This is a genomic window from Spirosoma migulaei (assembly GCF_054776855.1).
On sequence record NZ_BAAHBG010000021.1, the window covers coordinates 1 to 57,671 of the forward strand.

Annotated in this window: 46 protein-coding genes and 1 riboswitch (1 of these 47 running past the window's edge); of the genes, 23 read left to right on the top strand and 23 right to left on the bottom strand. The window is 47.8% G+C overall.

What is annotated here, in order from left to right:
- Positions 1-259: 259 nt before the first annotated feature.
- Positions 260-973: a YebC/PmpR family DNA-binding transcriptional regulator gene (locus ACYVGO_RS20795; protein WP_142775343.1), complete on the bottom strand. Its 714-nt coding sequence runs from the start codon at positions 971-973 to the stop codon at positions 260-262.
- 77 nt (positions 974-1,050) lie between these two features.
- On the bottom strand, positions 1,051-2,310 hold the full coding sequence (lysA, locus tag ACYVGO_RS20800; RefSeq protein WP_460970917.1) for a diaminopimelate decarboxylase: 1,260 nt from the start codon (positions 2,308-2,310) through the stop codon (positions 1,051-1,053).
- A gap of 42 nt (positions 2,311-2,352) precedes the next feature.
- Between lysA and ACYVGO_RS20805 the strand changes: the two genes are divergently transcribed.
- The 5 genes from ACYVGO_RS20805 to ACYVGO_RS20825 all read left to right on the top strand — a co-directional run bounded on the left by ACYVGO_RS20805 (position 2,353) and on the right by ACYVGO_RS20825 (position 8,309).
- The gene (locus tag ACYVGO_RS20805) at positions 2,353-3,735 is read left to right on the top strand and encodes an alkaline phosphatase D family protein (RefSeq protein WP_460970918.1); all 1,383 of its coding nucleotides are present in this window, start codon (positions 2,353-2,355) and stop codon (positions 3,733-3,735) included.
- A 180-nt stretch (positions 3,736-3,915) separates the two neighbouring features.
- Positions 3,916-4,647 (top strand): 6-phosphogluconolactonase, encoded by a 732-nt coding sequence (locus tag ACYVGO_RS20810; protein WP_460970919.1) that lies wholly within the window; start codon positions 3,916-3,918, stop codon positions 4,645-4,647.
- Between the two features lie 85 nt (positions 4,648-4,732).
- Positions 4,733-6,049 carry an NCS2 family permease gene (locus tag ACYVGO_RS20815; protein ID WP_460970920.1) on the top strand — a complete coding sequence of 439 codons (1,317 nt, stop codon included), beginning with the start codon at positions 4,733-4,735 and terminating at the stop codon, positions 6,047-6,049.
- 265 nt (positions 6,050-6,314) lie between these two features.
- Entirely contained in the window at positions 6,315-7,136 is an 822-nt protein-coding gene (locus ACYVGO_RS20820) for a 5'-methylthioadenosine/adenosylhomocysteine nucleosidase (protein ID WP_460970921.1), read from the top strand.
- 90 nt (positions 7,137-7,226) lie between these two features.
- Entirely contained in the window at positions 7,227-8,309 is a 1,083-nt protein-coding gene (locus ACYVGO_RS20825; protein ID WP_460970923.1) for a lipase family protein, read from the top strand.
- A gap of 122 nt (positions 8,310-8,431) precedes the next feature.
- On the opposite strand, the gene ACYVGO_RS20830 is transcribed toward ACYVGO_RS20825, so the two are convergent.
- The 4 genes from ACYVGO_RS20830 to ACYVGO_RS20845 form a co-directional block, all read right to left on the bottom strand.
- Positions 8,432-9,160: an esterase family protein gene (locus ACYVGO_RS20830; RefSeq protein ID WP_460970924.1), complete on the bottom strand. Its 729-nt coding sequence runs from the start codon at positions 9,158-9,160 to the stop codon at positions 8,432-8,434.
- A gap of 75 nt (positions 9,161-9,235) precedes the next feature.
- Entirely contained in the window at positions 9,236-9,829 is a 594-nt protein-coding gene (locus tag ACYVGO_RS20835) for a GDSL-type esterase/lipase family protein (RefSeq protein WP_460970925.1), read from the bottom strand.
- A gap of 33 nt (positions 9,830-9,862) precedes the next feature.
- Complete coding sequence (locus ACYVGO_RS20840) at positions 9,863-10,939, bottom strand: homoserine O-acetyltransferase family protein (protein ID WP_460970926.1); 1,077 nt, start codon at positions 10,937-10,939, stop codon at positions 9,863-9,865.
- A gap of 71 nt (positions 10,940-11,010) precedes the next feature.
- The gene (locus ACYVGO_RS20845) at positions 11,011-12,324 is read right to left on the bottom strand and encodes an O-acetylhomoserine aminocarboxypropyltransferase/cysteine synthase family protein (RefSeq protein ID WP_142775374.1); all 1,314 of its coding nucleotides are present in this window, start codon (positions 12,322-12,324) and stop codon (positions 11,011-11,013) included.
- A 220-nt stretch (positions 12,325-12,544) separates the two neighbouring features.
- Positions 12,545-12,649, bottom strand: a riboswitch (SAM riboswitch).
- Between the two features lie 189 nt (positions 12,650-12,838).
- On the opposite strand from ACYVGO_RS20845, the gene ACYVGO_RS20850 reads away from it, so the two are divergent.
- Positions 12,839-13,165, top strand: a complete 327-nt coding sequence (locus ACYVGO_RS20850; protein ID WP_142775375.1) for a DciA family protein — start codon at positions 12,839-12,841, stop codon at positions 13,163-13,165.
- 66 nt (positions 13,166-13,231) lie between these two features.
- On the opposite strand, the gene ACYVGO_RS20855 is transcribed toward ACYVGO_RS20850, so the two are convergent.
- Both ACYVGO_RS20855 and ACYVGO_RS20860 read right to left on the bottom strand, forming a co-directional pair.
- On the bottom strand, positions 13,232-14,050 hold the full coding sequence (locus tag ACYVGO_RS20855) for a polysaccharide deacetylase family protein (RefSeq protein ID WP_460970927.1): 819 nt from the start codon (positions 14,048-14,050) through the stop codon (positions 13,232-13,234).
- Positions 13,999-15,000 carry a glycosyltransferase family 2 protein gene (locus tag ACYVGO_RS20860; RefSeq protein ID WP_460970928.1) on the bottom strand — a complete coding sequence of 334 codons (1,002 nt, stop codon included), beginning with the start codon at positions 14,998-15,000 and terminating at the stop codon, positions 13,999-14,001. Before ACYVGO_RS20860 ends, ACYVGO_RS20855 begins: the two co-directional genes overlap by 52 nt.
- A 650-nt stretch (positions 15,001-15,650) precedes the next feature.
- Here ACYVGO_RS20860 and ACYVGO_RS20865 point away from each other — a divergent pair.
- A complete protein-coding gene (locus ACYVGO_RS20865; protein WP_460970929.1) occupies positions 15,651-17,570 on the top strand; it encodes a CocE/NonD family hydrolase in 1,920 nt (639 codons plus the stop codon).
- A gap of 65 nt (positions 17,571-17,635) precedes the next feature.
- Here ACYVGO_RS20865 and ACYVGO_RS20870 read toward each other — a convergent pair whose 3' ends face one another.
- Positions 17,636-19,237: a Na+/H+ antiporter gene (locus ACYVGO_RS20870; protein WP_460970930.1), complete on the bottom strand. Its 1,602-nt coding sequence runs from the start codon at positions 19,235-19,237 to the stop codon at positions 17,636-17,638.
- Positions 19,238-19,490: 253 nt separating this feature from the next.
- Here ACYVGO_RS20870 and ACYVGO_RS20875 point away from each other — a divergent pair, with 253 nt between their 5' ends.
- The 3 genes from ACYVGO_RS20875 to ACYVGO_RS20885 all read left to right on the top strand — a co-directional run bounded on the left by ACYVGO_RS20875 (position 19,491) and on the right by ACYVGO_RS20885 (position 22,399).
- Positions 19,491-20,477, top strand: a complete 987-nt coding sequence (locus ACYVGO_RS20875; RefSeq protein ID WP_460970931.1) for an ion channel — start codon at positions 19,491-19,493, stop codon at positions 20,475-20,477.
- Positions 20,478-20,606: 129 nt separating this feature from the next.
- Positions 20,607-21,521, top strand: a complete 915-nt coding sequence (locus ACYVGO_RS20880; protein ID WP_460970932.1) for a S66 peptidase family protein — start codon at positions 20,607-20,609, stop codon at positions 21,519-21,521.
- An 80-nt stretch (positions 21,522-21,601) separates the two neighbouring features.
- Positions 21,602-22,399 carry an SDR family oxidoreductase gene (locus tag ACYVGO_RS20885; RefSeq protein WP_460970933.1) on the top strand — a complete coding sequence of 266 codons (798 nt, stop codon included), beginning with the start codon at positions 21,602-21,604 and terminating at the stop codon, positions 22,397-22,399.
- A 92-nt stretch (positions 22,400-22,491) separates the two neighbouring features.
- On the opposite strand, the gene ACYVGO_RS20890 is transcribed toward ACYVGO_RS20885, so the two are convergent.
- Positions 22,492-23,847 carry an amidohydrolase gene (locus ACYVGO_RS20890; protein ID WP_460970934.1) on the bottom strand — a complete coding sequence of 452 codons (1,356 nt, stop codon included), beginning with the start codon at positions 23,845-23,847 and terminating at the stop codon, positions 22,492-22,494.
- 264 nt (positions 23,848-24,111) lie between these two features.
- Between ACYVGO_RS20890 and ACYVGO_RS20895 the strand changes: the two genes are divergently transcribed.
- The 8 genes from ACYVGO_RS20895 to ACYVGO_RS20930 all read left to right on the top strand — a co-directional run bounded on the left by ACYVGO_RS20895 (position 24,112) and on the right by ACYVGO_RS20930 (position 34,153).
- Positions 24,112-24,510 (top strand): nuclear transport factor 2 family protein, encoded by a 399-nt coding sequence (locus ACYVGO_RS20895; RefSeq protein WP_460970935.1) that lies wholly within the window; start codon positions 24,112-24,114, stop codon positions 24,508-24,510.
- Positions 24,510-26,483 carry a glycoside hydrolase family 97 protein gene (locus tag ACYVGO_RS20900; RefSeq protein WP_460970936.1) on the top strand — a complete coding sequence of 658 codons (1,974 nt, stop codon included), beginning with the start codon at positions 24,510-24,512 and terminating at the stop codon, positions 26,481-26,483. Before ACYVGO_RS20895 ends, ACYVGO_RS20900 begins: the two co-directional genes overlap by 1 nt.
- A gap of 162 nt (positions 26,484-26,645) precedes the next feature.
- Entirely contained in the window at positions 26,646-27,140 is a 495-nt protein-coding gene (locus ACYVGO_RS20905) for a DUF4126 family protein (RefSeq protein ID WP_460970937.1), read from the top strand.
- A gap of 220 nt (positions 27,141-27,360) precedes the next feature.
- Positions 27,361-29,817 (top strand): bifunctional aspartate kinase/homoserine dehydrogenase I, encoded by a 2,457-nt coding sequence (gene thrA, locus ACYVGO_RS20910; protein WP_460970938.1) that lies wholly within the window; start codon positions 27,361-27,363, stop codon positions 29,815-29,817.
- A gap of 25 nt (positions 29,818-29,842) precedes the next feature.
- Entirely contained in the window at positions 29,843-30,055 is a 213-nt protein-coding gene (locus ACYVGO_RS20915) for a hypothetical protein (RefSeq protein WP_460970939.1), read from the top strand.
- Between the two features lie 144 nt (positions 30,056-30,199).
- Positions 30,200-31,399, top strand: a complete 1,200-nt coding sequence (locus tag ACYVGO_RS20920; protein ID WP_460970940.1) for a retropepsin-like aspartic protease — start codon at positions 30,200-30,202, stop codon at positions 31,397-31,399.
- A 54-nt stretch (positions 31,400-31,453) separates the two neighbouring features.
- On the top strand, positions 31,454-33,046 hold the full coding sequence (locus ACYVGO_RS20925; RefSeq protein WP_460970941.1) for an McrB family protein: 1,593 nt from the start codon (positions 31,454-31,456) through the stop codon (positions 33,044-33,046).
- Positions 33,047-33,121: 75 nt separating this feature from the next.
- Positions 33,122-34,153 (top strand): galactitol-1-phosphate 5-dehydrogenase, encoded by a 1,032-nt coding sequence (locus tag ACYVGO_RS20930; protein WP_142776872.1) that lies wholly within the window; start codon positions 33,122-33,124, stop codon positions 34,151-34,153.
- Between the two features lie 6 nt (positions 34,154-34,159).
- On the opposite strand, the gene ACYVGO_RS20935 is transcribed toward ACYVGO_RS20930, so the two are convergent.
- Entirely contained in the window at positions 34,160-34,573 is a 414-nt protein-coding gene (locus ACYVGO_RS20935) for a hypothetical protein (protein ID WP_460970942.1), read from the bottom strand.
- A gap of 1 nt (position 34,574) precedes the next feature.
- The gene (locus tag ACYVGO_RS20940) at positions 34,575-35,009 is read right to left on the bottom strand and encodes a hypothetical protein (RefSeq protein WP_460970943.1); all 435 of its coding nucleotides are present in this window, start codon (positions 35,007-35,009) and stop codon (positions 34,575-34,577) included.
- A gap of 68 nt (positions 35,010-35,077) precedes the next feature.
- Here ACYVGO_RS20940 and ACYVGO_RS20945 point away from each other — a divergent pair, with 68 nt between their 5' ends.
- Positions 35,078-36,157, top strand: a complete 1,080-nt coding sequence (locus ACYVGO_RS20945; RefSeq protein WP_460970944.1) for a Gfo/Idh/MocA family protein — start codon at positions 35,078-35,080, stop codon at positions 36,155-36,157.
- 101 nt (positions 36,158-36,258) lie between these two features.
- On the opposite strand, the gene ACYVGO_RS20950 is transcribed toward ACYVGO_RS20945, so the two are convergent.
- Together ACYVGO_RS20950 and ACYVGO_RS20955 are read right to left on the bottom strand one after the other, a co-directional pair.
- Complete coding sequence (locus ACYVGO_RS20950) at positions 36,259-37,560, bottom strand: RagB/SusD family nutrient uptake outer membrane protein (protein WP_460970945.1); 1,302 nt, start codon at positions 37,558-37,560, stop codon at positions 36,259-36,261.
- Positions 37,561-37,611: 51 nt separating this feature from the next.
- Positions 37,612-40,791 carry a SusC/RagA family TonB-linked outer membrane protein gene (locus tag ACYVGO_RS20955; protein WP_460970946.1) on the bottom strand — a complete coding sequence of 1,060 codons (3,180 nt, stop codon included), beginning with the start codon at positions 40,789-40,791 and terminating at the stop codon, positions 37,612-37,614.
- Between the two features lie 163 nt (positions 40,792-40,954).
- Between ACYVGO_RS20955 and ACYVGO_RS20960 the strand changes: the two genes are divergently transcribed.
- A complete protein-coding gene (locus ACYVGO_RS20960) occupies positions 40,955-43,186 on the top strand; it encodes a S9 family peptidase (RefSeq protein ID WP_460970947.1) in 2,232 nt (743 codons plus the stop codon).
- A gap of 330 nt (positions 43,187-43,516) precedes the next feature.
- Positions 43,517-43,837 (top strand): hypothetical protein, encoded by a 321-nt coding sequence (locus ACYVGO_RS20965; protein WP_460970948.1) that lies wholly within the window; start codon positions 43,517-43,519, stop codon positions 43,835-43,837.
- Positions 43,838-43,915: 78 nt separating this feature from the next.
- Here ACYVGO_RS20965 and ruvA read toward each other — a convergent pair whose 3' ends face one another.
- The 5 genes from ruvA to ACYVGO_RS20990 all read right to left on the bottom strand — a co-directional run bounded on the left by ruvA (position 43,916) and on the right by ACYVGO_RS20990 (position 48,751).
- Positions 43,916-44,506 carry a Holliday junction branch migration protein RuvA gene (gene ruvA, locus ACYVGO_RS20970; RefSeq protein ID WP_142775424.1) on the bottom strand — a complete coding sequence of 197 codons (591 nt, stop codon included), beginning with the start codon at positions 44,504-44,506 and terminating at the stop codon, positions 43,916-43,918.
- A gap of 114 nt (positions 44,507-44,620) precedes the next feature.
- Entirely contained in the window at positions 44,621-46,177 is a 1,557-nt protein-coding gene (locus tag ACYVGO_RS20975; protein ID WP_460970949.1) for a lytic transglycosylase domain-containing protein, read from the bottom strand.
- 99 nt (positions 46,178-46,276) lie between these two features.
- Positions 46,277-47,749, bottom strand: coding sequence for an Asp-tRNA(Asn)/Glu-tRNA(Gln) amidotransferase subunit GatA (gene gatA / locus ACYVGO_RS20980; protein WP_460970950.1), 1,473 nt, complete (start codon positions 47,747-47,749; stop codon positions 46,277-46,279).
- 175 nt (positions 47,750-47,924) lie between these two features.
- Entirely contained in the window at positions 47,925-48,125 is a 201-nt protein-coding gene (locus ACYVGO_RS20985; protein ID WP_142775426.1) for a Sec-independent protein translocase subunit TatA/TatB, read from the bottom strand.
- Positions 48,126-48,289: 164 nt separating this feature from the next.
- Complete coding sequence (locus tag ACYVGO_RS20990) at positions 48,290-48,751, bottom strand: YkvA family protein (RefSeq protein WP_142775427.1); 462 nt, start codon at positions 48,749-48,751, stop codon at positions 48,290-48,292.
- A gap of 186 nt (positions 48,752-48,937) precedes the next feature.
- Between ACYVGO_RS20990 and mdh the strand changes: the two genes are divergently transcribed.
- Positions 48,938-49,879, top strand: coding sequence for a malate dehydrogenase (gene mdh, locus ACYVGO_RS20995; protein WP_142775428.1), 942 nt, complete (start codon positions 48,938-48,940; stop codon positions 49,877-49,879).
- 242 nt (positions 49,880-50,121) lie between these two features.
- Here the strand turns inward: mdh and ACYVGO_RS21000 are convergent, their stop codons facing one another.
- Positions 50,122-51,378, bottom strand: coding sequence for a Na+/H+ antiporter (locus ACYVGO_RS21000; RefSeq protein WP_460970951.1), 1,257 nt, complete (start codon positions 51,376-51,378; stop codon positions 50,122-50,124).
- Positions 51,379-51,574: 196 nt separating this feature from the next.
- Between ACYVGO_RS21000 and ACYVGO_RS21005 the strand changes: the two genes are divergently transcribed.
- On the top strand, positions 51,575-52,234 hold the full coding sequence (locus tag ACYVGO_RS21005) for a hypothetical protein (RefSeq protein WP_142775430.1): 660 nt from the start codon (positions 51,575-51,577) through the stop codon (positions 52,232-52,234).
- 100 nt (positions 52,235-52,334) lie between these two features.
- Here the strand turns inward: ACYVGO_RS21005 and ACYVGO_RS21010 are convergent, their stop codons facing one another.
- The 3 genes from ACYVGO_RS21010 to ACYVGO_RS21020 form a co-directional block, all read right to left on the bottom strand.
- Positions 52,335-53,789 (bottom strand): hypothetical protein, encoded by a 1,455-nt coding sequence (locus ACYVGO_RS21010; RefSeq protein WP_460970952.1) that lies wholly within the window; start codon positions 53,787-53,789, stop codon positions 52,335-52,337.
- A gap of 180 nt (positions 53,790-53,969) precedes the next feature.
- On the bottom strand, positions 53,970-57,119 hold the full coding sequence (locus ACYVGO_RS21015) for an efflux RND transporter permease subunit (RefSeq protein WP_460970953.1): 3,150 nt from the start codon (positions 57,117-57,119) through the stop codon (positions 53,970-53,972).
- A 110-nt stretch (positions 57,120-57,229) separates the two neighbouring features.
- Positions 57,230-57,671: the final stretch of an efflux RND transporter periplasmic adaptor subunit gene (locus ACYVGO_RS21020; protein ID WP_460970954.1), read on the bottom strand. 662 nt of this gene lie beyond the right edge of the window; only the last 442 of its 1,104 coding nucleotides appear in the window; its start codon lies off the right edge, out of view — the gene reads right to left on this strand; it ends in the stop codon at positions 57,230-57,232.

Genomic DNA, 57,671 nt, shown 5'->3' on the forward strand with positions numbered 1-57,671 from the left:
GGGTGGACCTACCCACGGGCTTGTATTATTATCAGGCCAGTGTGCGTTTTGCCCTGCTGGACAAGAACGCTCCCCCCCAGATCATCAAGGGCTGGGTTCAGATCCTGCGGGAAGGCGTATCAGCCAGGTAAGGAGAAAGGGAGGAAGGAGGAGAGGGAGTAGGGGGAGGAAAGGGATGAGAGGACTAATTTGCCACTCTTTTATCCCATTCCTCCCCCTACTCCCTTTCTTCCTTCCTCCCTCTCCTCCTTTCCTCCTCTTATTTCATATTATGATATACCGTCTGAACGTCGTCGTCCTCTTCGATGCGTTCGATGAGTTTTTCGACATCGGCAACTTCTTCGTCGGTTAATTCTTTGTAATCGTTCGGAATACGCTCGAATTCGGCCTGTTTGATTTCGTAGCCTTTTTCTTCGAGGAACTTCTGAATGCTTCCGAAAGCGGTGAACTCGCCATAGATGACGTACTGGTTTGTATCCTCGTCAAGTTCAATGTCATCTCCCCCAACGTCGATCAGTTCAAGTTCCAGTTCTTCCTGATCGATACCTTCTGCCGGAATCCGGAATACCGATTTACGATCGAACATGAAGTCGAGCATGCCTTGTGTGCCCAGACTACCGCCCAGTTTGTTCAGGTAGCTGCGCACATTGGCAACCGTCCGGTTGTGGTTGTCGGTAGCGGTTTCAATTACGAGCGCAATGCCGTGTGGGGCATAGGCTTCGTACACGATTTCTTTATAATCCTCCTGATCTTTCGACGAGGCTTTTTTGATAGCCCGGTCTACGTTTTCCTTCGGCATGTTAGCCGCTTTGGCATTCTGGATAATAGCCCGAAGTCGGCCGTTGCTATCCGGATCAGGACCGCCACTTTTGACGGCCATCACGATGTCTTTTCCGATGCGGGTAAATGTCTTGGCCATTTGCCCCCATCGTTTCATTTTCCGGGCTTTCCGGTATTCAAATGCGCGTCCCATTGTTTTAATGAATAATGTAAAATGGAGAATGTAAAATGACAATATGCAAATTGGCATTAGCCATTATTCATTGTTCATTATACATTTAGTATCTCCTGTTGATTAAAAATTGATAAATCTACCTGCCCTCGCATTAAGTCCTCAAAGGTTTCGCGCTGGCGAATTACGTAGGGCTTGCCTTCGTAAACCAGTACTTCGGCAGGGCGAAAGCGGGCGTTATAATTCGAGGACATGCTGAAACCATAGGCTCCGGCATTCTCAAACGACAGCACATCTCCCGGCCGAACTTCAGGCAAGGGGCGATCGGTGGCAAACGTATCTGTCTCGCAGATATAGCCCACCACGTTGTAGGTTTTCGTCGAGCCTGTTGGATTCGAGATGTTTTTGATGTCGTGATACGAATCGTACATCATGGGTCGAATAAGGTGGTTCAGTCCCGAATCTACCGCTACGAATGTCCGCGTTGGGTTTTCTTTGACGATGTTGGTTTTAACCAGCAAATGCCCGCTCTCACTGACCAGAAACTTACCCGGCTCAAACCACAATTCCAGGTCACGCCCGTATTGCTGGCAGAAATTCTGGAAAGCAGCCGATACCTGACGGCCTAACTCGGGAACATCTGTAATATGGTCACCCTCTTTATATGCGACCTTGAACCCACTACCAAAGTCAATAAACGTCAGGTTAGGGTAATCGCTGGCCAGATCGAACAACACGTCGGCCCCTTTCAGAAAGGCATTGGCATTTTTGAAATCCGAACCCGTATGAATATGCAATCCCGCCACCGAAATTCCGTACTGTTCCACGATGGCCAGCATATCGACCCGTTGCAGAATCGAAATACCGAATTTGGAATCGGCATGACCCGTCGAAATTTTGATATTGCCGCCTTCGCTGATGTGTGGATTGATACGAATGCTAACGGGCACCTGGCTTCCGTAGTTTTGTCCAACCCACTCAAGTAACGGCAAACTATCCACATTTAACTGTAGCCCCATGTCAATAGCTTCGCGGATTTCGCCAAATGAAACTCCGCTGGGCGTAAACATAATCTGACCGGGCGCAAAACAAGCCAGCATACCCATCCGCGCTTCGTTGACCGACACCGAATCCATTTCTACACCCTGTTGGCGCATCAATTTCAGAATCGATACATTAGTCAATGCCTTCGCTGCGTACTTTATCTTCAGATTGACCCCGGCGAAAGAAGACCGAAGCAAGCGTATTTTTTCGATAATTTTGTCGGCATCATACACATACAATGGCAACCCGAACTCGTCGGCTATGTCCAGTACATCAACGCCCTGAATCTGGTAGGTTTGGTTATTTAGTTGCATAACTTTGTCAAACGAGCCGCAAAATTACGCCATCTTTCCCCCATGTACAAAATTCAATTCCTCTTACTACTCACGTTATTAAGTCCGTTGGTGGTATTTAGCCAGCAGACGTCGAAACGACCGGTACCGGTTGCTCGATCAACCCCAAAATCAGCCAGTCAAAATAACCTCCAGTCTGGCCCGATGGTTGGGTATTCGGACATGCGCGAGGTGATGCTTTGGGCACAAACCAAACAACCGGCCAAAGTTCAGATTCGCTATCATGAAGTCGACAAACCGACGGTTAATTACCTAACCAACGAAGTACAAACCAACCGGCAAACGGCTTTTACAGCCCACCTGCTCGCCGATCAGGTGGAACCCGGAAAAAAGTACACATACGAACTATTGATCGAGGGCCAGAAGGTGAGCCTGCCCTACCCGACCCGGTTTCAGACCCAACCCCTGTGGCAGTGGCGGACCGACCCTCCGACGTTTCACTTCGGCGTCGGAAGTTGCACATACGTCAACGAACCTGAGGTAGATCGCCCCGGCAAACCGTATGGGGATGGTTACGAGATTTTTACGTCGATAGCCGCCAAGAAACCCGATTTCATGCTTTGGACGGGCGATAACACCTACACCCGCGAAGTAGACTGGAACACGCGCTCGGGCGTTCTCCGACGGTATACCCATACGCGCTCGCTACCCGAAATGCAGCCGCTACTGGCCAATACGCACAACTACGCAACCTGGGACGACCACGATTACGGCCCCAATGACGCCGATCGGTCTTACTGGCTCAAACCCGTCACGCTCGAAGCCTTTAAGCTATTTTGGACGAACCCGAATTTTGTGTTTCCCGAAGGTTGCGCGGGTACATTTTTCTGGAACGATTGCCAGTTTTTCCTGCTCGACGATCGTACATTCCGGGCACCAAACGATATGCCCGACGGCCCCGAGAAAGCCTATTATGGCGATAAACAGATACAATGGTTGATGGATGCGATGACGTTCAGCAAAGCCACATTTAAATTTATTGTCACGGGCGGCCAGATCGTTAATCCGACCGAAGCCTTCGAAAATTACTCCATTTACGGCACCGAACGTACCCGTCTATTCAAAGCCATTACCGACGCTAAGATCCCGGGTGTTCTCTTCCTCACCGGCGACCGTCACCACTCTATCCTTCACAAATTAGATCGGGCGGGAACATATCCTTTGTATGATTTAACCATCTCCCCTCTGACATCGTCGGTGGCCCAACCGCGCGCGGATGAGCTAAAACAACCCACTTATGTGGCTAACACGTTAGTAACTGAGCGCAATTTTGGTTTTCTAAGCGTTAGTGGCCCGTTGAAAGATCGGGTGCTAACCATAAAAGTCTACGACCAGAAAGGTACTGAACGCTGGACGAGAGAGATACGAGCTAATGAGTTGAAATAGGCCGAATTAGCTCACGCTTTCTGCGTTCTCGCTTGGCTTCGCCGAGTGAGGATTATTTTTAACGGCCTCTGGCCGGAGAATAGCAAATAAAGTTAAAAAACGGGCCAGAGGCCCTTAAAATGATAGACCTCACTCGGCGAAGCCAAGCGAGAACATGAGAAAGTAACAATTTTACGTAATATGACTTTCCACCAATTCCCCGATTATGCGACGCTGTCGCAGTATACTGCCGAGCACATTGCGGCTATTATCAATCAAAAGCCGGATGCGTTGCTGTGTTTAGCATCGGGTGATACGCCCATTGAAACCTATCACCGATTTGTGGATTTGGTAAAATCTGACAAAGTCGATATTAGTCAGTGTACGTTTGTGGGCCTGGATGAATGGGTGGGTTTCGGCCCGGAAGATGTGGGCAGTTGTTCGTATTACGTATTTCGCGACCTGTTTACCCCTTTGACTCTGCGCCCCGAGCAAGTTCATGTATTCGATGCAAAAGCAGATGACCTGGCAGCTGAGTGCGCCAAAATCGATGCCATTATTAAGTCGAAAGGTGGGCTGGATGTATTGCTGGTAGGCATGGGCATGAATGGCCACATTGCCCTAAATGAACCCGGTACGCCGTTTACACTGGGTTGTCATGTGGTTGAACTGGCAGAAAGTACGAAAACCGTTGGCCAGAAGTATTTCGAGAAAGAAACGACCCTCACTCAGGGCATTACCATCGGACTTCGTCACCTGACCGAAGCCAAGGAAGTTATTCTATTAGTTAGTGGAGCGAAAAAAGCGCCTGTCCTACGCGATGCTTTACGTGGCCCCATAACAGAACAACTTCCTGCCAGTATTCTGCAAACACACCCTAATGGCCAGGTTTGGATCGATGAAGCCGCCGGAAGTTTGCTGACAGGTTTTTGAAATTTCAGTTTGAAGTTTGTAGTTTGAAGTCGGAAGTTAACAGCCACGCTTAACTTCCGACTTCAAACTACAAACTCAAAACCTTTTGTCTACTACGCTCCCCGCCGTTTCCCGGCGAACTGAAATCCTTGCCGGCATTTCTACTTTTCTGGCAACGATGTACATCATCGTTGTCAATCCGGCTATTCTGAGTCAGGCCGGACTACCGTTCAGTGGTGTATTGACCGCTACGGTGCTACTATCGTTTTTTTGCAGTTTAATGATGGGCTTATACGCCCGCAACCCTATTGTAGTCGCGCCGGGAATGGGGCTGAATGCCTTCTTCACCTTCACTGCCGTTAAAGGCATGGGCATACAGCCCGAAGTGGCCCTCGGCGCGGTGTTCTGGGCGGGTGTCTTATTTCTATTACTGTCTGTTTTGAACATCCGCTCGGCAATTGTCAAGGCAATTCCGCTGCCGTTACGTTATGCGGTTTCTGCAGGTATTGGGTTGTTTATCACACTAATTGGTTTCGAAAACGCGAAGTTTATTATAGCGAATCCCGCTACATTGGTCAGCATTGCCCATTTTAATGACCCGATTGTACTAACGTTCATCTTCGGTTTACTGCTGACCAGCATCCTGGTGGTGCGCGATGTGCCGGGAGCCATTATCATTGGCATCATCCTGACAACGTTGGCTGCCTGGCCCATCGGTCGCTACTGGGGGGATGCAGCGGCTATTAATTTCGGGCAGAAAACGCTGGTCAATTTTCAGGGACTTTGGGCTGCGCCTGATTTCTCCTTGCTTGGTAAGCTAGACCTGATGGGTTCACTATCTTGGTCGCTCTGGCCGGTCATTTTCGCCTTTGCCTTCACGGATTTGTTTGATAGCCTGTCTACGTTTGTCGGCGTGGCCGAAGCGGGTGGTTTGCAGGATACAGATGGCAATCCACACAATCTGAATCGTTCCCTATTAACCGATGCTGTATCGACTACCTTAGCCGCTTTGTTGGGTACCAGTCCCGGTACGGCTTACATTGAATCGGCGGTGGGGATTGCGCAGGGTGGGCGAACAGGCCTGACAGCCATCATAGCGGGTTGTTGCTTTCTGCCGTTTCTGTTTTTATCGCCTTTGTTGTCGGTCATTCCGGCCATTGCCACCGCTCCGGCTCTGGTGCTGGTTGGTGCGTTTATGATGAAGCCCATAACCCGCATCAATTGGGGTCAGTTAGACGATGCACTGCCTGCGTTTCTGGCCCTTGTGCTTATTCCGTTCAGTTACTCCATCACGCAGGGACTTATCTGGGGCTTTTTATCGTGGACAGTTATAAAAGTGGCCGTCGGCAAAAGTCGCGAAGTATCCCTAGGGCTGTGGATCGTCGATGTGTTTTGCGTTCTGGCCTTAACGAGCGGACATTAAGTCATAAACCGTTTTGTCCACAGAGCAGTCTGCGAAGCTACCAGTGGTGTACCAGTGCTGTCAGTTTCTTAAAACTGACAGCGATAGGTTTCTCAAAACCTACCGTGTCAGGCTTGATACCATAGCTCGGTTTTGAGAAACTGACACCACAATAAGCATAATAACGGCCAACCAACTCTTTAATCTGGCAGCTCAGGTAGCCTCACCGGCCAAAAATGCCAGAGCAAGTTGAATGATGACTAACAGTTTTCACCACAATACTCTAATGAAGAAAGCAATTCTATTTCTCCTTTTCCTCTCCCATGTCACGTTTGCCCAGCGCTATAAACCCAAGAGTATCACCGGTTTATTGGGTGCCTTTGGCGCTGAAGTAGCCTTAGTCAAAGAGTCATTGAAAAAGCCCAAAACCGTTTTGGTCGATGGCGTTGTATTTACGTGTGGGCGCATTGGTAACCAACGGGTTGTCGTGGCCGAGACGGGCATCGGCAAAGTCAATGCCGCTATGACAACGGCGTTAATGCTCGATCATTTCCACCCCCAGCGTGTCCTATTCACCGGTATTGCAGGCGGTACGAACCCGGATTTACAACCCGGCGACATTGTTATTTCGGGCCGAACAGCGCATCATGACTATGGGTCTATTACAGACAAAAACACACCGACGAAACAGACCCGAAACGCGATTACCAAAGAGTTTAACCCCGTTTACTTCCCCGCCGATTCAACGTTAATGCGGCTAGCCGAAACTGTTGTCAAGAGCGTTCCATTAGAGGGTATTCCACTGGCATCGGGGGGCGTGTCAGACAGACCGGTTAAAGTGATGACGGGGACCGTTGTAACGGGCGATGTCTTTGTAGCGTCGGCCGAAAAAGGGAAAAGTCTACGCGCCGATTTTGGAGCCGATGCGACTGAAATGGAAGGAGCCGCCATTGCGCAGGTTTGCTACCAGATTCAGGTGCCACTCCTGATTATTCGCAGCCTTAGCGACCGGGCCGATGCCGAAGCGCACATTGCCTACGACAAGTTTTACCCGACTGCCGCCCGAAATTCAGCCAAACTAGTTATTGCACTGGTGAAGGCCTTGTAGCCACCGCTTCCTCAGAAAGGTTACCTTTTGTTGGGAACAGACAACTTTTCATTCATATTTGAGCGGCATATACCTTCGCCAAGCTCACGTATGAAATACATAGCCGTGTTCCTCATTGTGTTTGCATTTCCCTCGGCTCTTTTCAGCCAAGCATTAAAGCCGGGGTTTGATAAAGCGGAATACATCGAACTGCTTAAAGTATCAGCCCAGTTTGGCGATTCGACCTATGTCAGTGCATTCCCTGTTCCTCAACGCTACAAACTTGCCTATCGCTCTCCGGTTGTTGGCTTGGATAATCGCTGGGATTTATGGACAGATAAGCAATCGGGAGCAGTGCTGAGCATTCGGGGAACAACCGCGAATAGTATAAGCTGGCTAGGTAATTTTTATGCTGCGATGGTTCCAGCCAAAGGCGAGTTACAACTCAACACCACCGAAAAATTCCCCTATGAGCTGGCTTCCGACCCCAAAGCGGCCGTTCATGTGGGTTGGCTGGTGAGTATGGCTTATTTGAGTAAGGATATTCTGCCCAAACTAGATTCCTGCTACAAGGCTGGCATTAAAGATATACTAATCATGGGCCACAGCCAGGGGGGAGCCATTGCTTTCCTGCTAACCTCTTACCTTAAAAGCTTACAGAAGCAGACTAAACTCCCCGCCGACATTCGGTTCAAAACCTATTGTAGTGCAGGGCCAAAACCGGGCAACCTGTATTATGCCTATGCCTACGAGGCCGACACACAAATTGGCTGGGCCTATAATGTTGTTAACTCCGCCGATTGGGTACCAGAAGTTCCATTCTCGATTCAAACGGTTAACGATGTAAACACAACAAATCCGTTCAGCGGTGCCCCGGCCATGATCAAAAAACAGAAACTGCCGCAGCGCATCGTCCTGAAGTATGTTTATAATCAACTGAGTAAGCCGGCACTCAAGGCGCAGAAAAATTACCAGAAATATTTAGGAAAGTTTGCGTCTAAAAGCGTAGTCAAGAACTTAAATGGCTATGTTCCATCTAGTTATTATAACAGCAGTGATTATGTCAGAACCGGCCCCACCATCGTTCTCCTGGCCGACAGCACGTATTTTCAAAAATACCCAGAGAGTAAGGAAAAGATCTTCACTCATCATTTCCATCCGCCTTATTTATACCTGGCGGAGAAGTTGCCATAAAGAGATTCTATTGATTCTTAGGGCCGCCCGTGCGATAGATTCACTGGATTCTACTGTACTGATCATCAGGAATCATAGAACTCTGGTTCGGCGAAGTTTTTAACTATGCTTAACAGTGGGTCTTAGAGATACAATTGCACCATTTTCTGCCAGTCATTGGCCTGGTGTGCCCGGCCGTCCCAGAGGTACAACTCATGTGATACGTTTTTGGCCCAGAGCGCTTCGCTTAGATTCAGATTGCTATGAAGAAAAGGGTCTTCGGTGCCAATTGTCATGACTAGTTGCATTCGCCGTATATTGTCGAGGATAGCACCATCATATAGATTTGGCAGGAAATGATTCGGGCTATGAAAGTAGATTTCCTCGTCATAATAATCGTCGAATAAGCCCCGGAATTCGGCTACGGGTTCAGATAAATTATAGCGCCCACTAAAGGCCGCCACTTTACCAAACCATTGCGGATGCCGAAGGGCGATGTTCAACGCGTGATAAGCTCCCAGGCTGCAACCGTGCGAGATCATGAACGGTTGGGGGTTTTTCAGTCGGGAAAGGGGCAGCACTTCGTTCAGGATATACTGTTCATACTGACTATGCCGTCGTATCCGGTCCTGAGGAGATGCATACCGGTTATAGATGCTTTCCCGGTCTACGCTATCGACACAATACAGTTGCAACCACCCGTTTTCAATTCGGTCAGCGAGTGCATGAACGAGGCCCAGATCTTCGTATTCGTGGAATCGGCCGCGACGGGTAGGAAATACCAGCACCCTCGCGCCTGCGTGACCGAATACTAGTAGCTCCATGTCACGATTCAGATTCGGGCTAAACCATTTATGATATTCCCGTTGCATACCGGTATGCGTTAAATACCCCTGAAATTGCAACAAGTAAGGTAAAGAATTTCTACGAACCGGGTAAACAAATTATTAAAAAATTCGGGCCTGCTTCTGTACCACTTGTTTCCACATTCGGTAACCCGCCGGACTTAGATGCAATCCATCAGGCTCAAAAAACTCTCTGCGAGGCCTCCCATCGGATCCTAGCAACGGGGATGCCATATCAACAAACTGGTAATCAGCGTATTTTTCGATTTCTCTGAGGATCAATGTATTTGCAAATCGGATCTGATCCACAATGCCCCAGCGGGCAGGGCTAATTTTTATCGATAAAAAAGACAGAGGTATACCCGGTAGGATTGTACTGAGTTTTTCAGCAAAGGTGCAGAAAAATAGATACACTTCTTCAGGATGTCTCCCATCGCCGAGATCGTTATCACCCGCGTAAAACACGATAGACTTAGGATTCGCCGGAACTAGTACCCGTTCGAAAAACCACGTGCAAGCAGCCAGCGTAGAGCCTCCAAAACCTAAGTTGAGTGTATTGATTTGTGGAAAATCCTGTGCCAGCGTTGTCCAGAGCCGAATGGATGAGCTGCCATAAAAAACGACCCGATCCGAAGCGGGTGGCAAGCTACTCAGTTTACTTTCTAATTGTTGAATATCGGCTTCGTACCAGAACATCCGGTTAAGTTTATTGATGATTTATTAAGCTGCTTACTTTTTAGCAGCTTCAACTAGTTTTTTCGATTCAGACACAGCTAACCCGGCCATCCACTTCCGAATCATATTAGCCAGAGGACGAAATTCGATCAAAAATCCATCATGACCATACAGTGAATCAATTTCTTCGTAGGCTGCATCAGGAATATGACGTGCCAGAAATTGCTGCTCAATTGGGGGGAACAGCAAATCAGAGCGAATACCGACAACTAGTGTATGTGCCTTAATCTGGCCAAGCGCGTTGAGGATACTGCCCCGATTACGCCCAACATTATGAGAATCCATGACCTTCGAGAGCGTCCAGTAGGTAAAGGCATTAAACCGTTCGACCAGTTTCTCACCCTGATAACGTTGATAACTCGCTGACTTATACCCATCCAGTTGCTCATTATTATCCAGAGCCTGTGTAAAGCCATACGTATCGTAATTTCGATACGAAATCATGGCCATAGCACGAGCCGCTTTCATACCAGCCAGACCCGCATCATCACGGTTTTCTCGCCAGGTTGGGTCGGCTTCAATAGCCATCCGCTGTGCTTCATTGAAAGCAATACACCACGGAGAGGCCACGGCGCTGGCTGCAATAACGATTAGGTTTTCAATTAAATTAGGCTGTAGAATAGCCCATTCCAGTGCCTGCTCCCCACCTACTGAGCCGCCAATACAGGTATGGATTTTTTCGATGCCCAACTCCTGTCGAAGTAAGTCGAGGGCATTAACCATATCACGAATCGTGATAGCGGGGAAATCGTGGTGATAAGGCTTTCCGCCTATGGGATTGACGGAAAGCGGTCCTGTAGAACCGTAGCATGAGCCAAGTACATTGGCGCATACAATAAACTGCCCCACACCGGACTTGGCTTCGGGGTCAAAATATTTTCCCGCACCAACCATGCCTCCCCACCAATCGTCCACATCGGCATTACCGGTCAGTGCATGACATACCCATACAACGTTCGACCGATCTTCGTTGAGTGTACCGCGTGTGGTATAAGCCAGCCGAAAACCCGGCAAGCTTTCGCCCGATTCGAGCGCGAACGAATACTTATAATCGTAATACTGGAGATTCAATCAAGTTTATAGTTTGTAGTCTGTAGTTTGATGTTTGTAGCTGAAACTACAAACATCAAACTACAGACTGTTTAACCCAATACCGGTTCGGCAATGTTGGCAAACGCCTGCTCAAAGTCAGCTTTAATGTCATCAATGTATTCAATGCCCGCTGACACCCGTAATACCCCTAATTCAACGCCAGCACTAGCCTGTTCCTGTTCGCTCAACTGTTGGTGCGTTGTAGCAGCCGGGTGGATGATCAGCGTTTTTGAATCACCAACGTTGGCCAGATGGCTGACCAGTTTCAGACTATTAACAAATTGGTCAGCGGCTTCACTGCTGCCCTTCACTTTAAACGAGAATACACCGCCGAAACCGCGTTTTAGGTATTTTTTGGCTAGGTCATGGTAGGCACTACTTTCCAAACCCGGGTAGTTTACGAATTCAACCTGCTCGTGTTGTTCGAGCCATTGGGCCAGCGCCAGCGCATTCTGTACCGTACGGTCTACTCGTAACGACAGCGTTTCCAGGCCCTGAAGTAGCAGGAACGAGTTGAATGGGCTAATGGCCGGTCCATAGTCACGCAGACCTTCAACGCGGGCACGAATAATAAACTGAATGTTGCCAAAGGGACCACCTACGCCAAACACATCGCTGAACACGAGCCCATGATAACCTTCCGACGGTTCGCTGAACTGCGGATACTTCCCATTTCCCCAGTTATACGTGCCCCCATCGACAATTACCCCGCCAATGCTCGTGCCGTGGCCACCAATCCACTTCGTTGCCGACTCAACAACAACGGCCGCACCATGTTCAAGAGGACGGAAAAGGTAGCCCCCTGCACCAAACGTATTATCAACGATCAACGGCAGGTCATGTTCTTTAGCCAGGGCGGCAAAGGCATCGAAATCGGGAATATTGAAGCCCGGATTCCCGATGGTTTCCAGGTAAATTGCTTTTGTGTTTTCGTCAATCAGTTTCGCGAAGGATTCAGGCTTATCACCATCCGCAAAACGGGCTTCGATACCCAGCCGTTTAAACGAAACTTTAAACTGATTATATGTACCTCCGTACAGGAACGAGGTCGTCACAAAGTTATCACCAGCGCTCAAAATGTTGCTTAGTGCAATAAACTGGGCCGCCTGTCCCGATGCAACTGCCAACGCAGCTACGCCCCCTTCAAGAGCCGCGATACGCTTTTCAAAGACATCGGAGGTAGGGTTCATGATCCGGGTATAAATATTCCCGAAGGCTTTCAGCGCAAATAAATCGGCGCCGTGTGCCGAATCATTGAAAACAAACGAAGTTGTTTGATAAATAGGCACAGCCCGGGCATTTGTAGCCGAATCGGGTTCCTGGCCAGCATGGAGCTGGAGCGTATCGAAATGAAGTTCAGACATGAGTTTAGTAGTTAGTGATTTAGGATCGTGTAATTAGTTTTCTGTAGAAATACGGGCAGCAACCAGTTGGCTGGGTATTTTCATAATTCGATTGAAAATACCAGGGACTGACCGCAACTAATTGGTACGACAAACCCTCCCGGTTTTCGTAGCGGTTAGTGAGTCATACTTTGTAGGCCCCCCGGGGCATACAGTGCTGAATATAGAGCATGTGAGTTCCGATTTATAGTCCCTAAAATAACTTTAGGCAGGAGTTAGCACCTTGCCGTGTGGTAGGTTGCCAGTGGTTCACAGAGCCTGATCTCTCCCCACTTCTTTATAAATCAACGTGCACCGATAGGCTAAAAATGGTGCGAAACAATTGACTTGATGTCGCAAGTATACTAGCCAAATAGCGCGAATCCAAACGTGATTTGTTTTTTCTATCCGATAACACATTTTTTCGCTTTTGCTGATCAGTGTTCATTCATTAAGTCAATTCATTGTTTACTTTTGTGGTAAGACATCCCACCCAATGAATCAGACGTACCGCTATAATCGCGAAAATGCTACCCGGGTAGCTGGCACTACGACCCTGAAGGACGCAATCGGGCAGTTACTGAAGGCTTATCAACTCCAGACTCGGTTTAATGAAACGTACCTTGAAGCCTTCTGGGGACGTATGATGGGACCAGCTATTGCTTCACGTACAAACCGACTGTATGTTCGCGACCGGAAGCTTCATATTGAGATTGGTTCGGCTCCGCTTCGTAACGAACTCGTTAATGCCAAGCAGAAACTTATTCAGCTAGTAAATAAAGACATGGGGTCCGATGTGATTGACGACGTGATATTCATTTGATATAGGCACTATTAGATTTCAAAAAGAAAGGACATTGCTCAGTGGCAATGTCCTTTCTTTTTGAAGCTAGATTTGTTGGGGAGCCTTAATTTGCTGGCTTAATTCGTCCGCAAACTCACCCATTGTCCTGAAATCACCGAGTGGTTTTAGAAATCGTAAAAGGTTTTCAACCCGGTCGAGCAATGCATCGCGTGAGTGCCTACGGACATAGGTCGGAATTTTCTCATAGCCCGACAGGTCGGTAAATTCCCAGGGATGGACGTACAAGTTCAAAAAGCCATCGGCTTCCAGCGTTTGCCGACAGAGCAGTTTGTAATAAGCGAACGGAAAGTTTTTGAGGCTCAACCAGAACAACGGCAAGCGTAAGGTAGGGGTAACCGAAGCCGGAATTTGCCAGACACCCAACTCCTGAAACGGGTGCCTCGGTTCTCCCAAATGATTATATCGCCCAGGAAGCCAGGTCGGGTGCAATGACGAATTATACTGATAACCAGCCTGATGTACATCATTCGGATCAACAAAACCCATGCGTGCGCGCCGGAAACCCGTTACGGGGCGCTCCAATAACTCTTCAAGAGCCAACCGGGATTTTAGCAGATCAGCGGGCTCGAAGGTTGTATGAAAATAGCCGTGCGACGCGATTTCGTGTTTTTGTGCTAAACTCCGAATCAATTCAGTCTCGTGAAGCGCGTAATTAGCCGTTGTAAACAGCGTTGTGCGGGCACCTACCGTATCGAACCGTTGTGACAGTAAGCGCAGCCCACGAGTTGATACGGCCAGCTGTTCATTAAGAGGAATATTGTGACCGAATTCTACAGCCGTATCAAATTCCTCTACATCAACGGTGAATAAAATATTTCGTCCACCTCGGTTGGGGATTGCCATTTCGTTACAGTCTCCTCGATCTCGCTCGTATCACCGATGATATAGGCAGGGCGCCCCTTCACTTCTACGAACGTTTTGCCCAAATATACGCCGATAATACCAATCATAATGAACTGTACGCCACCAATGAGTACGAGCAGTAACACCAGAGTTGTCCAGCCCGATACTGTCTCACTGGTAAAATAGTGCTCATATAAAGCCTCTGCACCAAATAGGGTAGCAAACAGGAACATCCCAAAACCGAGCAATACAGATAGGTACAAAGGCCTTGTTGAGAAGGAAGTAATACCCATTGCTGCCAGTTGCAGCATTTTTCGGAACGAGTATTTAGATCGGCCTGCGTACCGGGCCGCTGGTTCATACAAAATCCGGCATTGCCGAAACCCGACCCACGAAATAGCTCCCCGCAGAAAGAGATCGTTTTCCTTAAATTGCTTAATGGTATTTACCACTTTCCGATCAAGCAATCGAAAATCGGCAGCACCATCTTCGATCTGTAGATTCGAGGCATTACGCAGGACTTTGTAGAAGTATTTTGACGTTGTTCGCTTAAACCAGGACAGTTTAGGATCGGGCTGCCGAACAGTATAAACCACCTCGTAGCCTTCCCGCCACTTGTTAACCAGCGTCGGAATCAACTCGGGGGGATGCTGAAGATCAGCATCAAGGCAAATTACAGCTTCGCCACGGGCATTGTCATACCCGGCCCGCAGGGCCATCTGGTGACCAAAATTCCGGGAAAACGAAATAAAACGAACAACTGGATACTCTTGACTTAACTGCCGCAGCACATAACGGGTCTGATCGGAACTACCATCATCAACAATCAGAATTTCGTAAGAATCGTATTGTGCCATAACAGCCATGAGCCGATGAACCAATACAGGCAAATTCTCTTCCTCGTTAAAAGCCGGTACAACCAAACTGATCATACCTGAATGAAATTTCATAGTTTATTGATTTGTCAATACCGTTACGAGCGGGGTTTCTTTAAAACTGGGTATAAATATAAGTATATCTACTTACCAATTCAAAATTATTAACAATATATGATAGAATCTTTATTCTATACTTTTACTGTACTATCTGTTCGTAGGAGATGTAATGAAAGTATAGAATTGAAACTGATACAGATAGCTGCGAAAACAGCCAATTTTCTCAGTATGGCCGACTACTCAAAAATTTACACTACTCAGTAAAGATACCTTTCGCCAACTCTACGAAGAGAGGCCCAAGCATTCAGCCCGGCATACAATTGAACGGACCTAAATCATCTTTTCTGGGACTTTTTAGTTAACTTATTCTCTTACCTCTTATTAACCACAGAGCACTCTACATAGGCACCCATCTATTATAGATCTGCCAAGAAGGTTGTGTAAGCTTTTTTGATGGATCGTACTTTTTGCTTTTACTCATTTTTTCAGTCAAATTTTTACGTAAACACGACCTGATTGTTGATTGGCTTGTAGCACAGTGCATCCGGCGAAATACTTAGCAAGAAACAGCTGTCGCCGATGGAGGTCAAATCGAACTGTACTAACTTTACCTTATCACTTTGTAATTGGCCAACCTGACTTTATTAACAACTTCGCACTAACGTATGAAAATCATTACAAATCAATGGCAACAGGCTTCAGGCGTCGTTTTGTGCCTATTCTTATCTCTACTGGCCAATCGACTGGCTGCTCAGGCCTCAGGCGGAATAAATAAAGCCGACTCTGCCTATGTCCGGGAAAACTATACCAAACTGGAGCGGATGATTCCTATGCGCGATGGTGTAAAGCTTTTCACCTCGATTTATGTACCAAAAAATACCGACCAGACGTACCCAATTATGCTGGATCGCACACCCTACAGCGTAGCACCATACGGTGAAGACAAATACAAAACGTCCATAGGGCCGTCCATGCTCTTTGCGCGTGACGGCTATATCATCGTCTACCAGGATGTACGAGGCAAGTACATGTCAGAAGGGAATTTTGTGGCGGTAAAACCCTACATGCCCAACAAGAAAAAGAAGACTGACGTCGATGAAATTTCCGATACCTACGATACCATTGACTGGTTACTGAAAAATATTCCGAACAATAACGGGCGGGTTGGCACCTGGGGTATATCGGCACCGGGCTTTTATACCACAACAACCCTCATCGATGCCCATCCAGCCCTGAAAGCCGCTTCGCCTCAGGCACCGGTGACAGACTGGTTCATGGGTGATGATCGACATCATAATGGCGCCTTCTTTCTTATGGGCACATTTGCGTTTTTATCCTCTTATGGCCAGCCTCGACCCGAGCCGACGCCCAAAAACAGTCCTGGCTTTTCGGCATACGGTACGCCAAGCGGTTATGATTTTTACATGAATCTGGGGCCGATAAAAAATGCAAACGAGCGGATTTTTAAAGGAAAGAATGCCATCTGGAATGAGATGATGGATCACGAAGCCTATGATGCATTCTGGCAGGCCCGAACGCCTGTTCCCTATCTGAAAAACATTAAACCGGCGGTTATGACGGTTGGTGGATGGTTCGATCAGGAAGATTTATATGGTCCGCTTAAGGTGTACGCCGGCATCGAACGAAACAATCCCCAATCGCCTAATTCATTGGTTATGGGCCCTTGGATTCACGGAGGCTGGTCGCGGGGACCGGGCGAAACGCTGGGCAATATTCGTTTTGGGGATAAGACCTCCGTGTTTTATCGGGAAACCATTGAATTTCCCTTTTTCGGCCACTACCTGAAAGACAAACCCGATCCACAGTTGCCGAAAGCATATATTTTTGACACAGGCTTAAATCAGTGGAACAAGTACGACCAATGGCCACCCAAGACAGCTCAGGAGAAAAAACTCTATTTCCATCCAAACGGAAAGCTATCGTTTGATATGCCCCAAATCAGTCAGACTCCATTCGATGAGTACGTCAGTGATCCTAAAAAGCCAGTTCCTTATACAGCCGAAATTCGGAACGTTCGGGGAAGCGACTTTATGTATGAAGATCAACGCTTTGCGGCCACTCGCCCCGATGTGATGGTGTACGAATCGGATACGTTGACCGAAGATGTAACGATAGCCGGAAATGTGCTGGCCGATCTGTTCGTTTCCACCACCGGTACCGATGCCGACTTTGTGGTTAAATTAATCGATGTGTACCCCGCTGCTGCCCCGAACAATAGCCCTATTCCTGGGACTAAGATGGGCGGCTTTCAATTGCTGGTGCGGGGCGAAGTAATGCGGGCCAAGTTCCGCAACAGTTTTTCAAAGCCCGAAGCCATGAAACCGGGCGAGGTTACGGAAGTAAAATTCGATATGCAGGACGCAGCTCACACGTTTAAAAAAGGACACAAACTAATGGTTCAGGTTCAAAGCTCGTGGTTCCCATTGGTCGATCGCAATCCGCAAACGTTTGTAAATATTTATCAGGCTACCGAAGCCGATTTCAAGAAGGCAACACACCGGGTTTATTTTTCACCCCAGCAACCATCCAGTGTCATGGTGAGTGTTCTCAAAGACCCCAATTGATAGTTTTTTAACCACAGAGGCACAGAGAAAACTCTTTGTTCTCTGTGCCTCTGTGGTTAAATCATCTATCCCTCTGGTTGAACCAATGTAAGGCGGGCGGCTTCAAGGTCCAGTTCTTGCTCCATTTTTCGGAGGATTTCATCATCCAGCAACGTACTCTGACGTTGTTCAATCAAAACGGTTCGTTCTACGTCGATCAGTTCCAACTGAAGTCGAATGGCTTGTTGGTAGAGTTCGGCAGGCCGCTGGGCGTTATCCGACGCCCTGAGCATTCCACTTAACTCATTGATTTTTAACTCGTATTCATTTTTCACGTAGCTCAGTACATCATCGTGTACAGAACCCGCCGAATGATTGGCTTCAAGATGCGTAATTACCTGTAACGCCATTGTCCGCCGTAGTTTGCGCTCTTCGTGTTTTTCATCAATCTGCTCCCGAACATTCAGGGCTTCAACAATCACGGGCAAGGTAAGTCCCTGCACAACCAGCGTAATTAAAATAACAATGAACGTAATAAACAGAATAAGGTCACGGGCAGGAAACGGTTGACCGTTGGGCAACTCATTCGGTAAGGCCAAGGCACCCGCCAGAGAAACTACGCCCCGCATACCCGCCCAGCCAATAATTGCCACCTGTTGCCAGCTTGGCCTGGCTTCTCGCTTTCGGATGCGTGCACTTAACCAACGGGGCACATAAGCACCCGGAAAAACCCAGACAATCCGGCACACAATCGCCACAGCGCTAATGAGTAAACCATACATAGCCGACTCGGGCAGTGAATACCCGTTCAGATTGGAGACAATCATGGGCAGTTGCAGACCAATCAGAATAAAGACCAGGCCATTCAGCAGGAAAACAACGATTTCCCAAACGGAATTAACCTGCAATCGACTATGGTAGGAAAACAACACCGATGTGCGGGTCGACAAGAAGAGGCCCGTTGCCACAGCCGATAGTACCCCGGAAATATGGAAATTTTCGGCAACCAGATACGCTCCGTAAGGGGTCAGCAGCGTTAGCGCTGTGCTAATTATGGCATCTTTACTAATGACCTGATGCACCCAGAACATGATCCAGCCAATCAGCAACCCGAGTGCTACGCTGGCAATGGCAATGCCAACAAATTGAAGTCCAGCTTCCCAGAGCACAAACTGGCTGGTCAGAATGGCAACCAGCGCATACCGGTAAATAATCAGGCTGGTTGCATCATTCACCAAACTTTCACCTTCCAGTATGGTATTGATGCGTTTCGGGACACTCAACCCCCGCATAACCGACGAAGCCGCTACGGCATCGGGCGGAGCAATAATAGCCCCTAGTAAATAGCCCTGTGCCAGTGAAAAATCGGGGATGACGGCATGAGCCACCAAAGCCACAATCGTAGATGTAAACAGCACAAGTCCAACCGCCAGCAAAGAAACCGATCGGCTATATAGCTTCAGTTCGGTGTTGTCGATCTGCCAGGCAGCGGCATAAAGCAAAGGCGGTAAGAAAATCAGGAAAACAGCATCTGGCGATAGTATATCTGATGGTAAGCCGGGTATCCAGCCAATCAGCAGTCCGACAATAACCAGCAGAATTGGGTATGATATTCGGAACCGCCGGGCTACCACCGCCAGCAAGGTTGTCAGGCCCAGTAAACCAGTTACAATTTCAATTGGATGCATTGAGTGAGGATGATTCGGGTAATAAGCTGTTTAAGCAGGACAAATTAGCTATAACTTTGTTAATCGACCTAGTTTGGTGGATACGAGTGTAGGACAAGTTTGAATTTGAATCACTATCTGTGCACATTATGCCTTCATTTTTTGACAGGATTACAGGATTAACAGGATAAGATAGAATTGTAGGCCAGAAAACCCTATCAATCCTGTAATCCTGTCAAAAAATGAAATCGGCTTATTAACAAACCGCTCCGCTATGAATCCAAATACTCGCCAACTTTATAACCACGCCCCCCAAAATAGCCAGTTAGTTGAGCAGGAAGAAAAACGTACCGATCTTGGTTTTGGCACTAAACTAACCGATTCGAAGGTAAGGCTGGTCAATCAGGATGGCAGTTTCAACCTGGCTCGGGCTAATGGGTCTCTTTGGGATCGGTTAAATGTGTACAACCGGCTAATCACAATGAGTTGGGTGCAGTTTTTCACCTGGCTCCTGGCAGCCTATCTGTTCACGAACACCCTATTTGCGGGTATTTATATGCTGGCCGATGCCAGTACACTCGTAGGTATCGACGACAAGAAACTAAACGGACCTTTCTGGAAGTGTTTCTTTTTCAGTTCACAAACTCTGACAACGGTAGGCTACGGCCATATTTCACCCAATAGTTTCCTGACAAGCTCCATTGCGGCTTTTGAATCTATGATTGGGTTACTGGCCTTTGCGCTGGCAACGGGCTTGCTATATGGGCGGTTTTCCCGCCCCGTAGCGCATATACGTTTCTCAAAACAATCGGTATTTGCACCTTATCTGGATGTGAACGCCTGGATGTTTCGGATCATTAATACCCGCGCTAACCAGCTTATTAATTTAGAGATAACAGCAACCCTCTCACGCCTTGAACCAAAAGGAGATGGTACGCTTACCCGAAAATATTATCCCCTTAATTTTGAGCGGAACAAAGTGGCTTTCTTCCCTGCAAACTGGACACTGGTTCATCCCATCACCGATAAAAGTCCGTTGTATGGCTCTACCCCTGAAGAACTTGAGCAGTCGGATACCGAGATTCTGATTTCGTTTCAGGCCTTAGATGATACCTTTGTCCAGAGCGTACACACGCGTTTCTCCTATCGATACGACGAAATAAAATGGGGTCACAGATTCCGTCCGATGTTTGATGGCGATCAGCAGACGAGACTTGATCTGGATAAACTCGACGAAACCGAAGAAGTTGACTTGAATTGATATATAGTTTGAGGTTTGAAGTCTGTAGTTTGACGTTGGCTGGCGCACAATTGCTTTCGCCGTTCCGATGGTGGAGTAAGCTAATCCCGAACTATAGACTTCAAACCGCAAACCCCAAACCTTTACTGAATGCTCCCTCCTTTTTTACGTCCCGGCGATACAGTCGGTGTTGTGGCTCCTGCCAGTTGGTTTCCGTATGAAGAATTAGCCGATGGGCTTCGAATTCTGCGCGATGACTGGCATCTCAACGTCATTGAAGGCGAAAGCCTGCATGCCATTGATGGCCCATTTGCTGGTTCTGATGATCTGCGCCGAGCTGATATTCAACGTCTGTTCGATGACCCGACCGTGAAAGCTGTGTTTGCGGCTCGGGGTGGCTACGGCTGTTATCGCATTGCCGATGGCCTGGATTTATTGGGTATTAAAGCAAACCCAAAGTGGCTCGTAGGTTTCAGCGACGTAACCGTACTCCTAAGCTTATTACACAACCATAATATTGTAAGTCTGCACGGTCTGATGCCCCGACAATTCGGCGATCCTGCCCGAGCTGCATCCCTGGAGTCGGTTCGGCAGTGGCTGTTTGGTGAATTCCCTGCGCATTATATTGTGCCAACGCACCCACTAAATCGGCCAGGGCATGCTAAAGGAAATCTCGTTGGCGGCAATTTAACTATGCTTGTCAACTCAATTGGCACACCGACCGATGTGGATTTCACTGATAAGATCCTCTTTATTGAAGACATCGACGAAACGCTTTTCTCGCTCGATCGCATGATGACCCAACTCCGTCGGTCCGGGCGATTGGAAAATCTGGCGGGTTTAGTTGTTGGTCAGTTTACTGATATGCGGGCTAATCAATCATTACCCTTTGGCAAGGATTCGTTCGAAATTATTGCCGATAAGGTCGCGGCTTATTCTTATCCCGTATTAGTCGATTTCCCCGCCGGTCACGTTGAGTTTAACCTGGCGCTACCCATTGGCAAATCGGTAGAGTTAGTCGTAGGGAAAGACAATGCACGACTTGAGTTTTTTCGACAGGATTAACAGCCGAGCGTTGGCTCGGCTAAGACGCGATTTGTCGGAATTGTAATCCTGTCTTACCCTCTTAATCCTGTCGAAAAAAAATGGCTCTCGCGAACTCTGTTATCTGGATTACTGGTGCGTCTTCTGGCATTGGCGAAGCCATCTCTTTGGCTGTAAGCAAACTAAGCAACGTTAAACTGGTGCTATCGGCCCGACGTGCGGATGAATTGCAGCGGGTGGCTACAGTAACGGGCTTGCCTGCTTCAAACGTGTTGATCCTGCCAATGGATATGACTGATTTAGACAGTCTGCCAGCGCATGTCGAAACGGTTCGCCAACGTTTTGGGCGAATCGACTACCTGTTTCAAAATGCCGGTATCAGCCAACGAAGCCTGGTTATCGACACTGATTTTTCGGTCTATAAGCAGATTATGGATGTGAATTTCTTTGGCGTCGTAGCGCTCACCAAAGCCGTATTACCGCTGATGTTGGTGCAAGGCAACGGTCATTTTGTGGTTACGAGCAGCGTGGCGGGTAAGCTGGCGACCAAACAACGCTCTGGTTACTGCGCCAGCAAACACGCGCTGCATGGTTTTTTCGATGCCCTTCGGTCCGAAATTTACGAAGCAGGGTTGCGCGTTACAATCGTTTGCCCCGGCTACATCCGAACGGCCATTTCTATCAACGCACTTGGGCCCGACGGCCATACGCATGGCAAAATGGATGAAAATCAAGAAGTTGGCATGGCTCCTGAGGACTTCGCACAACGACTGCTCCGGGCTGTTTCTAAGGAAAAAGAGGAAGTCTATATAGGCGGCTCCGAAATCTACGGCATCTACCTCAAGCGCTTTCTGCCGGGGTTGCTGTCGCGAATTTTGAGAAACAGGAAAGGGGTATAACGGTTTACGGTATTTGGTTTACGGTTGACTGATGCGTCAGCAACTCATACGTCAGCCAACCGTAAACCAAATACCGTAAACCATTATACTCTTTACTGCCCGCTCGCGGTTGTTAACTCCTTTATCGCAATACCCTTACTCGCAAATTCCATATAATCGGTGGTCAGGCGGCAGAGCGATTTCATGCCGAGTACAAAACCACCTTCGTCGATCTGAAAATCAGGCGTATGGTGCGGAGCGGCATCCTCTACTTTTTTACCCTTCGTCATACCGCCCAGAAAGAAGAAGAAACCCGGTACTTTCTGCTGATAGAACGAGAAATCTTCAGCGCCTGTCTGAGCAGGTGTCAGCTTAATATTGCTTTTACCCGCAACTGCTTCGAGCGAAGGAATCATCTGATCCGTTAGTTTAGGATCGTTGTAGGTAACCGGATACATGACATTAATTTTTACATCGGCCTGAGCACCGGCACTTTCCGCAATGTTCGTCGCAATTTCACCAATACGCCGATGAACCAGCTTTTGCGCTTCGGGACTGAATGTGCGAATGGTGCCGATCATATTGGCTTCTTCGGGAATAATGTTTTGCCGAATACCACTGTGTAAAGCGCCTACGGTTACTACAGCCGCGTTATCAGTAAGCGTTACGTTACGGCTAACAATAGTTTGCAAACCCATCACAACCTGAGCCGAGGTCACAATTGGATCAACACCCGACCAGGGAGCGGCTCCATGTGTTTGTTTACCTTTGATTTTAATGGCATATGAATCGACCGCGGCCATTGTGGCACCGGGCCGATATTTGATCGTACCGACTTCGGTTTGCGAGTTAATATGGAGACCAAAAATGGCGTCAACTTTCGGATTTTCCAGAACACCTTCCTTGACCATCAGATAAGCGCCACCTTCTTCACCTTCGGGAGCGCCTTCTTCAGCGGGTTGGAAAATAAACTTAACCGTGCCGCGCAGATCATTTTTAACGGAGGCCAATATTTCGGCCGTACCCATCAGAATAGCGACGTGCGTATCGTGGCCACAGGCATGCATCACACCCGTTTGCTGCCCATTGTATTCGGTTTTCACCTGGGATTTGAACGGTATATCAACCCGTTCTGTTACTGGCAACCCGTCAATATCGGCCCGTAAAGCCACAACAGGGCCAGGCTTTCCACCTTTCAGCAAGCCAACTACGCCCGTTTTTCCAACGCCGGTTTTCACCTCCATACCAAGCGACTGTAGGTGAGCCGCTATTTTAGCTGCCGTTTGAAACTCGCGATTACCTAACTCTGGGTGTTCGTGAAAATCCCGACGCCAGGCAACCACTTTCTTTTCCAAGCTCTCAGCGGTTTTATCCATTCGTGCGTTTAGCGTTGTGCTCTGCCCGAACGTTGTATGCGCGATAAGGCCAATGAAGGCCAGTGAAGAAACAAATAGCGTATGTTTTTTCATCAATATGTATTTTTTGGCACTGGTTTATTTGTAGTCCAAGTTACACATAACACAGTATAAAATATGGCGCTTCACATAATATCTTCAAAAAAGAACAACATAAGCTACTATATAACAATTTTATATTGTCTAATTTCAGCAACAAACAGAATCAGCTCTTTAAGGGTATAAGCTCAGGTTTCAGAGATTTCAAGGAAACGTAAATTGCTTTTGAACAAGGGTTTACCAACTTTATAAGCGTTTTCTATTTACTCATTCCTACCTATGACCCAACTACAACAAAACAAACAGAATGCCATTAGCTTCTACGACTTAATGTTCAACCAGTGCAAGCCTGCTGAGGCTATTGCATACTACGTTGGCGAAACGTATACGCAGCACAATCCGATGGTTAGCGATGGAAAAGAAGCATTCATCAATTACTTCGAGCGAATGGCCAGGGAATATCCCGGTAAACAGGTAACAGTTAAACGGGCTATTGCCGAAGACAATCTGGTTGTTCTGCACTGCTTGCAACACTGGCCAACAGCAGACGGGAAAGGTATCGAAGATTGGGCTGGTATCGATATTTTTCGGTTTGATGACAACGGAAAAATTGTTGAACACTGGGATGTATTGCAGGTGGTTCCGGCTACATCGGCAAACGATAACACGATGTTCTGATGAAACTAAAAAACTTACTTTTTCTGCTGGCCTTCCTGGTCTTAACACCCATTCTTACCGCAAAGGATATTCACCTTGCATCGCCCAATGGCCGTATCGTTTTCGTATTCAATCTAACCAAAACAGCACCTACCTACCGGGTTCTATTCAACAAAAAGGCGCTTATTGACAACTCGGACCTGAATTTGGTCTTTAAGGAAAATGGCGTTTTTGGGCCAAATCTTATCCAGCAAAAACCAGTTATCCGGGAAATTAACGAGACCTATGAACTGGTTGTAGGTAAGGTTAAAACAGCCCGCAATCACTGTATAGAAGCCATTATTCCAATGGTAGAGAAAGGCACGTCTGGACGACAGATCAATCTAGTTGTGCGGGTATTCGATGATGGCGTGGCATTTCGTTACGAATTCCCAAAACAACCCAACTGGTCTTCGTATACACTGACCGACGAAAATACGACCTTTCGACTAACGCAAGACCCTACGGTCCGGGCGTTATTTCTACCCAACTTTACCACCTCACACGAAGGCCTGTACACCAAGACTCCGCTCAGCAGTATCAAGAACGATACATTGATGGATATGCCCGCCCTGTTTGAGTTTCCCGACAAAACCTATCTGGCCATTACCGAAGCGGCTTTGACGGATTATGCCGGAATGTATCTGACGAAGAAAAATACGATTCTAACCAGCCAGCTTTCGCCTTTGCCCAAAGAACCCGGCACAAAAGTGAAGGCCGTTTTACCACATCAAACGCCCTGGCGGGTTATGCTTATCGGCGATCATGTAGGAACGCTGATTGAGTCAAACATCCTCACCAGTCTGAACGAACCGTGTAAAATACCGGACGTATCGTGGCTGAAACCGGGTAAAACGACTTTCCCCTGGTGGAATGGCAACGTAACCGCCGATTCGACCTTCGCACCGGGGAATAACTTCGAGACCCAGAAATACTATATTGATTTCTGCGCCAACAACCACATTGACTACCACTCAGTGGTTGAGTATGGTTTGCACGAATGGTACGTAAATGATGGTGCCGGTTTTGTACCAGGACCAAATGTGAATGCCGCCAAAGCCGTGCCCGGTTTGGATATGCAGCAAGTTTGCGACTATGCGAAAAGCCGGGGCGTAGGCATTCGGGTGTGGGTGTTCTGGACGGCACTCTATCCCAGATTGGAGGAGATTTTTACCCAATATGAGCACTGGGGGCTTAGCGGTCTGATGGTCGATTTTATGGACCGCGACGACCAGGAGATGGTCAATATTCAGACTGAAATTCTACGTTCGGCAGCCCGTCATAAATTACACATTCAATATCATGGCGCTTACAAACCAACGGGAATGCACCGCACCTACCCGAATGAGCTAACGCGCGAGGCAACGCTCAATTACGAAACCTGTAAATGGAGTGGAGTAGATACCCCCGACCACGACATCACGTTTCCGTTTACGCGCTTGCTGGCCGGACCAATGGATATGCACCTTGGTGGTTTCCGGGCAGTACCCGACAATCAATACAAAATTCAGTACACCCGGCCGCTCATGCATGGAACCCGCTGTCATCAATTAGCCATGTACGTCGTGCTGGAAAGTTTTCTGGGAATGGTCTGCGATTATCCCGATGCCTACAAAGGACAACCGGGTTTTGATTTTCTACAGCAGGTGCCTACCATCTGGGACGAAACCCGTGTTCCAAATGCGGATGTGGACCAGTACATAACCGTGGCTCGGCGCAAAGGAACCGACTGGTACGTTGGCAGCATCACTAATTCAAAATCCCGTGATCTTACCATCAAATTAGATTTCCTGCCCGAAGGCAATTACACGGCTGAACTCTATTCCGACGCACCTGATGTTGCACAAAATCCCAACCACCTAACACAACAAACAAGAACCGTTACTCGTAACGATACATTAACAGTGAGCTTGGCAGCAGGCGGTGGGCAGGTGATGCGATTACGAAAACAGTAGACTGGCGCGGGTATTGCAAGCTGGCGCGGGGTATTCACTCGCGTCCATTCCCACATCAGTATTCACTGACGAAATTATAGACACGAGTGAATACTCGCACTAGCTTACGGAAACAAAGTTGGATACTCCCTGTTTTGACTTCATACTCAACGAATAACAGTCATGATCCGAACATACATTAACGCCTTCCAGATTGGCGTTGTTGCTGGCATGCGTAGCATGATGGCCCCAGCCCTTGTCAGCTATAAACTATCGCACACGTCCCCAGAACCATTAACTCAGTCAAAACTTCATTTTCTGGTTTCGCCCAAAGCAACGATCGCATTAGAACTTATGGCGGGTGGTGAACTCATTGGTGATAAACTTCCAAGCGCCCCCGATCGCACCGGACAACCTCAACTATGGGGTCGAATTGCATCAGGAGCTATGTGTGGGGCGGCCCTGACTGAGGCTGATAAGCAGCCTATTACATACGGAGCGGTTCTAGGTGCCGTGGGTGCAGCCGTTGGTTCGTTTGCCTTTTTTCACCTGCGCCATTGGCTAACCCACGAGAAAGATATACCCGATCCCATCATTGCGTTAGCTGAAGATGCGTTAGCCATTGGAGCGGGCTTGATGATCATAAAAGAAGATAGCTCGTCAAAAACGGCATCTTAATTGTATACAGATTTATTCGTTATCAGAAAAGGCGCACATAACAGGGCGCCTTTTCTGGTATAAACACCCAATAATCTGATCACCATGTTATCTTTGCAGTCCCAAAATTACTCGCATCAATAGCTCCTTTGACATGAATAATGGATACTGCACACTGTAAAATGTGCACTGGGGTAACCTTACTATTATTCATCATACATTATTCATTCTACATTAGTTTATGCAGGTTCTTAAATTCGGTGGCACCTCGGTCGGTTCCGTAGAAAGCATCAAACAAGTCATCCAAATCATTGATAATCATCGCCAAAACGGTGATCAGATAGCCGTTGTATTCTCGGCTATGGGGGGCGTAACAAACCAGCTCATCGAAATTGGACGAATGGCGACGTCGGGAGAGCCGGATTATATGGAACTGGTCCGACGAATTGAAGACCGGCATTTCAATGTGGTGAAAGCGTTGATTCCCGTAAAAGAACAAAGCAAAGTATTTGCCCACGTTCGGGGCATTATCAATGAACTGGAAGACCTGCTACGGGGTGTATCGCTCATTCGCGAATTGACACTGCGCACGCATGACCTCATCACCAGTTTTGGCGAACGGTTATCCACAACCATCATCACCGAATGTGTAAAAAGTCGGGGGATTCCCGCGCAATTCTGCGATGCCCGTCAGATTATCAAAACCGATGCCCAGTTTGGCCAGGCTGAAGTAAACTATTCCCTTACGAATCAACTCATTCAGGAGCATTTTGCGAAGTCCACAACTACGCAAATGGTAACGGGTTTTATCGGATCAACTGAAAAGAACGAAACGACAACCCTTGGGCGGGGTGGCTCAGATTATACGGCCAGCATCCTGGGCGCAGCGCTAAATGCCGAAGTCATCGACATCTGGACCGACGTTGACGGCATGATGACGGCCGATCCACGCAAGGTGCCGAATGCCTTCAATATCCCAACGATCACCTACGCCGAAGCAATGGAACTCAGCCATTTCGGTGCGAAAGTGATTTATCCACCTAGTCTACAACCGGCGTTCGCCCGTAACATTCCGATTCGCGTACTCAATACATTCAATCCTACACACGAAGGCACGGTTGTGAGCCGCACCGCCGAACGTCGGCAATACACCATTACGGGTATTTCAAGTATCGACGATATTGCCCTCGTCAACGTACAGGGATCGGGCATGATTGGCGTAGCGGGTGTATCGGCAAAGTTGTTTGGCGTATTGGCCGCGCATAAGATCAGCGTCATTCTGATCTCGCAGGCATCATCGGAGCATTCCATTTGTTTCGCTATCGACCCACGTGGGGCTGAAAATGTAAAGACCATTTTAGATGCCGAATTCGCGACTGAAATTGAACACGGCCATATCGATAACATCGCCATCGAGCGCGATTTGTCGGTGATTGCGACAGTTGGCGAAGGCATGAAAAAAAGCTCAGGTATTGCCGGAAAATTATTTTCGGTACTGGGTAAAAATGGGGTTAATATCGTAGCTGTAGCGCAGGGATCATCGGAGATCAACATCTCGGTAGTTATCAACAAAAATAACCTTTCCAAGGCCCTTAACTCGCTGCATAACATCTTCTTCCAATCCGAAGCACGGGTACTTAACCTGTATTTAGTTGGCACCGGATTGATTGGCAAAACACTCCTGAAACAGATTTTCGATCAGTCTGAATACCTGCGCACGGAAAAGCTGCTAAAAGTATGCGTTGTGGGCATGACGAACACCAAAAAGATGCTCCTTGACCCAAAAGGCATCGCCCTGGATGACTGGCGTGAACGAGTACTCACGGAAGGCGTTACCACATCGCTACCTGCGTTTGTCGACAAAATAAAAGATTACAACCTACCTAACTCGGTGTTCATTGACTGCACATCAGACAAGGATATCGTGCAGTTTTACGAGTCGCTTTTGGATAGCAACATCTCCGTTGTTACGCCCAATAAAGTAGCCAATTCCGGCCCTTATGCCGAGTATCGGCGACTACAACGGACTGCATTGAACCGGGGGGTTAAGTTTCTCTACGAAACTAATGTTGGGGCGGGTCTGCCTATCATCAACACCGTTCAGGGATTGATGACTTCCGGCGACCGTTTCCTGAAAATAGAAGCGATTTTATCGGGTACTTTATCCTTCATTTTCAACACATTCCGCCCTGGTACGTCCTTTGCTAATGTAGTGCGTGAAGCCAAAGAAAAAGGCTACACCGAGCCTGACCCACGCGATGATTTGAGCGGCCTGGACGTAGCTCGAAAAATTCTAATTCTGGCGCGTGAAGCCGGTTTTCCACTCGAACCAGAGGATGTCACCATAACGCCTTTATTGCCTGAGTCCTGCCAGGCTGCCCCTACCGTTCCGGCATTCTTTGAGGAGTTGGAGCGCAATAATGATTACTTCGAGAATCTGCTGGCCGAAGCAACAGCCAAAGGGGAGAAACTACGATTTGTCGCCCGTTTCGAGAATAACAAAGCGACCATTGGCCTTCGCTCGGTCGATTCTGAACATCCATTCTACCAGCTAACCGGTGCCGACAACATCATTTCATTTACGACGGAACGCTACAAAGATCGCCCGCTCGTCATCAAAGGCCCCGGTGCAGGCGCTGAAGTAACGGCCTCGGGCGTATTTGCCGATGTGGTGAGTATCGGGAGCTATTTGGCGTAAGTCAAACCAAAACTTGTTCGATTATATGTCTTTTAATAAAGAAATAGAATCAACATCAGATGGAAGAGAATATTGCATACCTCAACGAGTACCACTGACAGCAGAGCAAAAAAATGATCAGGAAAGTCTCCGAGCAGCCCTTGATGTCATTGCAGGAGTGCATCGAGCAAGCAAAGCGGCTCAAGGACCAGCCCCTCAAAACCGCGCCGAAAAAGTCGCAGTAGACAAGCCGCTTTGAGTTGAGAGACGACAGCAAATTTCTGGCATTTGAGGCTATTTACTTACGATGACCCTGTATTGTAATCAAATCATTGACCAATAGTTACAATTCAAGCATATTTGCTACGCCAATAGCGACAAGGCGTAATCTTACTACAGCACTATGCGATTTTATTTTTATCCGACTTATCTTTTACTTCTTTCACTTCCCGTTTTTGGCCAACAGAATACCTCTTCAAAAGATCCTACGGTAGCCTTAGAAAACTTTGATTTTAAAGCCATTGATTACGCTTCCTTAGATTCAACATCCCGCGATTACATCAAGTCAATTGAGTATAGCCTGTATCATCGATTTGATGAAGCCGAGGCCATAATGAAGAAAGTCGCTTTACAAACAAGCTCCCCATTTAGCAAAGTTGCTCGTTATTATTTATTAAACGAACTCTACTTCTGGCGCGAAAAATATGCTGACTATGTGCAGTTTTCCAACCAAATTAATGAACGACCAGAAATGTATGATCTGGCTAAGTCATTGGCTACTCATCCGGCAGCGCAAATCACTTTCTCGGTAGATAGTTTACTAATTCCGGTAACTATTAAAAAGCATAGCTACATCATTGCCAACGTATCTTTGAACGGAAAACCAGCAAGGCTCATTCTCGATTCGGGCGCTAATTTTTCAATTATTTCTCAGTCGCTGAGTGAAAACCTGAAGTTGCACCCTTTAACGACTATAAACTTTCTGAACTCCGTTGGCACAACGATCAAGGAGCCTGTTGGTATGCTTGATTCTCTGTCCATTAGCAACGTTCAGTTTAAGGGTGTACCTGTCATTTATACGGCAAAAAGTAAGTTTTTCAAACGCCTACACGTTGATGGTTTACTAGGCTGGGATATTATACATAAACTTTCCTATACTGCTAACTTCAAAGCCCAAACGCTGACAATTCGGAAGCCCGTTTTGGATACCACGGCCGAGAAGAACCTGTTTGGCATAGGGCATCCTATAGTGGTTGTTCATTCTGAATCTGGTAATCAACTCAATATGTATTTTGACTCTGGGTCAGATGGAGTTGATTTACGAGAGAAAGGTACCGCTAAGCTTGGAGTGTATAAGACGAAGAGAAGGCCAGGGGCAACCTTTGGAATTGGTAAAATGAAAATGGGCTTGTTTCGTTATGTGAAGGATTTTACATTTCAGACAAACGGCCAATTATTCAGTCGCAAATCCACTTATTTATCGCCCGTTGAGCACACCTATTTGAATATTATTTGTGATGGCATTTTGAGTAATACGCCATTCCAAAAGGGGAAACTTACCATTGATTATTTGAACAACCACTTCGACTACTGCGACGAGTAAAGCGCAAAACCGCTAAAAAAATCGTAATTTCGCAGACGACCATAGCCCTTTCCTGTGCTGACTGATACCCAACAACAACCCCTCGTTGAACGCATTCGTGACATCGGTCATGCCGAAGCAGTCCGGCGTTTTTTTGGGTTGCTGAAGGAGCTGATCGACATTGTCAATCTGCCTAATGGCGATGCCCGGCTGGCGTTTGTGGTGAAGCCCGATAAATCGTCGATTACAGCCAATATCAATTTCTTTCAGGCCTTACGAATTCAGAAGCCCCGGCGTGGGGAGGTTGAGTATCACTTAACGATTAAAAAATCGTATCAGGATCGGCTGAAAAGCATTGAAGAATTAGTCTTTGAGCCCCTTACCGAAAAGTCAGATTATTTGGCCGTTATCATTGGGCAATCGAACGTCCATCTGCTCTATCAGCCTGCCTTGCGTACATGCTGGGAGGATTGCCTACTCGAACTGGTGGAGAGTACCAAACGCGGCCCGCACCTCGCCCGGCACAATGCAGATGTGTATCGGGCAGCCGAAGATGAAGCCTTTTTGAGTGAGCTTATCCGCCTTGCCGATGACCCGACGCTTGGGGATCGGGTCTTGAATGAGGATAGCGTAGAAGAACCAGGAGGAGAATATGAAACAGGGCCGAAACTCCCTAGTCAGCCCCATAACCTTATTTTGTTTGGCCCACCAGGTACGGGTAAAACATTTGCTTTACAGCCCTATCTACGCGAGCAAAATTCCAATCTGATTACGTTTCATCCCTCCTACAGCTATGAAGAGTTTGTCGAGGGCATCAGGCCGGAAGTGATCAACGGCCAAATCAGCTATCGGATACGCAGAGGTATTTTTCACAAAGCTTGCTTATCGGCTATTCAGCAGGCTGGTTACGGTACAATGGCCGACTGTCTGAACGACTCACCGGAAACCCGTCGTCAGAAATTACAAAAAGCACCCGTCCATTATCTGCTTATCGACGAGGTCAACCGGGCCAATGTAGCCAGCGTATTTGGCGATTTGATTACATTACTTGAATCCGATAAACGACTGGGGGCCGAGAACGAATTGTGGTTAACCCTACCCTATTCGCAGGAGCGATTTGGCGTACCTATCAACCTGTTTGTCATCGGGACGATGAACACTACTGACCGCTCCATTGCCTTACTGGATATTGCCCTGCGCCGACGGTTTTCGTTTCGCGAAATGCGGCCAGACCCAACGGTTCTGGGAGAAATTGATGGAATACAGTTGGGCCAACTGTTACGGACAATAAATGAACGCATCGAGTGCTTACTTGACCGCGATCATCAGATCGGTCATGCCTATTTAACCAACGTTGAAACCTATGCCCAGTTATGCGACGCTTTCCGCGACCGCATCATTCCATTGCTTCAGGAATACTTTTTCAACGACTGGGCTAAAATTCAATTGATTCTCGGTGATAATCCGGCCTGGGGCAAAGATCCCGATCAACGGCTTGTCTGGATCAAGAAAAAATATACCGCCAATGCCACCAGCAAACTATTTGGCGAGGTGCCCGACGCTATGGACGAAGTAATGACCTATGAAATTAATCCTCATTTGCAAAAAGGGGAATATGACCAGGTTCCGATTGACACGTTTATCCGAATTTATCAAAAATTAACGTAGCCTGGACGGCCACGTCCGGGTGGGGAAATTCTACATTATACTACCCGGACGTGGCCGTCCAGGCTACAAACCAAGATGAAAGCACTCGTTCTTACGGAATACAATCAGTTCGATCTGCAAGATCTACCCAAGCCAACCATCAAACCCAATGAAGTACTCGTGCGCGTACAGGCGGTGGGTATCTGTGGCTCCGACGTTCACGGTATGGACGGCAGCTCTGGCCGACGCATCCCACCTATCGTTATGGGCCACGAAGCCAGCGGCATCATCGCTGAAGTGGGGGCTGATGTACGAGCCTGGGCCACTGGCGACCGCGTTACCTTTGACTCGACGGTATATGCACTGGACGACTGGTATAGCCGTCGGGGTATGTATAACCTAAGCGACGGACGTGAAGTAGTAGGCGTATCGACCCCCGATTTCAAGCGTCAGGGCGCGTTTGCGGAGTTCGTAGCTGTGCCGCAGCACATTTTATACGCCATTCCCGATAATGTTAGTTTCACACAGGCCGCATTGGTTGAGCCCGTAGCCGTGGCCCTCCATGCCGTTAGTCTGACGCCTATTCAAGTCAATGATTCGGCTGTGGTAGTCGGTGCGGGGATGATTGGACTGTTTGTAATCCAGGCGCTAAAACTGGCGGGTTGTGGTGCCATCATTGCCATTGATCTGGACGATGACCGGCTCGCACTGGCGCATTCACTGGGCGCGACACATAGCATCAATGCGCGAACCGGTGATGTAGCAAATCAAGTGCAAAGTCTCACACACGGACGCGGTGCCGATGTTTCATTTGAAGTAGTAGGTGCTGGCCCAACGGTTAAAACCGCCATCGACTGCGTTCGGAAGGGAGCGACAGTTACACTAGTAGGCAACCTTGCTCCTACGGTTGAGATTCCTCTGCAAGCCGTTGTAACACGCCAGTTACGATTACAAGGCTCTTGTGCTATCAACGGCGAATACGAAGCAGCCTTAGCGCTGATTTCGTCTGGCCGTATGAACGTTGAAGCAATTCTCAGTGCCGAGGTGCCATTAGCGGAAGGAGCAAATTGGTTCAAACGGCTTTATGATAAGGAAAAGGGGTTGATTAAGGTAGTACTAAAGCCGTAATGACAATTACTGAGCTGGGGTATATTGAGTAAGCCAATCCCCAATCTGTAGTTCAAGTAAATTATTTGATAGAACCGTAATTGTTGCAGGACTATTAGCACCGCATTTGACGGATGGGCAACTAGACAGGAAGTCCCTATACTGAATAATCACTCCATTTCGCTTAAATCGGCTGGCAGAACAGCAGGGGGCCGACGTGAGGACGCCATTTCTGCGATAAATAAGCGTACCATCGGGTCGATATTCTGTGTCATAATAGGCATCCGTATCGTACACGGCCCATACAGTATCATTCACCCCACGCGTCTGTAATACATGCCAACGTTTGTACAGCAAGCCAGCGGGCCCTACAGAATCGTCTGTTTGGCAGGCAGCAATTACAATCAGTAATAAGGCGGTTGAGAGTAGGCGGTTTTTCATATTAAGGATAGGCTTGATACGTAGCTACTCCACGTTCTTGCCTAATGATCAGGCGATTATATCTTAACTCTTCTATCTGCCAGGCGTTCCCTGGCGATGCGCAGTCAACCGCTACGCAGGTAGGATTTGGCGTTCGTTCGGGAAAAGGGATTGCGGCTACATCAACCAGGTCTAACGTACTGCCCTTACGGTTAAACTGAGCGGGTGAACAACAGGGATCATACTTCCCGTCTGCGCCATATAGAATCATGCCATTAGGTGTAAACGTAACGATGGACCATGGGTTGGCTGGTGATACATCCACAGGTTGCCCATTGGTATATTGTATCTGTGTCATTCGCCACGTTCGATACAACAAATCACCGGGACTTGCTTCGTCTGTATGGCAACTGGTTATTCCAGCCATCATTAGAAAAATGCACAGCCAATGTTTCATATCTTTTCTCATTTTGAGAGTAGATGACTCTCATCTAAAGCATTTAGTTGGAATACGTATTGAAAATTATGTCTACTACTCCTATACGAATTGCCATCATTGGCCCCGGCAAAGTGGCTCACCTACACGCCCAGGCCGTTTTGCAAACACCTGACACCAAATTAGTCGCTGTTTACGGCCGAACCTATCAGAAAGCGGAAGACTTCGCGAACCAATATGGCATTCGAGCCTACAGTGATATATATGACATGGTCGACCGTGAAAACGTGGATTTATGCCTTGTTTGCACTACGCACCCAGCCCACCGGGAGCCTGCTGTTGCCGCACTCAATGCGGGCTCTCACGTGTTGGTCGAAAAACCATTGGCCTCAACGCTCGAAGACTGCGATGCGATGATTGAGGCTGCTAAACAGAACAACCGCTATCTGGGTGTTATCAGTCAACGGCGATTCTATGCGCCATCCATGCGTATTCGGGAAGCCATTGATACCGGAAAGATTGGGAAGCCCGTACTCGGCACTATTCAAATGCTGGGCTGGCGTAGTGAAGTATACTATAAAAGTGACGACTGGCGGGGGACCTGGGATAAAGAAGGCGGGGGTGTATTGGTCAATCAATCGCCACACCAGTTGGATTTACTTGTGTGGTACATGGGCGAAATAGATGAGGTGTACGGCGTTTGGCGTAACCTGAACCACCCCTATATCGAGGTCGATGATACGGCGCTGGCTATCGTAAAATTTAAAAATGGTGGCTTGGGGAATATCATCGTGAGCAATTCTCAAAAGCCTGGAATCTTTGGAAAAGTACACGTGCATGGCGAGAATGGCGCATCCGTAGGCGTTCAGACGGATGGGGGAGCCTTGTTTATTGCCGGTATGTCGAGCATTACCGATCCCCCCGTCAATGACCTCTGGACCGTACCCGGCGAAGAGAATCAGTTAGCTAAGTTCATAGCCGAAGACACGGCATTCTTTAATACCATTGACGCGACGGTTTATTACTTCGGCATACAAATCGCCGATTTCCGCGATGCTATCCTCAACCATCGTCCACCACTGGTTACAGGCGAGGATGGTCGCCGGGTAGTTGCTCTGTTCCAGGCCATCTATGAATCAACCCGAACGGGGTTGCCTGTGAAAATGTAAAAAGGAGAAAAGGGAGGAGGGGGAGTAGAGGGACGAAAGGGTGTTAATGAATTACCTTTCGTCCCTCTACTCCCCCTCCTCCCTTTTCTCCTTTTTTAGAATTAATTCGCGGGATCTACTGGCGTGCTGGTATTATTATCGCGTTCGGTTCTCGGATACGGAAAATAGTTACGATTCCGTTCCGAACCAGCAACCCCTGGACCAGGCCGACCAAACCGACGGCTGTCTTCAAGCCGGAAGCCGGTGTAAGCCAGTTCAATACTACGGTTACGAAGTATTTCCAGTAATAGGGCATCTGACGTTTGCGCACCGCTGTAAGCAGGCAGAGCCGCTCCCAAACCGAATACATCTGTCGAGGCAGTTTTTGTCAGCACCTTATTCAGCGCTGTAACTGCATTAGCCAGATCACCTTTACGAGCATATGATTCAGCTTGAATCAGCAGGATTTCACCGGGTAGATACACCGGGATGGGGGCGTTATTGGCAGTATAGAATCCAGTTCCCAGGTTAGCTTTACTGTTGGTTGTTTGCGTATAAAAAGCAATCCGTTTATCGGCGACATCCGGGGCAAGTACAGCCGGCAAACCAAGACTAACATTGGTTGGTGCCACTACGTTAACATTCCCGAACGCATAGAAAAAAAGCGGATTTCGGGAGTTATCATCGAAATTGAAAACCGACTTCTTCGTCAGATCGACCTTTGCTGCTGCGGCTAGTGCTTTATCATAATCCCCGGCAAAGAGTGCATACCGGGCAATCAGTGCCTGAAGCGTATTGGGAATATCGATACCCGGCACAATTTTACCCGTAAAGTTTGCCGACACGGGTGCAGATGCTACCTGCGTTGCTGCCGACTCAAGGGATGCAATCGCTTCCTTCAGCAACTGTAATCGGTCGACAAACGGCGAATTTTCCTGCGATAAAATGGGGGCTGCCTGAAAGAACTGCGCCAACGTACCCAATGACAACGCCCGAAAGATAGAGGCATAGGCTACAATACCACTTTTTGTACCCGCATCACTAACAACACCCGTATTCGCTAACACGAGGTCGGCATTGGCGCGGATCAACTGGCATTGAGTCCAGATCGTACGGACAACCCCATTTGAGTTGGTCACGTTGGCCTGCCCCTGTTGTAGCGCGAACTCTTCGCCATTACCCTGGTTAAGTACGGTCAGTTCATTGGTGGTCAGGCCACCCGCCGATACAGCACTACCGATCACGCTGCCGCCCCCGCCAACCGAATATCGGTATTGGAGACTATTACAAACCGTAATTAAGCCATCTGCCGAACCAACAACCTGTGGCTGGCTGGCTGTGCTGGGATTGAGGTATTCCTGCGTACAGGCATTTTGCAACAGCAGCAAGCCTGATAATACGGAGGTCATAAGAATTTTTTTCATGTGTATGTGTATATGAGTTGATAGCCAAAGGCTTTGACTAGCGACTGATAGTTAGAATGTTGCAGACAGTTTGACTTGATACGTGCGTGGAATGGGTACGTTTCCGAAGTCGAGGCCACGGAGCAGATCGTTGGTACCTCCAGCGTTGGTCTCAGGGTCGAAACCGGTATAGGTATCCCAGGAATAGAGATTACGCCCGATTAACGATACATTAATGGCGCTCACCGACTTGATCAATTTGGGCAACGCATAGCTCAAGGATACTTCCCGTAATTTGGTGTATGAACCACTTTCTACGCGCCATTCTTCAGTATTATAAATAGCGAAGATATAGCCCCGTGGAAGTTCACCCCGGAGTTCCTTCTCTACATAATCGCCCATGCCCACCCCCTGCCGGGTCCGTCGGTCGGCATTGAACACATCCACACCCTGAACCAGGTCCAGCAACACATGTAGTGTCAGTGATTTGTAGGCTAGATTCGTGGTGAACGAACCCGTCCATTTTGGATTGGGGTTGGCAATAACAATGTTAGCCGTTGGATATTTTGTGTCAGGCTGCCCATCGGTTGTGCGGGCCTTCTCGAAAGCTGTGGAACCCACTACCTGCGTTTTTGCGCGCTCCGACTGTGGAAAACCACTGCTTGTTGTAATTAAATTCCCGTTATCGTCACGCGCGTAGCCAGTTCCGTAGAACACGCTGGCAGGCTGACCCTGTAGCAAATAAGGCGCACCGGCGGGCGAACTAATCGCAATAGCCGGGCTACCCAGCGTGAGCACTTTATTGCGGTTCTGGTTAAAAATGGCGGTAAAATCCCAGGTAAAGTCTTTTGTTTTTACCGGCACTACGTCCAGCACGATTTCCAGACCCTTGTTTTCCATTGTACCCACATTATTGACAATACTTGAGCCGCCCGATGAGGGAGCCAGCACTCGGTTTACAACCAGGTCTTTGATTTGCTGATTATACACCGTAACGCCCAGCCCAATACGATTCTTTAAGAATGACAGGTCAGCTCCAGCTTCGAGTTCGGCCATGCGCTCCGGCCGAACCAGCGGGTTGGCCAACTGGGCTCCTGGCAGCAGTGTGTTTTTGCCCAGATAGGCCACTGGCGAGAACTGATAGAATCGACTGTAGGAACCAACGCCCGACAGGTTTCCCGCTTCGCCGTAACTCATCCGCAACTTCAGACTGTTGAACGCATCGTTGAAGGAAGCACCCTTCCAGAACCCTAAATCCGATACAACGAACGAACCACTTACTTTGGGGTAAAACTGGTTAGTTACAGAAGGCGAAAATTTCGACGATTGGTCGCGTCGGATAGCACCCGTCAGGAACGCCAGATTGCGGTAACCCAACGTTGCCTGAGCGAAATACCCACTTAAGTTGTAGCGATCCAGACTGAAATCGGCTAGTACCGTTGTACTGGAAGCACCCCGAACCGTTTCAATAAACGGGGCCAGGTTCTGCCCCTGTGCAGTCGAGTAATCAGACCGGAAGAACTGGTAGTTATACCCAGCTACAACATTCAGTTTAAACTTATCTGCAAATTGGCGCTCATAACTAACATTCAAGTCCGAATTGAGTTGGAATACCGTGTTATTACCCGTTGCCGAAAAACCACCTGGATACAGGTTCGCGCCAAGCGATGCCTGTGCCACGTAGGGGTATGGGCGAATGTAGTTTTGGCCAACCTGTCCATAGGTATCTACACCGAGAATATAGTCGACGCTCAATCCTTTCAGGGGTGTCAGGTTTAGCTGTACATCACTAATGGTACGGTTAACCGACTGCGTGAACTTCATATCCTCAATAGTTGATAGTGGATTCACCCGAGGCCCTTCTACGGCTTGCAGATTACCTGATGCATCACGCTTGGTAATGTCATAGATGTTGTTCAGAATAGTAACCGAGTTCATAGGACTATAGAACACGTTTCCATTGGCTTTCTCGTTGGCAAAGCTATTTACGTAGCTCAATCCTGCCGAAAGTTTAGCCCAGTTGGTTAATCGCTGATCAACACGGGCACGGAGGTTATAGCGTGTGAAGTCAGTTCCTTTAATGATCCCTTCATTTTTCAGGTAGCCAAACGATACATAATACTGCGTGTTATCGCGACCACCCGAAACCGAGATGGAATTATCGGTGCCGTAGCCCGTCCGGAAAATCTGATCGAAATAATTATAACGGGGAACGTTATCGACCACGTTCGAGAGGAGCTTATTGTTTGGTGTACCATCCCGATAAATATCAACGAAGGTGGTAGCCGGATTCAGCGCAATAGCTGCCTGTTGCGAGGCATCGGAAGGGAACGTCTGAATAGGAAAAAGCCGTTGCTGCGTGTTTCCGAATGTCTTGTTATACAGATTGACGGGCACACTCTTGCGGAGTTCATTGACGTTAAACGAGGTCGAGAAGGTAACTTTAGGAGCACCGGTTGAGCCGCGTTTAGTAGTAATAAGTACTACGCCATTGGCCGCCCGCGATCCATACTGCGCTGCCGCAGCTGCCCCATTGATTACGTTTATGCTGGCAATATCGTTAGGGTTGATGTCTGCAAGCCGGTTGGTTCCCGGCGCAGCCGAGCCAATCTGATCGGCCACTGCCAGCTGCGATACGTTGGCACTCTGGTTACTCACAATAACGCCGTCAATCACATAGAGCGGGTCTGAGGAACCTGACAACGATTTAACCCCCCGTAAGCGAATCGAAATGGAACCCGATGGATCGCCGGAGTTTTGTGTGATCTGGGCGCCCGGAACTTTGCCCTGTAAGGCATTGAGTAGTCCACCCGATCCTGTTTGTTGCAAATCGGCCGCCTTGATCGTGCTTATGGCATTGCCCAGTTCACGTCGGGTCGTGGTAATGGTCGAGCCGGTTACCACAACTTCATCCAGATTAGCAATGTCTTCTTTTAGCGCTACGTTCAGGGCTGCGGACGAACCAGCCGTTACGGTCTGGTTTGTAGGCTGATACCCAACAGCACTAAACCGAAGGATGACAGCGCCATCGCTACTAGGTGTGAATTGGTAATTGCCATCCACATCAGTGACTGTGCCAATTGTAGTGCCCTGAATCTGTACGGTAACACCGGGGATACCAGCCCCGTTAGCATCGGTCACACGACCTTTTATAGGGGATCGAGTGCCCTGCGCAAATGTGGTTGTGCAAAGTAGGACCGTTAGCCAAAGCAGGAAGAAGTGCCTGATAACGGAAGAGTATTTGTTCGCCATAAGTCAAAATAAATTTGTGGGTGAGTTAAAAAAAATAAGTAATTTAAATACGAAATGTAGTGATAAATGCCCGCTCAAACCATGAGTTAGCTTAGTTTCGTTCTAAAAATGCGAAATGTCTTTTTTTAGTAAATTTGAATCTTTTATAAGTCATATATACTTCATGATCAATCAAAAACTAGTCGGACGGCTTTTCATTGTTGCTTTCCTGATTACGCAGCTAGCTGCGAAAAAAACCGTAGCGCAATCCAAACAGCCGTATGCCAATCTTCAACAGGCCGTTTTTTCGGGGGGGCAGTTGGCTGGTTCGCAGGGCCCACGCAATGTGAACTGGATTGAGGGAGGCACTAAGTTCTCGTTCATTGATGGGCAGAATACCATAAAGACGCTCTCACCAAAAGACCAGAAAGAAGAGATCGTTTTTGACGGCAGTCAGTTGAAATTTCCCGGCACCGACAAACCGTTTGCCTACGGCTCCTTCCAATGGTCGAAAGATTCGAAGAATATTCTGTTTCAGAGCAACTTCCGGCCCGTTTATCGGCGATCGGGCGTATCCGATTATTATGTATACGCGGTGGCCGATAAGAGCCTGAAACTCGTTGCGAAAGATGCCCAAACCGCGGAACTGTCTCCGGATGGGCAGAAAATTGGCTACGAACGGGGTGGCAATTTGTTTGTCTTTGATTTCGCCAGCCAAAACGAAACGCAACTAACTGATGATGCTAAACCGGCCCTCTACAATGGTCGATTCGGCTGGGCCTACGAAGAAGAGTTTGGACTGGCGCAGGCCTGGGATTGGTCGCCGGATAGCAAGTTCATTGCCTTCTGGCAGTCCGATGAGCGCCAGGTCCCCATCTACAAATTGACCGATTATAAAGGCTTTGATGAGAAATTCGACTCCCTTCCCTACCCACGCGTAGGCGATCAAAATCCAACGGTTCGTATTGGGGTGATTGAGATTGCCAATAAGAGCAAGCAATGGATGAAGGTCGAATTGGGGGATGGCTATATTCCGCGCATCTACTGGACATCGCAGGAAGGCCAGCTTACACTGATGCAGTTGAATCGGAAGCAGAATCACCTGCGCCTGTTTATGGCAAATGCCCGAACCGGTGATGCTAAACAGATCATGGAAGAGAAATCGGCCACCTGGGTTGATGTGTTTGATTTTTTCGCGGGTATCAATCACCTGATTTATTTCCCGGCCGGTGTTCAGGAGTTTTATTGGGTATCCGATCGTGATGGATTTGCCCATCTCTACCGATATGATTATACCGGGAAGCTACTCAATGCTGTAACAAGCGGAAAATGGGAAGTAAGTTATGTCCATCATATTGATCCGAAGACGAAAAAAGTTTATTTCACCTCTACGGAAGCATCACCCCTCGAGCGTCAATTGTTCGTCATTGATGTAGATGGCAAGAATAAGCGTCGATTAACAACTGTAGCCGGAAAACACGCTGTCAATTTCTCCCCCAACGGGCAGTATTTTATCGATAAATATTCCAACGTATCAACGCCCACTCAGGTCGAATTACGCGATACGAAAGGGCAATTGATCAAGGCACTGGAAAGCAACAAAAAAGTGTCTGACTACCTGGCCAGCCATGCGTATTCGCCCAAAGAGTTGACCAGCTTTACAACCTCCGATGGGCAGCAGATTGATATTTCGATTATTAAACCGATCAATTTCAATCCAGCCCAAAAGTACCCGGTCGTAATGGATATTTACGGTGGACCGGGTGCTCAATCGGTTTATAACGAATTTGCGACAACGGGATGGCATCAGTGGCTGGCGCAAACAGGCTACATTGTAGTTAGCGTGAATAACCGGGGCAGCGGTGGGTATGGACGTGACTTCGAGAAAATCGTTTATGAGAAGCTAGGAAAATACGAGAGCCTCGATTTTGCGGAAGCAGCCGCGTATTTAGCCAAGCAACCCTGGGTGGATGCCAACCGAATGGCAATCCGGGGGCATAGTTACGGCGGCTATATGAGTAGCTATACCATGCTAACACATCCAGGTGTGTTCAAAGTGTCTATTGTAGGAGCCCCTGTTACCGATTGGCGACTTTACGACTCTATTTATACCGAACGCTATATGGGGTTGTTGCCCGAGAATGAAGAGAACTATAAAGCCAGTGCCGTATCACCTTTTGCTAAAAATCTGGCGGGTAAAATGTTTATTGCCCACTCCACCATGGACGAGAATGTACACGTTCGGAATACGTTTCAGCTCATGAATGCGCTGGAAGACGCGGGTAAAGATGCTGACCTCCGGATTTATCCACCCGGTGCTCATGGCGTGGCCTACAGTGCAGGAACTCAGCTTCTATTGTATCAGCAGTACACAAATTATTTAGAAACCTATTTAAAAAGTAGTCCATTGAATTAATAACGAAAAGCCTGACGAGAATGTCAGGCTTTTTCATACTTAAGCATTTTTTCAGGTACAGAATCGTCTGTCAGTTCTTACCGGTAAAAAATATTTTCGGTAAAATTAACTAGGTAGTTGAGTGCTTTTCCAAGCGAGCCAGCTTAATCTACATTTTACTGAAAATCAATTCATTAAGAATACATATCGATAACATTTCCGTGCTCCAGAGCTAAAAAAATTGATTATCGTAGACGTATCGCGTTAAACAAACCTAAAAGTGGCAGGTTTGTAATGGCAGTAACTACCTACAAATATGTAGGTATATTATTCACTAAACGATCAATTGTTATGAAAAAGTTAATCATCGCTGCGTCAGTTTGCAGCCTGCTTTCAATCGCTCAACTTGGATTTGCACAGGCCGTTCAGGAAGGAAAAGCAGCCAAAAAAGAAATGAAGGCAGAGAAAAAAGTGGCTAAAGCCATTGAGTATAAACACGAAGCCGCTACACATAAAGGATTAGAAGTTAAAGGTATTTCTGACCCAAAAACGAGAATGGCAAAAGCTGATCGGAAAATGGAGAAAGCCGAAAAGAAAGAAATGAAAGGAGAGGCTAAAGAACTAAAAGCAGTTGCTAAAGCTAAAACCAAGAAGGCTGCTGGCGTTGATTAATTATAAATGTAGAGGGATAAAAAACGTGGTCTGACTCGTAAGTCGGACCACGTTTTTTATCCCTCTACAACCCAATCATTAGGTTCGCAACGCTCTCCGTATTACATCCTCGACACTTAACGATGGATCAGCTTTCAGGGCGTCATCTACGCTTTTCTCAGCGGTTGGTTTAGGGAAACCTAACGCAACCAGCGCGGCTAGTGACTCTTCGCGAACAGGATCGACAGCCGACTGGCGGTAGGTAGGCCCATTGGGCACAATACCCGATTTTTTCATTTTATCGCGTAATTCGAGAATGATGCGTTGGGCTGTTTTGGCACCAATGCCTTTAATAGCCTGCACCGCCCGAACATTTTCACCTAATATGGCAAGCCGTAAGTCGCCGGGTTGCATAGCCGAGAGCATTCCCAGAGCCGTGTTGGGCCCAACTCCCGAAACACCAATCAAGTCCAGAAACAAGGACTTTTCATCGGCAATGGCAAAGCCGTACAGAGCCTGTAAGTCCTCGCGAAACAAGTGGTGAATAAATAACTTAACTCGGTCGCCACCGCCGGGTAAAACGGCATACGTTTGAAGGGAAATATGGATCATATAGCCTACCCCGTGTACGTCGATAATGGCATGTGTAGGGTCTTTATGGGCCAGCGTTCCGTCTAAATAAGCGATCATTCGTGGTTTGGAAAGGCTTGTTTTTAAGCGTGTTATGTATAGATAAAGATACGAAAAACCCACGACTTTTTTGACAAAATCGTGGGTGTATATTGGCTATTCCATGCTTCAGATTTAGCCAACAATCAGCTTCTGGCCGGGCCGAAGCGCGTTACTCTTTATATGGTTCATTTTCTTGAGCTGATCGATAGTCAGATCATAGCGCTGAACGATGTTCCAGAGCGTGTCGCCACTCTGTACTCGATGGTAACGGGGTTTGTAGTGCTTCGCTTTAGCAATAACGTCTGCTTTCTTACGTCCTTTGGCCGTTCCCTGATCGGCCAGGCGTTCAGCTCGGGTTTCAGCAACTTCTTTCAATATAGTTAACTTCTGGCCTCGCTGGATTTTGGTTGACCGCAGGTGGTTCCAGCGTTTCAGGTCATAAAGTTCAACATGATACCGGTCGGCAATTTCACCCAGATTATCACCTTTTTTCACTACATACGTTTGTTTACGGGGTTTCCGCATAACAACCGTTTCAATATCATCTTCGGGTTCATCAGCCGATTCGGCAACGGCAAGCTGAGCAGCCGGAGAAGGGGCAGCTTCCAGGCTTATATTGGCCAACGGGTTCTGACTTAGTGCTCCCCATGTCCCCATTGAGTCAGATCCATACCGAATATCCTCAGCACTGGCCAGCAACATATGCTCCATCCGGCCCGGTATCCGACTAGCCGAATCCAGAATAGCCTGGCGACGAGAAGCGAAATAGGCATATTGCTCGCGCGGCACACGCAGCGGATAGCGGTTAGTACCTTCCGGCAGCATAGTCGTTGTGATAGCTGGATTCATTTTCTGCAAATCGGCCAGTGCCATTGTGCTATGCCTGGCAAACGTTTCGAGATTGAAATAGCCACTTACCTGAATTGTGTCATGCGGAATTGGATACTCATAATTTTCGGCCACGATACCATGATCATTGGCATGATTCATCAAATAGGTGAACGCTACAAATTGAGGTACATACCCTCTGGTTTCTTTGGGCAGTGCATCATAAATCGTATAAAACGTATCGCCCCCCGACCGACGCATAGCCCGCTTTACTGCACCTGGTCCACAGTTGTAGGCTGCCATCGCCATTTCCCAATCGCCGAAGATAGTATACAAGTCCCGGAGGTATTTGCAGGCAGCTTCGGTAGCTTTAACCGGATCCATCCGCTCATCTACGTAGTCATCCTGCGACAAGCGTAGATCACGGCCTGTTCCTGGCATAATCTGCCAAAGTCCGCCCGCACCCGCCCGGGAAATAGCCCGTGGATTTAAAGCCGATTCAACAATAGAAAGGTATTTCAGTTCATCAGGCAGGCCATACTGCTTTAACATCCGCTCGTACAATGGGAAGAAAAGCGGTATCCGCTCCAGCATTGTACGGGTATAGCTTGCCCGGCGGAAGGTGAAGTAATCGACATAAGCCTGAACAGCCTTATGATAATTGAGGGGAATGTCTTTCTGCAACTTCGCCAGCCGCTCACGAAGCAGGCTGTCCGGCACAGTGGGCACAACCGCTATCGTATCTTTCTTTACGATTGTACTATCTAATTGAATCGTAGTCTCGGCGTGAGTCACTGTTGCCAGTCCCACTACCGCACTCAACAGCCCCAATCTCAGCAGGCTACGGTTCAGGTAGTTCATATAGGTTTCGTTACGTATTTATTGGATAATGGTCAATGTATAATGGGTAATGTATAATGATTTAGATTTTAACTTCTACTGAACAGCATTCTACGTTATTCATTCTACATTATTCATTAACAAACTTTTTGCCAATGCCACTAATGATCCCTCGGCATATGGAGGAGCCATTAGTTGTATACCGATTGGCAGTCCATCAGGATCAGTGCCATTAGGTATTGATATTGCCGGGTACCCTACCACATTGGCCTGTACCGTGAAAATATCGGCGAGGTACATTTGTAAAGGGTCGTCCCCGGAATGCCGGCCAGTTTTTTCACCCAACTTAAACGCTGGTGTAGGCGTTGTGGGCGAAAGCAAAAAATCATAATTCTCAAACAGACGCTCGGTTTCCTGTCGGATCAATCGCCGAACCTGTTGCGCTTTGGTATAGTAGGCATCGTAATAGCTGGCACTCAGCGCAAACGTGCCGAGTAAAATCCGCCGACGCACTTCGGCACCAAACCCTTCTGTACGGCTTTTTTTGTACAACGTCAAAAGGTCTGGCGTGGATACGTCCATTGCCGATTTATTAGTTGTTGCACTTCTATATCCATAACGCACACCATCGAAACGCGAGAGATTTGAGGAGGCTTCGGCAGTGGTCAGAATGTAATAGGTTGGCAACAGATACGTTAAAAGAGAAATATCAACAGGTTCTACCGTGTGCCCTGCGGCCTTCAATTCGTTGATTTTACGTTGGGTAGCCTCCCGAACGCTCTCGTCGACCCCCGCACTCTCGACGCCATCACGCAGATAGGCAATGCGTAAAGGCCGGTCAGGAAGGGTTGCCTGGGTGTAAGCTGAAACGGGCTGACTTGAAACTGTACTATCAAATTCATCAGGGCCTGCCATTATTTCCAGCAAAAGAGCGGCATCCTCAGCGTTATTGGCAATGGGTCCAATGCAGTCGAAGGAAGATGCATAGGCAATTAATCCCCAGCGGCTAATGCGGCCGTATGTGGGTTTCAGACCAACTACGCCACAAAAGGCAGCCGGTTGCCGAACCGACCCACCCGTATCAGAACCAATACTGGCTAAACAAAGGCCAGCCTGAACCGCTACCGCCGAGCCACCACTTGAACCACCCGGTACCCGACTGGTATCGGCCGCATTCCGAACAGGACCAAAGGCTGAATTCTCATTCGATGATCCCATGGCAAATTCGTCGCAGTTTTGACGGCCAATGATGATAACGTCTTCATCCAGCAACCGTTGGATAGCTGTAGCCGTAAATTGAGCTGTAAAGTTTTCTAGAATTCGGCTTCCGGCCCGAACGCCGTGCCCGGTATAATTGAGCACATCTTTAATACCGATAACCATGCCGGCCAGACGGCCTGCCTTACCAGAGGCCAATTTTTGGTCAACTATATCGGCTTGTTGCCGGGCTTCATCGGCGTAAACTTCGGTGAATACATTGAGGTATTGGTGTTCATCAATACGAACGAGGTATTGGTCTACCAATTGTCGGCAGGTAGTGGAGCCACGTTTAAGATCGGCCTGAACAGAGGAAAAGCTACGGTAGAGAGTCACAAAGAACAGATTATGGTTTACGGTATTCGGTTTCTGGTGGGCTGGCGCATGAATAGCTGACGCGCCAGCCCACCAGAAACCGAATACCGTAAACTATCAACTAATAAAAACAGACAATCAGACGGTTCCCGATTGGCACCGCCTGATTGTCTGCTGCTATACAACATAGCTTACCTTATTTCTCCGACTCTTTCAGACCTTCTTCGATATTCTCGCGAACGTCTTTGGTAGCGTCTTTGAATTCTTTGATGCCTTTACCGAGACCCCGTGCGAGTTCGGGAATTTTTTTAGCGCCGAACAACAGGAGCAACGCCAGGAAGATAAATATCATTTCCTGACCGCCCAAACCCATAATTGCGAAAATGCTTGAAATCATGATTCCTGGAATTTGAATGTATGCAAAATTAACAAAACTCTCTCGTACAATCTATTAAAACGTAGTGAAACTTACGCACTACGAGTGAATATAGTTTTCCATATAAGGGATTTAGTTTATCGTTCTAACTATAAACTAAGCACCCTGCACCGAAAACGTTAACATCACCCTATTTTAATAGTCTCAACCGGGCGGGATGATTCCTGCCGTGGATTGGTCGCCGTATATTCCCACTCCCGAAATTTCTCAATGTCATCCTTAATGCCGTTGAATAGCCAGAACATGAGTGCTATATCATCCGTTAGACCCACAATCGGCAGAAAATCGGGTAAAATGTCGATAGGTGATACAAAATAAATCAGCACAGCAATTACCCGGAGCAATGTTTTCCAGGGCAACTGGCGATACTCACCCGATGCATAGGCCTTCAACAAGCGAGTAACTACACCCAACTGTTCACGGAAAGCGGCAAAGTTTGCCCCCGACAGGCCACCGCTTTTATCAATGGCTTCCCGGATCAATTCATACAAACTTCGCGAGTTACGAGCGTAGCGCGCGGCACCATCAGTGGCCCGCTTAAAAAAAATGGAGGATAGAATCCTGGATATAAGATTACTGTTTTTCATTGATTTTTTTGTCAATCCGGAGCGGCCAGATTAACAAAGCAAGGGATGGTACGTATCTAATAACTTTCGTTCGTACTATAAACGCAGGAACTGAACCAGAAGTTTTATTCTGACTGCTATTGGTTTGTCTTGAACCAGAGACGTACTTTTGCGGTCGCTTGTTAACCCTTTAATTCCGAATACCGTATGAAAGTTACTGTAGTAGGTGCCGGGGCCGTTGGGGCCACCTGCGCCGACAACATTGTTCGCCGGGAACTTGCCCATGAAGTTGTTCTCCTGGATATCAAAGAAGGTATCAGCGAAGGCAAATCCCTTGATATGCTCCAGGCGTCGACCTTGCTCGACTGTGACATTAAGCTGATAGGTTCTACCAATGATTATGAAAAAACAGCTGGTTCAGATGTGGTTGTCATTACCTCAGGTTTGCCCCGCAAGCCGGGTATGACCCGTGAAGACCTTATTGGAATCAACGCGGGTATCGTAAAAGGTGTGACCGAAAATATTCTGAAACACTCGCCCGACGCGATTTTCATTATTATCTCGAACCCAATGGATACGATGACCTACCTCGCGTTGAAGTCATCGGGTCTGCCAAAAAATCGGGTTATTGGTTTAGGAGGTGCCCTGGATTCAGCTCGTTTCAAAACCTATTTATCGTTAGCCCTGAACTGCTCACCAAACGATTTGCAGGCTTCGGTTATTGGTGGTCATGGCGACACGACCATGATTCCATTAACACGTCTGGCTACCAAAGCTGGCGTTCCTGTAAGCAACTTCCTGGATGAAGACACCCTGAAAAAAGTAGCTGCCGACACCATGGTAGGTGGTGCTACGTTAACGGGCCTGATTGGTACATCGGCCTGGTATGCACCAGGTGCAGCGGGTGCTTACATGGTCGAGAGCATTCTACGTGACCAGAAGCGCATAATCCCCTCCTGCGTACTGCTGGAAGGCGAGTATGGTCAGTCGGATATTTGCCTGGGCGTACCCGTTGTTCTGGGTAAAAATGGTTGGGAAGAAATCATCGATTACAAACTCACCGACGAAGAGCAGGCTGCTTTCAACAAATCGGCTGATGCTGTTCGGAATATGAACGGTGTGCTCAGTACGCTCAATATTGGCGTTTAGTCTTGTGAGATAATTTTCAAGCCTGCTCATTCTTGGATGAGCAGGCTTTTTGTTTGCCCTATATTTAACACTTCTAGCTGTGGTGTCGGTTTCTTAAAACCTTCTGTTCACACCAATAGGTTTTGAGAAACCTCGCCGTGTCAGATGTTAGCATCTGACACCACTCATGAAACAGTTTTCATGAAAAGCCTTCTACGCGATTAGAACCAGGCCCGAAAACTAATTCTTTAATCAGGTTATGATTAAAACTCGTCTTTAGTTACGCCCAACCTTTTGACCAGCATCGGCAAACTTAGCCCCTGCCCTACCAGCGTAATCAATACGGTTACGACAGCGATGAAAATGACAGTGTCTCGCTGCGGAAATGCCTGACCATCGGCCAGGGTAACGGGTAGCGCAATAGCCGTAGCCAGCGAAACAATGCCCCGCATCCCGGACCAGCTAATAATCAGGCAGTTTTTCCAGTCCAGTTGGGCATCTTCAAACCGACTATCCTGGGTTTTCCGAAAGGCGCGGTCAATATTGATTTTTTGCAGAAATACGCGGGCCATTCGGATCGCTAAGGCGACCAGGCAAACCAGGAAGCTATAGCCAATCAGGGGTAAAATTTCCTGGCGATCAATATTGTCAAGTACATACGGAAACTCAAGACCGATGAGCACAAAGACCAAGCCGTTCAGAATGAATACAATGATTTCCCAGATGGCTTTGGATTGGGCTTTTGTTCCATCAGGAAATAGTTTTTTGGCAAACTGAGAGATAATCAGCCCGAGCGTCACCACAGCAATAACCCCTGATACGTGAAGCTCTTCGGCTACTGAGTAGGCAATAAACGGCATTAACAGTGTGAAGCTGATGGCCACTAATTTATTGCCCGAAAGCTGCTTGAGAATAAATCGTAGCCCATTTCCCAGTACCCAACCCACGGCAAAACCTCCCCCAATCAACAAAAGAAACTGTAAACCTGCTTTCCAGAATACAAATGAACTCCCCGCTACGGCAGCCACCGCTAGCCGGTAAGCAATCAGGCCAGATGCATCGTTAATGAGGCTCTCTCCTTCTAAAATCGTCAGGGTCTTGTGTGATAAACCCAATCCTTTGGTAATACTCATGGCGGCTACGGCATCAGTAGCCGACAAAATGGCTCCCAGCACAAAGGCAAGCGGCCAGGTCATACCCGGAATAATAAAATAGGCTGTAATGGCAATGCCGCTTGCGGTTAGAAACACCAGCGCGAACGCCAGCGAGGAAATCGTATTTATGTTCTTTTTGAATTCAGTCCAGGAAATATTGAAAGCCGCATCGTACAGCATCGGTGGCAAGAAAAGCAGAAAGACAACGTCTGGATCAATCTCAATTTTTGGCATTCCCGGAATAAATCCAACAGCAATGCCGGCCGTAACCATCAGGATTGGATAGGGTAATTTAATCTTATCGGCCACTGCCGACAGGCCGATCATGACCGCCAACAGAAATAAAATGATACTGTAATTCTCCATAAGGATACGGTTTCTATAAACATAACGAGTTCACCCTTAGGGACAACTCAATGGGTTTTTTATTGATAAACAGGCCAAACAACCGATTTTCCGATTTGATCAATCCAACCTGAAATAATACCGTTTCATAACAACTCGTTGAATGAATACCCAAATCTAATCGTAACTATGCATTGGTTTTAACATTCATTTAGCCATGAAATACCTATTTACTACCGTACTGGTTATTACCTCCCTACTTACAAGCGTCGCTCAAACACGCGAGATTTACACAAATCCTAATTTTAAATCGCTGGCAAAAGACCACAAGATACTGGCGATTTTACCTTTCAGAACAACCTTGCAACTTCGCCCAAAAGAGGTGGAAAAAAACGGGGGGCCAGCGGGTGTAGCCGCGCTGGAAAAACGCGAAGGACTCGGTGTACAAAGTGCGGTTCACTCCTATTTTCTAAAGCGTAAAGAAAGCAACGACATCGCTGTCGATTTTCAGGACCCCGCCCGGACGAATGCCCTTTTGGAACGGAATGCCGTAACCTACGAAACGTTATCAGGCTTTACCTCGGAAGAGTTGGCAAAAATTCTGAATGTGGATGGTATTGTATCGGGCACATTTGAAAGTACACAACCTATGTCGAACGGAGCAGCCGTTGCGATGGCTTTAACCGTTGGATTTGGCGGACCAACAAACACCGGTAAAACAACCATCAGCATTAACGATGGCAAAACGGGCGACTTACTCTGGAAATATGACAAAACGCTTTCACGTGGTTTTGGGAGCAACACAGGCACCATCATTACAACCATTATGCGTAAGGCATCCCGCCAGTTCCCGTATGATAAAGACTTTAAAGAATAAATAATAGTGTGCCTTCGTAAAAATCCCCACCAAAATCTGGCGGGGATTTTTACGAAGGTAAACCCCTGGTTTTGTTGTTTTTAGCTCTCGTTGGAATCAACTAAATAAAAATCTGGTACTGCAAGGTGAACTGGCCCCGACGGCCACCCGCTGAGATTTGCGAAGTACCCGATGAGGGTTCGTAATAAGGTCGGTTCTGGTAATCTAATGTCAATTTACCATTGTGGCCTTTAATCAGATAATTGAGGCCAAGGTTATAGACGCCAAGCGTACTGACTACCCGTTGGTAATTGGCAATCTGGGCTTGTACGTACGGCATGAGTGTACCGTTGCCAGCCCCAAACAGATCCCGTTTCATTAGGTAGCCAAACTGGCCGTATACAACGCTACCCGTGCCGAACATTGGGAAAGTATTCCCCTGGGTACCCCCTAATGCACCGGGCCGTTGGGCAGCCACAATGTCGCTGGCTGGGTTCATAGCACCGTTGAAACGCAGGTAGTTTGTGCCATAATCGGTATGGAAATAACCCAGATATGCATTAACTGCTGTTCCTTTCTCTTTATTCAACGGCATATCGAGGAACGAGGCAATCGACCAGAGATTCATCGCCTGATAGACCGTATCGCCGGGGGCTGCTACGTGTACCATCGCATTTTTCTGGGTAATAAATCCGGCTTCCAGGTTAACGATTTTCTTCGCACCAAGGTAAGTACCCGTATTATAACCGGGTGTCTGATGCGATTCCTTATCGAAGAATTGCCACATGAATAAGCCCTGAAATTGCTTCTCGTGGCCTTTCAGCGCAAAAATCGAGTTAGGTCCATAAACTGGTAAGGCCGAGCCATTGGTTTGAATGGGGAAAGGATCACTAAGCGACACACGATAATCGAGGTGACCCACCTGCCCACGAGCATATATACTCAGCTTACGGGAAAATTGGTCGGTTTGGTCAACGGTTGCCTGCGCAAATACGGGTACATCCATACTCATGATTGTCGCCACGCTGGGCGCGCTAAAGCGCGACAATCCATTTACAATGGTCAAACCACCCCCAATATTCAGGTAGTTCTTATTCTTAACTACCAGGTATTCAGCCACCGCATCGTGGAAAAACGCCTGTACTTTCCGTTGAGAGGAAGTTGTTTGGCTGAACCCACCGTTCAGGTAATTAAAATTATTCATCCCGAACTGGAAGTACACAAACAGATGGTCACTGATTTGACCAAATAGCTGTATCCGGGTTCGGCGTAGCCCGATCGATAATGTATTGTCTTTAGGAACACCAATAACCGTTGAGCCAGGGTTACTCTGATTCCACTGTAGCCAGGCCTGATTTAAAAAAGTAGCCTTAAAAAAGTGCGTTCCTGATTCGTTAAGGTTGTATTTTAATTCATTTTTCTCAGGAGTTGGTTTGGGAGAAACTGAATTATTGACAATGACCAGCGCTGAAGGGTTCGTTGTATCGGCGCGAGGAGTAACGGATTGTTGAGCAAATGTTAGTTGACCAGTTATCAACAAGGCACCTACCCAGCCAGTCGTCAGCGTTTTATTCATTTGGCTGCTGTTTTGGTATCGGTGCAAAACTATGACTGTAATGCTATCAACATAGGCTTTTGATTAAAAAGAGATTAAATTTTAACTATACCAATTTATAATTTAATTTTTCAAACTCGACTAAATTAAAAAAGGCCGCTGGTTCCTAAACCGGCGGCCTTTTTTAGCTGGTAGCCCTAACTAGACCTTAGCTGGATTAGCCGGTACAGGCTTGTCTTTCTTGCCGCTCAACCGGGCTGTCAGACGACGAATCCCATTAAAGGCATTCTCAAAGGTTAAATAGACTGTCGGAACCAGAACCAGCGTAAGAAGCAGCGAACTAATCAGACCGCCGATGATTACCCAGGCCAAGCCGTTTTTCGACTCCGAGCCATCGCCTGTGGCTAGGGCCATCGGTAGCAGGCCAATTGCCATCGCAATGGTTGTCATCAGAATAGGACGAATCCGTTCGCGACCCGCTTCGACAAGCGCATCAACCGTGCTTTTTCCTTCTTCCTTTTGTGCATTGGCAAAGTCAACCAGCAGGATAGCGTTTTTAGCTACCAGACCAATCAGCATGATCATCCCCAGCATTACGAAGAAGGAGATCGCCTGTTCGGCTAAGGCCAGTGCGAGAAATGCACCGATAATCGCCATTGGGATTGAGAACAGAACCACAAACGGCCGGAAATACGAGTTGTACAGCGCTACCATCAGCAGATACACAAATGTGATGGCCAGCCCCAAGGCAATGCCCAGGCTACTAAACGCATCTGACTGTCGTTCCAGATCACCTTTCAACTTATAGGTTACGCCACCCGGCAACTGCTTCGTTTTTAGAATATTGTCGATCTCTGTACCAACCGTACCCGTTGGGCGGCCCACAACGTTGGCATTGACAAACAAGGAGCCAACCCGGTTATAACGCGTCAACTGTGTGGCACCCGTACCCAGTTCTAAATTGGCAATTTGCCGAACTTCGATCAGTTTTCCTTTTCCATCGGGTACTGTCAGGTTACCCACGTCGTCTTTACTCTGACGGTTAAACTTGTTGAGTTCAACCCGGATGTCATAATCACGACTACCGACCCGGTATTTACTATCCGTATTGCCCGAAAACGCTGTTTGTAAAGTCGCACCTATATTTGCTACAGAAACGCCGTACTGCGCCATTTGGCGACGATCGAGATTTACCTTCAATTCCGGTTTAGGATCATCCACGCCCAACTCTACATCGGTCGTTCCGCTTACCGATTTCACGACCTGCTTCACAATAGTTGCTGCCTGTTGTAGATCCTGCTGCGAATTTCCCAGTAATAGAATTTGAATCGGGGCCGCGTTGGCACCACCTGTAATGGCCAGAGGTGCCGATTTAACGTTTAGGCCGGGCGTTTTAAGTATCTCCGCTTTCGTTTGGGCGGCAAATTTCTCAACCGAAATAGTCCGTTGCTGCTTGGGTACGATAGTTACCGTAATCTCCGCCTTATGATAAGGTGTCGATCCTAGTCCGCCACCCGATGCAGCGCTCGAATACCCAACGTTGCTGTTGACTTTCGTAACCAGCTTGTTGCTCATCAGTTGCTTTTCAATCTTCTGGCAAATTCGGTTCGTTTCGGCCAGACTATTAAAGGGCTCACCTTCGATCTGTACGATAAATTCGCCCTGGTCACTCTGCGGGAAAAAGGTCGTACCAATGAAGCCACCGCCTACCAGACCAAATGAAGCAATCAGTAGGGTAATAGCTGTGATATACACCCAGCGTTTGTGACCCAGACTCCACGTAAGTAACCGGGCGTAGCCATGTTTAAGCGAGTCGAATTGTCCTTCAAACCACGACAGGAATCGTTTGCCAAGACCAGGCCCTTTCAGGTCAGTTTCTTTAGCAAAACGCGACGCCAGCAACGGGGTTATAGTAAAGGATACAATCAGCGACATAAGCGTTGAGAACACCACGACCAGCGAGAACTCCCGAATGATATTCGCAATCAAACCCTGCACAAATACGAGCGGCAAGAACACCACAACGTCCACCATGGTAATAGCCAGCGCAGTGAACCCAATTTCATTCCGCCCATCGAGGGCAGCCGTTCGGCGATCTTTGCCCATTTCGAGGTGGCGGTAAATGTTCTCCAACACCACAATCGAGTCATCGACCAGAATACCAACTACCAATGACAAGGCCATCAGGGTCATTAGGTTGAGCGTAAAGCCCAGCAGATACATTGGTACAAAAACCGAAATAATCGACGCTGGTACCGATACCATCACGATGAAGGCATTCCGGATACTATGCAAAAACAGCAGCATCACGAGTGCCACCAGCACAACCGCAAACTCAAGGTCGAAAATAACGCCCTCGGCCGATGCCAGTGTGTAGGTCGATGAATCGCTGGTGATTTCAAATTTTAAGCCGATGTTAGCGTACTGCTTTTCGATGCCCCCCAGAATACCGCGCACTTGCTGGCTAATGGCCACGGCGTTGGCATCGGTCTGTTTCTGGATCGAAATACCAATGGATTCGCGTCCATTGATCCGGTTGATGGTCGTTGCATCCGAAACCCCATCGGTTACGGTGGCTACATCACTCAATACTACGTTCGTTCCGTTTGTCGATGTGACCAGAGCCGCATTCCGGATCTGGTTAATATCGGTGAACTTACCTGCCAATCGGATGGCGTATTGCGCCTGATCGGTTTCAATACGACCCGTTGGGTAATCGAGGTTGGCCGAATTGACGGCCTGTGTTACCTGCGCCAGCGAGAGGTTATACAATTTGAGTTTGTTCGGGTCAACACCAATCTTGATTTCACGCTCGCGACCACCCGTTAGGGTTACCTGCCCTACGCCATCCACTTTCGTCAGTTGCGTACGAATCTGATCATCAACCAGATCGTAGAGTTTAGTGGCTTCGAGATTTCCCCGAACCCCCATCCGAATAACGGGCACATCGTCGGTCGAGAATTTTTGTAGTGTCGGCGATTCGACTTCATCCGGCAGTTGCGAGAGTACAGCATTCACTTTTCGCTGTGCATCCTGCAAGGCCTGATTCGGATCGGCACTGGCGGCTAGTTCAATCTGAATAACAGAAAGCCCCTCCTGACTGGTCGAACTTATGTTTTTCAAATTTTCGAGTGATGACACCGCATCTTCGAGTTTGCGGGTCACGGAGTTTTCGACCTCACCGGCAGCGGCTCCCGGATACGTAGTAATTACCGTGACAACAGCCGCATCGAATTTCGGCAATAGGGTATAGTTCAGGCTTTTATACGAGATAAAGCCCAAAATACCCAGGATTGTAAAAGCCACAACAACCAGCGTTGGGCGTTTAATGGCTATTTCTGTTACTGACATTGCTTAGTTTGTCGTTTTTAGGTTTATGGTATTCGGTTTATGGTTTACGGTTGCGCGAAGCAGACTTACCGCAACCGTAAACTATAAACCGAATACCATAAACCCGTCTTTTAAGGATTAACCGCTACCGATGTATCTGCTTTACCCTGGGCTCCGCTCTTTTGATTGACAGTCACTTTAGCCCCGTTCGTCAGATTTAACTGACCGTTTACAACGATTGGTTCGCCTTGTTTCAAGCCATCAAGTACCTGATATTGATCGCCATTATCGTATCCAAGACGGATTTTACGCAAACGGGCCACGTTATTCTGCACGACGTACACACTTGCACTGTCGGCCCCACCAACCAACGCCCGACGCGGAATAAATAATCCAGCGACGCCCTGTTTAAAGGTAAAGTTCGCGTTGGCCAACGTACCTGCTTTCAACTGATTTTTGCTGTTGTTTGTCAGGTAAATTTCAACCGGGTAGTTGTGCAACTCATCGCCTTTAGGACTGATGTAATGCACCGATCCAGAGAAAGTTACGCCCGGAAACGCCTGCGCCGTAACA

Bases quoted from the DNA above. Each gene is read 5' to 3' on its own strand.
- ACYVGO_RS20860 (WP_460970928.1), bottom strand. From the start codon at position 15,000: ATGAAATTTCATTCAGGTATGATCAGTTTGGTTGTACCGGCTTTTAAC.
- ACYVGO_RS20795 (WP_142775343.1), bottom strand. From the start codon at position 973: ATGGGACGCGCATTTGAATACCGGAAAGCCCGGAAAATGAAACGATGG.
- ACYVGO_RS20955 (WP_460970946.1), bottom strand. From the start codon at position 40,791: ATGGCGAACAAATACTCTTCCGTTATCAGGCACTTCTTCCTGCTTTGG.
- ruvA (WP_142775424.1), bottom strand. From the start codon at position 44,506: ATGATCGCTTATTTAGACGGAACGCTGGCCCATAAAGACCCTACACAT.
- ACYVGO_RS20935 (WP_460970942.1), bottom strand. From the start codon at position 34,573: ATGAAAAACCGCCTACTCTCAACCGCCTTATTACTGATTGTAATTGCT.
- ACYVGO_RS20875 (WP_460970931.1), top strand. From the start codon at position 19,491: ATGAATCCAAATACTCGCCAACTTTATAACCACGCCCCCCAAAATAGC.
- ACYVGO_RS20985 (WP_142775426.1), bottom strand. From the start codon at position 48,125: ATGATTTCAAGCATTTTCGCAATTATGGGTTTGGGCGGTCAGGAAATG.
- ACYVGO_RS20835 (WP_460970925.1), bottom strand. From the start codon at position 9,829: ATGTTCTGGTACGAAGCCGATATTCAACAATTAGAAAGTAAACTGAGT.
- thrA (WP_460970938.1), top strand. From the start codon at position 27,361: ATGCAGGTTCTTAAATTCGGTGGCACCTCGGTCGGTTCCGTAGAAAGC.
- ACYVGO_RS20880 (WP_460970932.1), top strand. From the start codon at position 20,607: ATGCTCCCTCCTTTTTTACGTCCCGGCGATACAGTCGGTGTTGTGGCT.
- ACYVGO_RS20845 (WP_142775374.1), bottom strand. From the start codon at position 12,324: ATGTCTGAACTTCATTTCGATACGCTCCAGCTCCATGCTGGCCAGGAA.
- ACYVGO_RS21005 (WP_142775430.1), top strand. From the start codon at position 51,575: ATGAAATACCTATTTACTACCGTACTGGTTATTACCTCCCTACTTACA.
- ACYVGO_RS20945 (WP_460970944.1), top strand. From the start codon at position 35,078: ATGTCTACTACTCCTATACGAATTGCCATCATTGGCCCCGGCAAAGTG.
- ACYVGO_RS20885 (WP_460970933.1), top strand. From the start codon at position 21,602: ATGGCTCTCGCGAACTCTGTTATCTGGATTACTGGTGCGTCTTCTGGC.
- ACYVGO_RS20975 (WP_460970949.1), bottom strand. From the start codon at position 46,177: ATGAACTACCTGAACCGTAGCCTGCTGAGATTGGGGCTGTTGAGTGCG.
- ACYVGO_RS20915 (WP_460970939.1), top strand. From the start codon at position 29,843: ATGTCTTTTAATAAAGAAATAGAATCAACATCAGATGGAAGAGAATAT.
- lysA (WP_460970917.1), bottom strand. From the start codon at position 2,310: ATGCAACTAAATAACCAAACCTACCAGATTCAGGGCGTTGATGTACTG.
- ACYVGO_RS20920 (WP_460970940.1), top strand. From the start codon at position 30,200: ATGCGATTTTATTTTTATCCGACTTATCTTTTACTTCTTTCACTTCCC.
- ACYVGO_RS20890 (WP_460970934.1), bottom strand. From the start codon at position 23,847: ATGAAAAAACATACGCTATTTGTTTCTTCACTGGCCTTCATTGGCCTT.
- ACYVGO_RS20805 (WP_460970918.1), top strand. From the start codon at position 2,353: ATGTACAAAATTCAATTCCTCTTACTACTCACGTTATTAAGTCCGTTG.
- ACYVGO_RS20930 (WP_142776872.1), top strand. From the start codon at position 33,122: ATGAAAGCACTCGTTCTTACGGAATACAATCAGTTCGATCTGCAAGAT.
- ACYVGO_RS20830 (WP_460970924.1), bottom strand. From the start codon at position 9,160: ATGCAACGGGAATATCATAAATGGTTTAGCCCGAATCTGAATCGTGAC.
- ACYVGO_RS20820 (WP_460970921.1), top strand. From the start codon at position 6,315: ATGAAGAAAGCAATTCTATTTCTCCTTTTCCTCTCCCATGTCACGTTT.
- ACYVGO_RS20905 (WP_460970937.1), top strand. From the start codon at position 26,646: ATGATCCGAACATACATTAACGCCTTCCAGATTGGCGTTGTTGCTGGC.
- ACYVGO_RS20810 (WP_460970919.1), top strand. From the start codon at position 3,916: ATGACTTTCCACCAATTCCCCGATTATGCGACGCTGTCGCAGTATACT.
- ACYVGO_RS20895 (WP_460970935.1), top strand. From the start codon at position 24,112: ATGACCCAACTACAACAAAACAAACAGAATGCCATTAGCTTCTACGAC.
- ACYVGO_RS20825 (WP_460970923.1), top strand. From the start codon at position 7,227: ATGAAATACATAGCCGTGTTCCTCATTGTGTTTGCATTTCCCTCGGCT.
- ACYVGO_RS21000 (WP_460970951.1), bottom strand. From the start codon at position 51,378: ATGGAGAATTACAGTATCATTTTATTTCTGTTGGCGGTCATGATCGGC.
- ACYVGO_RS20855 (WP_460970927.1), bottom strand. From the start codon at position 14,050: ATGGCAATCCCCAACCGAGGTGGACGAAATATTTTATTCACCGTTGAT.
- ACYVGO_RS21015 (WP_460970953.1), bottom strand. From the start codon at position 57,119: ATGTCAGTAACAGAAATAGCCATTAAACGCCCAACGCTGGTTGTTGTG.
- ACYVGO_RS20965 (WP_460970948.1), top strand. From the start codon at position 43,517: ATGAAAAAGTTAATCATCGCTGCGTCAGTTTGCAGCCTGCTTTCAATC.
- ACYVGO_RS20865 (WP_460970929.1), top strand. From the start codon at position 15,651: ATGAAAATCATTACAAATCAATGGCAACAGGCTTCAGGCGTCGTTTTG.
- ACYVGO_RS20870 (WP_460970930.1), bottom strand. From the start codon at position 19,237: ATGCATCCAATTGAAATTGTAACTGGTTTACTGGGCCTGACAACCTTG.
- ACYVGO_RS20960 (WP_460970947.1), top strand. From the start codon at position 40,955: ATGATCAATCAAAAACTAGTCGGACGGCTTTTCATTGTTGCTTTCCTG.
- mdh (WP_142775428.1), top strand. From the start codon at position 48,938: ATGAAAGTTACTGTAGTAGGTGCCGGGGCCGTTGGGGCCACCTGCGCC.
- ACYVGO_RS20950 (WP_460970945.1), bottom strand. From the start codon at position 37,560: ATGAAAAAAATTCTTATGACCTCCGTATTATCAGGCTTGCTGCTGTTG.
- ACYVGO_RS20900 (WP_460970936.1), top strand. From the start codon at position 24,510: ATGAAACTAAAAAACTTACTTTTTCTGCTGGCCTTCCTGGTCTTAACA.
- ACYVGO_RS21010 (WP_460970952.1), bottom strand. From the start codon at position 53,789: ATGAATAAAACGCTGACGACTGGCTGGGTAGGTGCCTTGTTGATAACT.
- ACYVGO_RS20990 (WP_142775427.1), bottom strand. From the start codon at position 48,751: ATGAAAAACAGTAATCTTATATCCAGGATTCTATCCTCCATTTTTTTT.
- ACYVGO_RS20940 (WP_460970943.1), bottom strand. From the start codon at position 35,009: ATGAAACATTGGCTGTGCATTTTTCTAATGATGGCTGGAATAACCAGT.
- ACYVGO_RS20850 (WP_142775375.1), top strand. From the start codon at position 12,839: ATGAATCAGACGTACCGCTATAATCGCGAAAATGCTACCCGGGTAGCT.